The 57,239-nt window shown below is 69.7% G+C and carries 47 protein-coding genes and 1 pseudogene (1 of these 48 cut by a window edge); 24 read left to right on the top strand and 24 right to left on the bottom strand.

Annotation, left to right across the window (positions count from 1 at the left end):
* Nucleotides 1-245 precede the first annotated feature (245 nt).
* The 3 genes from ACZ6TU_RS01300 to ACZ6TU_RS01290 all read left to right on the top strand — a co-directional run bounded on the left by ACZ6TU_RS01300 (nucleotide 246) and on the right by ACZ6TU_RS01290 (nucleotide 3,605).
* On the top strand, nucleotides 246-2,537 hold the full coding sequence (locus ACZ6TU_RS01300; protein ID WP_467678695.1) for a transglycosylase domain-containing protein: 2,292 nt from the start codon (nucleotides 246-248) through the stop codon (nucleotides 2,535-2,537).
* A gap of 187 nt (nucleotides 2,538-2,724) precedes the next feature.
* Complete coding sequence (locus tag ACZ6TU_RS01295) at nucleotides 2,725-2,967, top strand: hypothetical protein (protein WP_467678697.1); 243 nt, start codon at nucleotides 2,725-2,727, stop codon at nucleotides 2,965-2,967.
* A gap of 74 nt (nucleotides 2,968-3,041) precedes the next feature.
* Nucleotides 3,042-3,605, top strand: coding sequence for a hypothetical protein (locus ACZ6TU_RS01290; protein WP_467678699.1), 564 nt, complete (start codon nucleotides 3,042-3,044; stop codon nucleotides 3,603-3,605).
* Between the two features lie 69 nt (nucleotides 3,606-3,674).
* On the opposite strand, the gene ACZ6TU_RS01285 is transcribed toward ACZ6TU_RS01290, so the two are convergent.
* From ACZ6TU_RS01285 to ACZ6TU_RS01265, 5 genes are all read right to left on the bottom strand, one after another.
* Nucleotides 3,675-4,247: a hypothetical protein gene (locus ACZ6TU_RS01285; RefSeq protein ID WP_467678701.1), complete on the bottom strand. Its 573-nt coding sequence runs from the start codon at nucleotides 4,245-4,247 to the stop codon at nucleotides 3,675-3,677.
* A gap of 159 nt (nucleotides 4,248-4,406) precedes the next feature.
* Complete coding sequence (locus tag ACZ6TU_RS01280; RefSeq protein WP_467678702.1) at nucleotides 4,407-4,880, bottom strand: hypothetical protein; 474 nt, start codon at nucleotides 4,878-4,880, stop codon at nucleotides 4,407-4,409.
* 483 nt (nucleotides 4,881-5,363) lie between these two features.
* Entirely contained in the window at nucleotides 5,364-7,508 is a 2,145-nt protein-coding gene (locus ACZ6TU_RS01275; protein ID WP_467678704.1) for a SpoIIE family protein phosphatase, read from the bottom strand.
* Between the two features lie 301 nt (nucleotides 7,509-7,809).
* A complete protein-coding gene (gene fomD / locus ACZ6TU_RS01270) occupies nucleotides 7,810-8,502 on the bottom strand; it encodes a cytidylyl-2-hydroxypropylphosphonate hydrolase (protein WP_467678705.1) in 693 nt (230 codons plus the stop codon).
* Between the two features lie 83 nt (nucleotides 8,503-8,585).
* The gene (locus ACZ6TU_RS01265; RefSeq protein WP_467678707.1) at nucleotides 8,586-9,971 is read right to left on the bottom strand and encodes a class II fumarate hydratase; all 1,386 of its coding nucleotides are present in this window, start codon (nucleotides 9,969-9,971) and stop codon (nucleotides 8,586-8,588) included.
* 108 nt (nucleotides 9,972-10,079) lie between these two features.
* On the opposite strand from ACZ6TU_RS01265, the gene ACZ6TU_RS01260 reads away from it, so the two are divergent.
* Both ACZ6TU_RS01260 and ACZ6TU_RS01255 read left to right on the top strand, forming a co-directional pair.
* Nucleotides 10,080-10,442, top strand: a complete 363-nt coding sequence (locus ACZ6TU_RS01260; RefSeq protein WP_467678709.1) for a hypothetical protein — start codon at nucleotides 10,080-10,082, stop codon at nucleotides 10,440-10,442.
* Between the two features lie 18 nt (nucleotides 10,443-10,460).
* On the top strand, nucleotides 10,461-11,189 hold the full coding sequence (locus ACZ6TU_RS01255; RefSeq protein WP_469545793.1) for an acyltransferase family protein: 729 nt from the start codon (nucleotides 10,461-10,463) through the stop codon (nucleotides 11,187-11,189).
* Between the two features lie 381 nt (nucleotides 11,190-11,570).
* Here the strand turns inward: ACZ6TU_RS01255 and ACZ6TU_RS01250 are convergent, their stop codons facing one another.
* On the bottom strand, nucleotides 11,571-13,241 hold the full coding sequence (locus ACZ6TU_RS01250; protein ID WP_467678712.1) for a fumarate hydratase: 1,671 nt from the start codon (nucleotides 13,239-13,241) through the stop codon (nucleotides 11,571-11,573).
* A 180-nt stretch (nucleotides 13,242-13,421) separates the two neighbouring features.
* Between ACZ6TU_RS01250 and ACZ6TU_RS01245 the strand changes: the two genes are divergently transcribed.
* Together ACZ6TU_RS01245 and ACZ6TU_RS01240 are read left to right on the top strand one after the other, a co-directional pair.
* On the top strand, nucleotides 13,422-14,114 hold the full coding sequence (locus ACZ6TU_RS01245; protein ID WP_467678714.1) for a DUF1707 SHOCT-like domain-containing protein: 693 nt from the start codon (nucleotides 13,422-13,424) through the stop codon (nucleotides 14,112-14,114).
* A 174-nt stretch (nucleotides 14,115-14,288) separates the two neighbouring features.
* Nucleotides 14,289-14,663, top strand: coding sequence for a WhiB family transcriptional regulator (locus ACZ6TU_RS01240; RefSeq protein ID WP_078945338.1), 375 nt, complete (start codon nucleotides 14,289-14,291; stop codon nucleotides 14,661-14,663).
* Nucleotides 14,664-14,840: 177 nt separating this feature from the next.
* Here ACZ6TU_RS01240 and glpX read toward each other — a convergent pair whose 3' ends face one another.
* Complete coding sequence (gene glpX / locus ACZ6TU_RS01235) at nucleotides 14,841-15,875, bottom strand: class II fructose-bisphosphatase (RefSeq protein ID WP_467678716.1); 1,035 nt, start codon at nucleotides 15,873-15,875, stop codon at nucleotides 14,841-14,843.
* Between the two features lie 127 nt (nucleotides 15,876-16,002).
* Here glpX and ACZ6TU_RS01230 point away from each other — a divergent pair, with 127 nt between their 5' ends.
* A complete protein-coding gene (locus ACZ6TU_RS01230; protein ID WP_467678718.1) occupies nucleotides 16,003-16,527 on the top strand; it encodes a DUF4245 domain-containing protein in 525 nt (174 codons plus the stop codon).
* An 89-nt stretch (nucleotides 16,528-16,616) separates the two neighbouring features.
* Here ACZ6TU_RS01230 and ACZ6TU_RS01225 read toward each other — a convergent pair whose 3' ends face one another.
* The 3 genes from ACZ6TU_RS01225 to xseA form a co-directional block, all read right to left on the bottom strand.
* Entirely contained in the window at nucleotides 16,617-17,207 is a 591-nt protein-coding gene (locus ACZ6TU_RS01225) for a malonic semialdehyde reductase (protein ID WP_467678719.1), read from the bottom strand.
* A gap of 110 nt (nucleotides 17,208-17,317) precedes the next feature.
* Nucleotides 17,318-17,563, bottom strand: coding sequence for an exodeoxyribonuclease VII small subunit (locus ACZ6TU_RS01220; RefSeq protein WP_467678721.1), 246 nt, complete (start codon nucleotides 17,561-17,563; stop codon nucleotides 17,318-17,320).
* A 9-nt stretch (nucleotides 17,564-17,572) separates the two neighbouring features.
* Nucleotides 17,573-18,781, bottom strand: a complete 1,209-nt coding sequence (gene xseA, locus ACZ6TU_RS01215; protein ID WP_469545783.1) for an exodeoxyribonuclease VII large subunit — start codon at nucleotides 18,779-18,781, stop codon at nucleotides 17,573-17,575.
* A 204-nt stretch (nucleotides 18,782-18,985) separates the two neighbouring features.
* Between xseA and ACZ6TU_RS01210 the strand changes: the two genes are divergently transcribed.
* Together ACZ6TU_RS01210 and ppgK are read left to right on the top strand one after the other, a co-directional pair.
* Nucleotides 18,986-20,011: a 4-hydroxy-3-methylbut-2-enyl diphosphate reductase gene (locus tag ACZ6TU_RS01210; protein ID WP_467678724.1), complete on the top strand. Its 1,026-nt coding sequence runs from the start codon at nucleotides 18,986-18,988 to the stop codon at nucleotides 20,009-20,011.
* A gap of 69 nt (nucleotides 20,012-20,080) precedes the next feature.
* The gene (gene ppgK / locus ACZ6TU_RS01205; RefSeq protein ID WP_467678726.1) at nucleotides 20,081-20,827 is read left to right on the top strand and encodes a polyphosphate--glucose phosphotransferase; all 747 of its coding nucleotides are present in this window, start codon (nucleotides 20,081-20,083) and stop codon (nucleotides 20,825-20,827) included.
* A gap of 45 nt (nucleotides 20,828-20,872) precedes the next feature.
* Here ppgK and ACZ6TU_RS01200 read toward each other — a convergent pair whose 3' ends face one another.
* Nucleotides 20,873-21,460 carry a DUF6542 domain-containing protein gene (locus tag ACZ6TU_RS01200; RefSeq protein WP_467678728.1) on the bottom strand — a complete coding sequence of 196 codons (588 nt, stop codon included), beginning with the start codon at nucleotides 21,458-21,460 and terminating at the stop codon, nucleotides 20,873-20,875.
* 170 nt (nucleotides 21,461-21,630) lie between these two features.
* On the opposite strand from ACZ6TU_RS01200, the gene ychF reads away from it, so the two are divergent.
* Complete coding sequence (gene ychF / locus ACZ6TU_RS01195; RefSeq protein WP_467678730.1) at nucleotides 21,631-22,719, top strand: redox-regulated ATPase YchF; 1,089 nt, start codon at nucleotides 21,631-21,633, stop codon at nucleotides 22,717-22,719.
* Between the two features lie 393 nt (nucleotides 22,720-23,112).
* Entirely contained in the window at nucleotides 23,113-23,682 is a 570-nt protein-coding gene (locus ACZ6TU_RS01190) for an SMI1/KNR4 family protein (protein ID WP_469545776.1), read from the top strand.
* A gap of 48 nt (nucleotides 23,683-23,730) precedes the next feature.
* On the opposite strand, the gene ACZ6TU_RS01185 is transcribed toward ACZ6TU_RS01190, so the two are convergent.
* The 5 genes from ACZ6TU_RS01185 to ACZ6TU_RS01165 all read right to left on the bottom strand — a co-directional run bounded on the left by ACZ6TU_RS01185 (nucleotide 23,731) and on the right by ACZ6TU_RS01165 (nucleotide 30,991).
* Entirely contained in the window at nucleotides 23,731-28,197 is a 4,467-nt protein-coding gene (locus ACZ6TU_RS01185) for a carbohydrate-binding protein (RefSeq protein ID WP_469546552.1), read from the bottom strand.
* Between the two features lie 32 nt (nucleotides 28,198-28,229).
* Entirely contained in the window at nucleotides 28,230-29,213 is a 984-nt protein-coding gene (locus ACZ6TU_RS01180) for a hypothetical protein (protein ID WP_467678734.1), read from the bottom strand.
* Between the two features lie 56 nt (nucleotides 29,214-29,269).
* Nucleotides 29,270-29,425, bottom strand: coding sequence for a hypothetical protein (locus ACZ6TU_RS01175; RefSeq protein ID WP_398771803.1), 156 nt, complete (start codon nucleotides 29,423-29,425; stop codon nucleotides 29,270-29,272).
* A 106-nt stretch (nucleotides 29,426-29,531) separates the two neighbouring features.
* Complete coding sequence (locus ACZ6TU_RS01170; RefSeq protein ID WP_467678736.1) at nucleotides 29,532-30,041, bottom strand: hypothetical protein; 510 nt, start codon at nucleotides 30,039-30,041, stop codon at nucleotides 29,532-29,534.
* The gene (locus tag ACZ6TU_RS01165) at nucleotides 30,038-30,991 is read right to left on the bottom strand and encodes a hypothetical protein (protein WP_467678737.1); all 954 of its coding nucleotides are present in this window, start codon (nucleotides 30,989-30,991) and stop codon (nucleotides 30,038-30,040) included. Before ACZ6TU_RS01165 ends, ACZ6TU_RS01170 begins: the two co-directional genes overlap by 4 nt.
* Before the next feature lie 205 nt (nucleotides 30,992-31,196).
* On the opposite strand from ACZ6TU_RS01165, the gene ACZ6TU_RS01160 reads away from it, so the two are divergent.
* On the top strand, nucleotides 31,197-31,682 hold the full coding sequence (locus ACZ6TU_RS01160) for a hypothetical protein (RefSeq protein ID WP_467678738.1): 486 nt from the start codon (nucleotides 31,197-31,199) through the stop codon (nucleotides 31,680-31,682).
* 502 nt (nucleotides 31,683-32,184) lie between these two features.
* Here ACZ6TU_RS01160 and ACZ6TU_RS01155 read toward each other — a convergent pair.
* The 8 genes from ACZ6TU_RS01155 to ACZ6TU_RS01120 all read right to left on the bottom strand — a co-directional run bounded on the left by ACZ6TU_RS01155 (nucleotide 32,185) and on the right by ACZ6TU_RS01120 (nucleotide 46,338).
* Nucleotides 32,185-32,580, bottom strand: a complete 396-nt coding sequence (locus ACZ6TU_RS01155; RefSeq protein WP_467678740.1) for a PIN domain-containing protein — start codon at nucleotides 32,578-32,580, stop codon at nucleotides 32,185-32,187.
* Nucleotides 32,577-32,843: a hypothetical protein gene (locus tag ACZ6TU_RS01150; protein WP_467678741.1), complete on the bottom strand. Its 267-nt coding sequence runs from the start codon at nucleotides 32,841-32,843 to the stop codon at nucleotides 32,577-32,579. Before ACZ6TU_RS01150 ends, ACZ6TU_RS01155 begins: the two co-directional genes overlap by 4 nt.
* 715 nt (nucleotides 32,844-33,558) lie before the next feature.
* Nucleotides 33,559-34,995 (bottom strand): polysaccharide deacetylase family protein, encoded by a 1,437-nt coding sequence (locus tag ACZ6TU_RS01145; protein WP_467678742.1) that lies wholly within the window; start codon nucleotides 34,993-34,995, stop codon nucleotides 33,559-33,561.
* 196 nt (nucleotides 34,996-35,191) lie between these two features.
* Nucleotides 35,192-38,944: an nSTAND1 domain-containing NTPase gene (locus ACZ6TU_RS01140; protein ID WP_467678743.1), complete on the bottom strand. Its 3,753-nt coding sequence runs from the start codon at nucleotides 38,942-38,944 to the stop codon at nucleotides 35,192-35,194.
* A 100-nt stretch (nucleotides 38,945-39,044) separates the two neighbouring features.
* Nucleotides 39,045-40,736 carry a rhamnogalacturonan lyase B N-terminal domain-containing protein gene (locus ACZ6TU_RS01135; RefSeq protein WP_467678745.1) on the bottom strand — a complete coding sequence of 564 codons (1,692 nt, stop codon included), beginning with the start codon at nucleotides 40,734-40,736 and terminating at the stop codon, nucleotides 39,045-39,047.
* Between the two features lie 99 nt (nucleotides 40,737-40,835).
* Nucleotides 40,836-44,216: a S8 family serine peptidase gene (locus ACZ6TU_RS01130; protein WP_467678746.1), complete on the bottom strand. Its 3,381-nt coding sequence runs from the start codon at nucleotides 44,214-44,216 to the stop codon at nucleotides 40,836-40,838.
* Between the two features lie 281 nt (nucleotides 44,217-44,497).
* A complete protein-coding gene (locus ACZ6TU_RS01125; RefSeq protein WP_467678748.1) occupies nucleotides 44,498-45,283 on the bottom strand; it encodes a sulfite exporter TauE/SafE family protein in 786 nt (261 codons plus the stop codon).
* Nucleotides 45,284-45,432: 149 nt separating this feature from the next.
* Nucleotides 45,433-46,338 (bottom strand): LysR family transcriptional regulator, encoded by a 906-nt coding sequence (locus tag ACZ6TU_RS01120; RefSeq protein ID WP_467678749.1) that lies wholly within the window; start codon nucleotides 46,336-46,338, stop codon nucleotides 45,433-45,435.
* 93 nt (nucleotides 46,339-46,431) lie between these two features.
* Between ACZ6TU_RS01120 and ACZ6TU_RS01115 the strand changes: the two genes are divergently transcribed.
* From ACZ6TU_RS01115 to ACZ6TU_RS01065, 11 genes and pseudogenes are all read left to right on the top strand, one after another.
* Complete coding sequence (locus ACZ6TU_RS01115; RefSeq protein WP_467678751.1) at nucleotides 46,432-47,262, top strand: oxidoreductase; 831 nt, start codon at nucleotides 46,432-46,434, stop codon at nucleotides 47,260-47,262.
* A 209-nt stretch (nucleotides 47,263-47,471) separates the two neighbouring features.
* Nucleotides 47,472-47,543 (top strand): annotated as a pseudogene (locus ACZ6TU_RS01110) (helix-turn-helix domain-containing protein); the annotation flags it as partial.
* A gap of 482 nt (nucleotides 47,544-48,025) precedes the next feature.
* Entirely contained in the window at nucleotides 48,026-48,367 is a 342-nt protein-coding gene (locus ACZ6TU_RS01105) for a zinc ribbon domain-containing protein (protein WP_469546548.1), read from the top strand.
* Nucleotides 48,368-48,411: 44 nt separating this feature from the next.
* Entirely contained in the window at nucleotides 48,412-48,558 is a 147-nt protein-coding gene (locus tag ACZ6TU_RS01100) for a hypothetical protein (RefSeq protein ID WP_467678753.1), read from the top strand.
* Between the two features lie 158 nt (nucleotides 48,559-48,716).
* Complete coding sequence (locus ACZ6TU_RS01095) at nucleotides 48,717-50,297, top strand: S8 family peptidase (protein WP_467678754.1); 1,581 nt, start codon at nucleotides 48,717-48,719, stop codon at nucleotides 50,295-50,297.
* Nucleotides 50,298-50,769: 472 nt separating this feature from the next.
* Complete coding sequence (locus ACZ6TU_RS01090; protein ID WP_469545762.1) at nucleotides 50,770-51,936, top strand: DUF4190 domain-containing protein; 1,167 nt, start codon at nucleotides 50,770-50,772, stop codon at nucleotides 51,934-51,936.
* Nucleotides 51,937-52,083: 147 nt separating this feature from the next.
* Nucleotides 52,084-52,836, top strand: a complete 753-nt coding sequence (locus tag ACZ6TU_RS01085) for a GntR family transcriptional regulator (RefSeq protein ID WP_467678758.1) — start codon at nucleotides 52,084-52,086, stop codon at nucleotides 52,834-52,836.
* 341 nt (nucleotides 52,837-53,177) lie between these two features.
* A complete protein-coding gene (locus tag ACZ6TU_RS01080) occupies nucleotides 53,178-53,372 on the top strand; it encodes an SPOR domain-containing protein (RefSeq protein WP_467678760.1) in 195 nt (64 codons plus the stop codon).
* Nucleotides 53,373-53,430: 58 nt separating this feature from the next.
* The gene (locus tag ACZ6TU_RS01075) at nucleotides 53,431-53,868 is read left to right on the top strand and encodes a (deoxy)nucleoside triphosphate pyrophosphohydrolase (RefSeq protein ID WP_467678761.1); all 438 of its coding nucleotides are present in this window, start codon (nucleotides 53,431-53,433) and stop codon (nucleotides 53,866-53,868) included.
* A gap of 136 nt (nucleotides 53,869-54,004) precedes the next feature.
* Complete coding sequence (locus tag ACZ6TU_RS01070; RefSeq protein WP_469545758.1) at nucleotides 54,005-54,436, top strand: ATP-binding protein; 432 nt, start codon at nucleotides 54,005-54,007, stop codon at nucleotides 54,434-54,436.
* A gap of 252 nt (nucleotides 54,437-54,688) precedes the next feature.
* Nucleotides 54,689-57,239, top strand: partial view of a SpoIIE family protein phosphatase gene (locus ACZ6TU_RS01065; protein WP_467678764.1) — the 5' portion only. The gene runs 86 nt beyond the window's last position; the window shows 2,551 of its 2,637 coding nt (coding positions 1-2,551); the start codon lies at nucleotides 54,689-54,691; its stop codon lies beyond the right edge, outside the window.

Genomic DNA, 57,239 nt, shown 5'->3' with positions numbered 1-57,239 from the left:
CTCCCGGGAAGCCACTCCTGCATAGCTTCCATCTATCTAAGTGATATCACTTTTCCGCGTCCTGGCAACCCTGCGCGTGTCTCGAACGTCGGTTCCGTTGGGATGGGTGCTGATTGTCACGTCCGCAAAGGGCCGGATAGGCAGCCCTATCTCTTATCTCCCGGTGTTAGCTTTCTGAGCTGACCTGAGCGGCGAAGCTGTGTGACGCGTGAGCACACATGAACGAAGCGGAGCGGATCGGACCCATGGGACGAGCGGAAGAGAGACGCGCCCGACAGCGCGGTGGGCGCCGGGCGGCACCCAAGCGCCGCCGTTCGTCGGCCGCGGCCGGGAAGAGCGGCATACGCAGGCTCTTCACCTGGAAGAAGATCCTCGGCACCTTCTTCGGCCTGTGCCTGCTCGGCATGGGCGCCTTCATCGTGCTGTACATGATGATCGGCATCCCCGAGGGGAACGCCGACGCCAAGCGGCAGAGCAACATCTACAAGTACAGCGACGGCGCGATCATGGCCCGCGACGGCAAGGTCAACCGCGAGGTCGTCGATCTGTCCAGGGTCTCCAAGGGCGTGCGGCTCACCTTCGTCGCGGCAGAGAACAAGACCTTCTACAAGGACGCCGGCGTCGACCTCCGGGGCACCGCCCGCGGCCTGTTGAACACGCTCTCGGGCAAGGGCGCGCAGGGCGGTTCGACGATCACCCAGCAGTACGTCAAGAACTACTACCTGACGCAGGAACAGACCGTCACGCGCAAGCTGAAGGAACTGGTCATCTCGCTGAAGCTGGACCGGGAGAAGTCCAAGGACTACATCCTCGCCGGCTACATCAACACCAGCTACTACGGCCGCAACGCCTACGGCATCCAGGCCGCCGCCCAGGCCTACTACCGCACCGACGCCGAGAAGCTCACGGTCGCGCAGGGCGCCTACCTCGCCGCGCTGCTCCAGGCCCCGAGCGAGTACGACTGGGCGGTCGCCTCCCCGACGGGTAAGAAGTTGGTGAAGGCCCGCTGGAACTACGTCCTGAACAACATGGTCGAGGAGGGCTGGCTGAGTCAGTCCGAGCGTGACGCCATGAAGTTCCCGGCGCCGGAGGAGCCAAGGCCCGCCCCCGGCATGGAGGGCCAGAAGGGCTACCTGGTCAACGCGGCCAACGCGGCACTGGAGAAGCAGCTCGTCGCCGAGGGCAAGGCGGGCAGCACCAAGGAAGCCGAGGCGATGGTCAACGCCGGCGGCTGGACCGTCACGCTCAACATCGACAAGAAGAAGCAGGCGGCGCTGGAGAAGTCCGTCAAACAGCAGCTGACCAGCAAGCTCGACCCCAAGAAGCGCAAGGTCGACGGGGACGTCCAGCCCGGAGCCGCGTCCGTGGACCCGAAGACGGGCGCCGTGGTCGCGATGTACGGCGGCGTGAACTACTTCGAGCACTACACCAACAACGCCACCCGCTCCGACTACCAGCCCGCCTCCACGTTCAAGCCGGTCATCCTCGCCGCGGCCCTGGAAGAGCAGGCCAAGACGCAGGAGGGCAAGCCGATCACCGCGAACACGATCTACGACGGCACGAGCAAGCGCCAGGTCGTGGACAACGGCACCAAGGTCGGCTTCGCCCCCGAGAACGAGGACGACGGGAACTACGGGAAGATCACCGTCCAGACGGCGATGAACAAGTCCGTCAACTCCGTCTTCGCGCAGATGGGCGTCGACGTCGGCATGACCAACGTGGTCGACGTCGCCGGCAAACTCGGCATGGACACCAAGAACATGGAGGCCGTGCCCGCCCAGACCCTGGGCAGCATGGGCGCGAGCCCCCTGGAGATGGCAGGCGTCTACGCGACCCTCGCCAACCACGGCAAGAAGGTCACCCCGGCCATCGTGAAGTCGGCGGAGCACCTGAACCAGACGGTCACCATGCCCGACCCGGTCGGCGACCAGGCCATCAGCCGTGAGGCCGCCGACTCGGTGACCTCGGTGCTGACCGGCGTGGTCGACGACGGTACGGCCCAGAAGTCCGTGCGCGACAACCCCAGGCGCGACGGCCAGCAGGTCGCGGGCAAGACGGGTACGTCCGACAACAACAAGTCGGCCTGGTTCACCGGCTACACGCCGAACCTGGTCACCTCGGTGGGCCTGTTCGGCGAGGACGCCAAGACCCACGCGCAGGTCCCGATGTACAAGGCGGGCGGCGAGACCCGGGTCAACGGCGGTGATTTCCCGGCACAGATCTGGGCGGCGTACACCTTCGGCGTGATGGGCGACGTCACCAAGTTCGACCTGGAGACCCAGCAGGGCGCGGCCGTCCAGCCGACGTGGACGCCGACACCCACCCGGGAGCCGACCAAGGAGCCCACGCAGGAGCCGACGACCGAGGAGCCGTCGTCATCACCGCCGCCGACGACGGAGGAGCCGAGCAGCTCGCCGCCGCCGACCCCGACGACGACACCGCCCACCTTCACCCCGCCTACGGCCCCGGAGACGACACCGCCGGCCGACGGCGGCGGAGGTCCGTTCGACCCGATCAAGCCGGGAGACGAAGGCTAGGAGACGCCGAAGGGCGCCCGGCGAACGCCGGGCGCCCTTCGGCGTGCCGGGCGGAGTGAATTCACTAGATGTTCACCCGAATGTCACCATGACGGGCCCGGCCAACGGCACCGGCTTATGGTTGAGCGCATGTTTCAGTCCCGTTCCCGGTGTGCCGGCCGGCACGCACACGGAAGGTGCACGAGCGATGGACAATTCCCTTCGAGAACTCGGCGAACGCGACGTCGGTACGCGCGACTTCAACCCGAAGATCCCCCTGACTCGTCTCGATCGGGCTGCCGGGATTTCGGAAGCCGAGTCGGAGACGGAAACGGTTGACGGGCGCTGTGCTTCGCTGTACGACGCCATTCGAGACATGAGCGCGTATGGATCAAGAAGAGAAGAAGAAAAGCACAAGAACGACGGTGACGGTCTCTTGCGCAGTCCGTGAGGAGGTCGGTGCTACACAAGCCGGGCCGCACAAGGGCGGCTCGGTGAAAGCGGCCTCCAGTGGGTGGGGCTTTGATGGGCACGGAAAAGCGGACAGACTTCGAGTCGTACCCGGAGGAACCCAGCGGGCGCACCCTGGGCGACAAGTACTTCAAGGAGTTCACGAGTCTCGTGCACGTGAGTCTGAGGAGTTGGTGGTGGGGGGAGCCGCTGGGGGCGATCCTCGGCGGGGCGGGGGGAGCCTGGCTCGGTCATGACGACGACTTGCCGCTGCACGAGGTGCTGGGCGTAGCCGTCTCCATGGTGGGTGTCATCATCGGGGCCGTGTTCGCCATCCTGGCGATGATCACACGCGCCTGCGACAACACCTTTCTACGGAAGGCGAGAAAAGCGCGCATTCTGCCCATCACCAACTACCTGTGGCCGTTCTTCACCATTATCGCCATGGGAGTGCTGTCCACCATTTTCCTGCTGATCGTGGCCGGAGTTTCCGAGGACGCCCCGACGGTCTTGCGCATGATGGCCGGGTCGGCAGCGGGGTTCTGCATCCTGTGGACGCTGGCGAGCCTGCTTCCCGCTCTGGGAGCCCTCGTCGTTTTCACCCGTCTCATCGAGAAAACCTCTGGCATCAGTGAATGAGCGCAGTCGGAATGACGCCGGTGCGGGGACGCGCATCGCGTCCCCGCACCGGTTGGAGTGTGCCCCGCGTCATTCGTCGACGTTGAGCTCCAGGTGGACCTGCCGACCGTCCAGGGTGATGTAGCCGTCACCATAGGCGGAGCGGTAACGGCCGGTGCCGCCGATGATGGCGGTCTTGGCCGTCACACGCTTGCAGGGGTGGTACGTGATCATGTCGCTGAGTGTCAGCGTCCCCTTCTTCAGGCGCAGCACGCGCGTGCACTGGGCCGTCACCCGCTGCTGGTTGGTCTGGGGCTCGGTGTCGACACGGACCGCGCTGCACTCCGACTCACCGTCACCGGCGTACCGCAGCCGCTTCTTGTTCGTCTTTTTGTTCGACTTCTTGCCGGTCTTCTTGCCGGTCTTCTTGTCCTTCTTCTTGTCCGTCTTCCTCTCCGTGGTGTACAGCGCCACGTGGGTCGTCCAGCTGTCACCCTCCACGATGCGGGAGGGTGATGTGTCGAGCTTGTTGATGCCGGTCAGCTCGAGCCTCTCGATGTCGTTGTCCTTGTCCTTCCCCTCGGCGTGCGCCAGCGTCGGAAGAAGGGCCAGCGTCGCGGTGAGGGCGGTGACGACAACACCACGGACAGCCGTACTGATCACGGAACCTCCAGGCCGAACAGGGTGCCCCAGGCCTGCCGGAGCATGGGCGAGTCATTCCACGAAGTTCGTTCCTGCCGGGCAACGCGCCCCGCGTGGCCGGAGTACACGGCCCCGTCGTGCGGCGGAACGTCCGGCATGCCGCCGGGTGAGGCGCACCCGTCAGTCATCGACGTGAAGATCGAAGTGGACGCGGTCACCCTCCAGGGTGATGTAGCCCTCTCCTTCGGCGTCGTTGTAGATTCCCGTGCCGCCCGCGATGGCGGTCTTCGCCGTGATGGGCTTGTCGCCCTCGCGGGTGATCATGTCGTGGAGGGTGATCTCCCCGCCCTTCAGGCGGAGCACCCGCGTGCACTGGGCTGTCAGCCGCTTGTCGTCGGCTTCGACGGCGGTGCACCGCGAGCTGGCATCGCCGGCGAACTTCTTTTTGGGGGTGTACAGGGTCAGGTAGTCGACCCAGCTGTCGCCTGGATCGATGTGTCGCTCCTGAGTGTCGATCGCGGTGATGCCGGTGAACTTGATCCGCACGACGTCTTCGTCCCCGACATCCGCCGCGGCCGTCGCGGTCAGCGACAGGGTGACTGCGGCAGTCAGGGCGCCGACGGTCGCGGCGCGGCGGAAAGTGGCAGAGGGCATGCATCCTCCTGGGTGTGGCTGTGGGTGCTCGGCCTCAGGAGCACTGGCGAGTCATTCCAAGCGCCGGAATGCCGTTGCGCAACGCGCCTTGCGCGGCAGGCCGCAAATGCCACTCGAACAGGGGGACGGGTCATGCCCGCTGCCGGGCCATCCGTGGAACGCGGACGATCCGCTGGCCGGGCCCGTACCGCCGGACAGAGACCCGGGGCCCGGCCCTCTCGCACGCACCGGCCGGTGACGGGAGGCGGACGGGGTGTCCGGAGGCGATGGGCGTGCCGGGGCCGACAGGGACCGCCTCGCGGGCGGAGAGCCGGGCCGCCCCCTCCCGGCCACGCTGTTCAGCAGGTCGGCAGGCGTCCGCCATGGAGAGGGGCGGGCGCCTGCCGGAAGCCGGCGGCAAGTCCTGGCCGGCGGACTCGCCGCCCCGCCCGGGGGCGCCGACCGCGGGTTCGGTGGAGCGCCCTCCGCAGCTGACCCGACGGGTCAGCTGCGGTTGAGTTCGAACCAGACCACCTTGCCGGTGCTGAGCCGGGTCGCGCCCCAGCGCCTGGCCAGCCGGTTCACCAGGTACAGCCCGCGTCCGCCCTCGTCCGTGGCGCGCGCCTGCCGCAGGCGCGGCAACTGCGGGACGTCGTCGCCCACTTCGCACCGCAGGACATCCGTCCGCAGCAGCCGGAGCGTGACCGGCCGGGAGGCGTACCGCACGGCGTTCGTCACGACCTCGCTGACCAGCAGCTCGACCGAGTCGCTGAGTTCCTCCAGGCCCCAGCGCTGCAGCGCGCGCCGGGCCAGGCGGCGGGCCCGGCCGGGGGCGGCGTCCTCCGGCTCCAGGAACCAGTACGCCACATCGCTGGGCGCGATGCCGTCGAAGCGGGCGGCGAGCAGCGCGATGTCGTCGTCCCGGTCGCCCGGGCCGAGCATGTCGAGCACCTCGTCGCACAGCGCTTCCAGGGGCGGCGGATGGTCCGGCCCGGTGAGCTGCGCGACCGCGGCGAGCTTCTCCCGCAGCTGCTCGATGCCGGTCCACACATCGCGCAGGCGCGACTCGACCAGGCCGTCGGTGTAGAGCAGCAGGGTCGCACCGGCGGGCGCGTCCAGCTCCACGGCCTCGAAGTCCACGCCGCCGACGCCGATCGGGGCGCCGGCCGGCACGCGCAGCACCTCGGCGCGGCCGCCCAGGTGGAGCAGGACGGGCGGCGGGTGACCGGCGTTGGCGATGGTGATGCGGTGCGATACCGGGTCGTAGACCGCGTAGAGGCAGGTCGCCATGCGGTCCACGCCGAGGCGCTGGGCCTGTTCGTCGAGGTGGTGCAGGACCTCCTGCGGCGGCAGGTCGAGACCGGCGAGGGTCTGGGCGGTGGTGCGCAGCTGGCCCATGATGGCGGCCGAGGTCATGGAGTGGCCCATGACGTCGCCGACGACCAGGGCGACCCGGCTGCCGGGCAGCGGGATGGCGTCGTACCAGTCGCCGCCGACGCGCGCGGTCTCCGCGGCCGGCAGGTAACGCGAGGCGAGCCGCACGCCGGTGGGGCGGGGCAGCGTCTCGGGCAGCATCGTGCGCTGGAGCTCGTCCGCGATGTAGGCCTCGCGGCCGTACAGCACGGCCTTGTCGATGCCCAGCGCGCTGTGCGTGGCGAGCTGGGCGGCCACCAGCAGGTCGTCCGGCTCGAAGGCCATGCGCTCGGGACGGCGCAGGAACAGGGCGGCACCGATGACCCGGCGCCGGCCGCGCAGCGGGGCGAGGATCGCGCGCTGTCCGTCCGGTACGGCGAACTCGCCGCCGTCACCGAGCAGTTCGGGCAACGCGGCACGGGCCGCGGGAGCGTCGGTGAAAACCGGGCGCACGCCCCGCAGCACCTCGGCGAGCGCGCTGCCGGGCCGCACCTCGCACAGCTCGGCGCCGACCGTGTCCAGCTCGTTCGGCTCGGGCTGCGCGGCCGGCAGGAAGCCGTTCTCCGTGTCGCGTTCGGCCGGTATCCGGTCGGTGCGGCGCAGCCGCAGCACCAGCGGGCCGGTGGGCCGCTCGTCGCCGACGGGCAGCGGGTCGCGCAGATAGACCAGGATCGCGTCGGAGAACGTGGGCACGGTGGCCCGGCACAGCCCCATCACGATCTCGTCGAGATCGATGCCGCGGGCGATCCGCCGGGTGGCGGCACCCACGAAGCGCAGCCGGTCGCCGTCCCGCCGCATCGGCGTGGGCCGGCCGGGCGGCAGGCTCTGGCCGCTTCGGCGCTCCTGACCGTCGGGGCCGGGCGTCGGCGGGTCCTGTTCATCGGCCGGCTGGACCGGAATGCCCTCGGGGGCGGGCCGCGGCCGAGGAGTCTCGCGCTCGGCGGTCTGCTCGGTACCCGGCTGGGAATGCTCGGAGGCGGGGTCGCTCACGGTGTCCTTGCCCTTGCCGAACGGCGTGGAGGTGCCCTGCTCCGACGTGCCCGGCGTGGTGTGCGCCGTCGTGAGCGGAGCGGTGACGTCGCCGCCGCAGCGGCCCTGTACCGGTAAGGCGCCCGAGCCGGGCGCGTGCGCCGGTGTCGAGGTATGCACGAGCGCCCCGCGGGGGTCCGCGGGGTCGACGCCCGGCTGCGGGCGTTCGAAGGAGGTCGGCTGCTCCGTCACGCGTGTCGAATCCATCCGTCCGGGGCTGCGCGCCAGAGGCGCAGTTGGTCCCGCCGAAACTCCGATACCCGGAATACGTGCCCCAGGAACGGAATTTCCGCGTGGTCAGAGGTTGTCACTGTGCCACCGGCGGACCGTCTCCGGTCCTGGGGGCCTGTGGCGCAGGCCCTGCCGGTGTTGCCCTCGTACCCCTCGCTCACGTCCTGCCGCCCCTCGGTGACGATCGGTCAAGCCCAGCGCGTGCTCCGTCAGTTGCCGCCGCGCGCCCTTGCGGAGGACGATCCTACGTTTCTTGCCCGGGGGCGCATCAAGGGTCTCATGAGGACACATGCGCGGGCGTACGATCCCAGTCCTCCGGCAGCGACGGTACCGTCCAGGACGGATCCGGGCGCCAGTGCTGCCAGCCTTCCGAGAACGGCGGCCCCCAGGCGCGGATCACCTCCACGGCTGCGCGGCCGGCCGCCCGTACCTTTTCGGCCTGCTGGTCGTCCATCAGCCCGTCCCGCAGAGCCTGGGCGAACTCGTCCTCGTCGCGCCAGTGCCAAGTGCGGTCCGGGTGCACGGAGATGTCCAGGAAGTGGTCGACGGAGTCCACACCGCCCTCCCAACGGGCCAGCGGCTCCTCCAGGTTCACGTACCAGTTCTTGAACCGCCAGCCCGGCTCCCAGAACAGCCACACCGACCAGGGCTCGCCGGGCCGCGCCAGCTTCAGCACGCCCGTGCCGAACCAGCGGTCGCGCTGCACGGTCCGCGGCTTGGTGTAGCGGGACTCCAGCGGTTCCAGGTGCACGGGGGTGCCGTCGGCGAGTACGGGCCGCACGCACTCCGTGCCGGGCGCCAGCCACACGGCCAGCAGTTCCGCGTCGTCCCGTACGACGGTGACGGGACGCGCGATGTGGAAACGCGTGCCGCCGTTCTCCCGGTACCGCCACAGGATCTCGCTCCCGGGCTCCCAGAAGCCTGCAGCACCACCCGTTTCCACGCGTCTCACCGCTCCACCGTCTGCCATGCACAGATATTAGGTGCCATAGGCATACGACGCTGCGGCGCGTGTCACGGTTCACGCGCCGGGCGTACGTGGTCGGCGAACTGTCACGGGTGCGTCATCCGCAGGACATCCAGCGCCTCGTCGAGCTGCTCCAGGGTCAGGTCCCCGCGCTCCACGTACCCGCTGTCCAGCACGACCTGACGGATGGTCTTCCGCTCGGCCAGCGCCTTCTTGGCGACCTTGGCGGCCTCCTCGTAGCCGATGTACTTGTTGAGCGGCGTGACGACGGACGGGGAGGACTCGGCGTACTCCCGCGCCCGTTCGCGGTTGGCGGTGATGCCGTCGACGGTCCGGTCGGCGAGCAGCCGCGTGGCGTTGGCGAGCAGCCGGATCGACTCCAGCACGTTCTTCGCGATGACGGGCAGCATGACGTTGAGCTCGAAGTTCCCGGCGGCGCCCGCGGTGGCCACGGTGGCGTCATTGCCGACGACCTGGGCGGCGACCATCAGCACCGCCTCCGGAATGACCGGATTCACCTTGCCCGGCATGATCGAGGACCCGGGCTGGAGGTCGGGCAGGGCGATCTCGGCGAGGCCGGTGCGCGGCCCGGAGGACATCCACCGCAGGTCGTTGGCGATCTTCGTCAGTCCGACCGCGATGGTCCGCAGCTGCCCGCTGGTCTCGACGATGCCGTCCCGGGCGCCCTGCGCCTCGAAGTGGTCCCGGGCCTCGGTGAGGGGCAGCCCGGTCGTACGGGCGACCTCCTCGATGACGGCGGCGGAGAAACCGGGCGGGGTGTTGATGCCGGTGCCGACGGCCGTGCCGCCGAGGGGCAGTTCGGCGAGCCGGGGGAGGGACGCCTCCAGCCGCTCGATGCCGTACCGCACCTGGGCGGCGTACCCGCCGAACTCCTGCCCCAGCGTCACGGGCGTGGCGTCCATCAGGTGGGTCCGCCCCGACTTCACGACGTCGGAGAACTCCTCGGCCTTGCGCTCCAGCGAGGCGGCGAGGTGGTCCAGGGCGGGGACGAGGTCGCGGGTGACGGCGGCGGTGGCGGCGATGTGGATGGAGGAGGGGAAGACGTCGTTGGACGACTGCGACGCGTTGACGTGGTCGTTGGGATGCACGGCCCGCCCGAGCCGCTCGGTGGCCAGCGTGGCGATGACCTCATTGGTGTTCATGTTGGACGAGGTCCCGGACCCGGTCTGGAACACGTCGACCGGGAAGTGCGCGTCCCACCGCCCCTCGGCGACTTCGGCCGCCGCCTCCTGAATCGCCTCGGCGATGTCCTTGTCGAGCACACCGAGGCTCGCGTTCACCTTCGCCGCGGCGCCCTTGACGCGCGCCAGCGCCTCGATGTGGGCGCGCTCGATGTGCTGCCCGGAGATCGGGAAGTTCTCCACGGCCCGCTGTGTCTGCGCCCGCCACTTCGCGTCCGCCGGGACCCGTACCTCGCCCATGGAGTCGTGCTCGATGCGGTATTCGCTCATGCCCTGTACAGCGAACGGGACGCCGCGGATGTTCCGGGCGCTCGGCCACCCGGGGGCCGTCGTCGTACGACCCAGGTCGCATGGCGGCCGTGCAGCAGACGAAGGGGAGTGCGCGTCCTGACGCGACCGAATCTCCGCCTCGGGTGGCCAGCCGCCGAGGAAAAACTGGTATCCGGGGATAAATTGGCCGCCGCCATCGCATATTGCGAGCACATGATGTCGTTTTCCCCTGAGGAGCAGCTCGCCGATGCCATCAAGAACTACCGGACGCTCCATGGCATTCGTGGTGTTGCTGCCCTGTGCATCGTCGCCCTGCACTCCCCGCGGCTGTTCGGGCTGATGCCGGGATTCTTGGGTCTGGCTGTCGATCTTTTCTTCGTGCTGAGTGGCTTTGTGCTTGCTCATGCCTTTGAGGATCATTTCCGTCGGGGAATGACCCCGCTGATTTTCCTTCGTCAGCGCTGGGTGTGATTGTATCCGCTCTACGCCATGGGGTTCCTCTTGGGGATTGCGCATCAGGCGATGTGTATTCTGTACGATTCACCCACGGCGGTTTGGACTTGGAGTGAACTGCTCATCGCACTCCCGTTTGCCGGGTTCATACTGCCCGCGCCGCTGTCGCACGCCTTTCCCATCAACGGCCCGATGTGGTCGATCTTCTTCGAGCTCCTGGCGAATCTGGTGTGGGCGGTTTTCTGGCGCCCGCTTCAGTCCGTCAGAGTCCTTGCCGGCACGGTGGTGGTGTGCGGCGGGTTCTATTCATGGGCGTTGATCCACTGGGAATCCCCAGCGTTGGGCCTGACGTGGGCCACCTTCCCCGGAGGGCTCGCGCGGGTGGGCTACTCCTTCGCTGCCGGCCTGTTGATCTACCGCCTGCGGGACAAGGTGCGTACGCCCCGCATTCCGCCGTTGGTGTTGTTGGGTGTACTGCCGGTCATGGCGTTCTTCAGTCCCGGTCTGATCGGGCAGTTGCTGTCTGTACTGCTTGTGTTCCCGCTTGTCGTCCTGCTTGGCACGAGGAGCGAGCCACGAGCCGGCACCCGACGCGTCTACGAATCATTGGGCAAGGCGTCCTACTGCGTGTACGTGCTGCGTCGCCCGCTGGCAGCCCTTCTTTACGCAGTCGTCCTGCAATGCTCCGGTCAGCGGTTGGAATCCTTTGCCCCATGGGGCGGATCGTTTTCATGGCCATGCTGGTGGCAGGGGGCCTTGTCCTGACGGACAGGTTCGAGACGCCGGCACGACGGTGGCTGACGCGCCGCCTGATGGGAAAGGGCAGGGAACCACTGCCTGCTCTGGGCCGGGTCGTGCTGCCCCGAGGGCGTGCGGGAGAGGACCGTCCCACATCCGTGGAGACACAGGCTTCGCAACGCTCGTGTGAGGGATGAGCGGGACGTGCGGCGTTCTCGAGTTTGAGGCGGGGCGAAGAGCAGCCCCGGTCGTTTCGCATCGCCGTCCGCCCGGAGCGCGGTCCCACGGGGGCCTGTCAGGGCCGCTTCTGGTCCGTGGGTGCCGAGGTGCCGAGGTGCCGAGGCGCCGGGGAGCACGACAGAGCCCCCGGCGATTCGCCAGGGGCTCTCCACGGGTGTCGCTGCCGGGTCAGCTCAGGCCCGGACCCCGCACCGGGATGCTCGTGAACGTGGGCGCCGGCGCCGGATCCTGGAAGAAGTCGTTGCCCTTGTCGTCGACGACGATGAACGCCGGGAAGTCCTCGACCTCGATCTTCCAGACGGCCTCCATGCCGAGTTCCTCGTACTCGACGACCTCGACCTTCTTGATGCAGTCCTGGGCGAGACGGGCCGCCGGGCCGCCGATGGAGCCCAGGTAGAAGCCGCCGTGCGACGCGCACGCGTCCGTGACCTGCTTGCTGCGGTTGCCCTTGGCCAGCATCACCTTGGACCCGCCCGCCGCCTGGAACTGCTCGACGTAGGAGTCCATGCGGCCGGCCGTCGTCGGACCGAAGGAGCCGGACGCGTACCCCTCGGGCGTCTTCGCCGGGCCCGCGTAGTACACCGGATGGTCCTTCAGGTACTGCGGCATCTCCTCGCCCGCGTCCAGCCGCTCCTTGATCTTGGCGTGCGCGATGTCACGGGCGACGACCAGCGGACCGGTGAGGGAGAGCCGGGTCTTCACCGGGTACTTGGTGAGCTCGGCCAGGATCGTCTCCATCGGCTGGTTCAGGTCGATCTTGACGACGTCGCCCTCCGTCTCCAGCTGCTCGTCCGTCGTCTCCGGCAGGAACCGCGCCGGGTCCGTCTCCAGCTGCTCCAGGAAGACACCCTCGGCTGTGATCTTCGCGACGGCCTGGCGGTCGGCGGAGCAGGACACGGCGATGGCGACCGGGCAGGACGCCCCGTGCCGCGGCAGCCGCACCACGCGCACGTCGTGGCAGAAGTACTTCCCGCCGAACTGCGCCCCGATCCCGATCTTCTGCGTCAGCTCGAAGACCTTCTGCTCCAGCTCTTCGTCCCGGAAGCCGTGCCCGAGCGCCGACCCCTCCGCCGGAATCTCGTCCAGGTAGTGCGCGGAGGCGTACTTCGCGGTCTTCAGCGCGTACTCGGCGCTCGTACCGCCGACCACGATCGCCAGGTGGTACGGCGGGCAGGCCGCCGTACCCAGCGAACGGATCTTCTCCTCCAGGAACTTCATCATGGAGGCCTCGTTCAGGACGGCCTTCGTCTCCTGGTAGAGGAACGACTTGTTGGCGGAGCCGCCGCCCTTCGCCATGAACAGGAACTTGTAGGCGCCGCCGTCGGTCGCGTACAGCTCGATCTGCGCGGGAAGGTTGGAGCCGGTGTTCTTCTCCTCCCACATGGTGAGCGGAGCCATCTGCGAGTAGCGCAGGTTGAGGTTCTGGTACGCGTCGAAGATGCCGCGGGAGAGGGCCTCCTCGTCGCGGCCTTCCGTCAGGACGTTCTGCCCGCGCTTGCCCATCACGATCGCCGTGCCCGTGTCCTGGCACATCGGGAGCACGCCCGCCGCCGCGATGTTCGCGTTCTTCAGCAGGTCCAGTGCCACGAACTTGTCGTTGCCGGACGCCTCGGGGTCGTCGATGATGCGGCGCAGCTGCGCGAGGTGGGCCGGGCGCAGGTAGTGCTGGATGTCGTGGACGGCCTCCTCGGCGAGCTTGCGCAGCGCCTCCGGCTCCACCTTGAGGAAGGTCCGCCCGTCCGGCCCCTCGACCGTGGAGACGCCCTCGGAGGTCACCAGCCGGTACGGCGTGGTGTCCTCTCCCTGGGGGAGTAGATCGGTGTACGCGAACTCAGGCATCTCAGCCCATTCCTCACTCGACAGACGGCGGCCCGCCTCCTTTGGCGAGCGCCAACCAGCGTAGAACCTGCCTCCGACAGCGAGCCTGTGAGGTAAGGCTCAGTTCGTCACACTCGGCCGCGAGACAGGAGGAGTCCGCGGGGGGTGTCGCGATCTATCGTGTTTCGGTACGCTGCTGCCGTGGACCTTCAGAAGCAGACCGCGCCCGCCGTCTCCGAGCTCCGCGCCTCCGACGCCGAGCGCGACCGCATCGCCGACATCCTGCACGACGCCCTCGCCGAGGGCCGTCTCACCACGGACGAGCACGCCGAGCGCGTCGAAGGGGTGCTGCGCGCCAAGACGGTCGGCGAACTGGACGTCTTCATACGGGATCTGCCCGCTGCCCACCGCCAGGGCCTCGGCTCCTCATCGGCCCCGGCCCCGGCCCCGTATCACCCCACCGCGGGTGCCATCCCGATCGACCCGGACGACAACGTGGTCGCGATCTTCAGCAGTGCCGTCCGCAAGGGCCGTTGGCGCACGGGTCGCCGTATCCACGCGTACGCGATCTTCGGCAGCGTCGAGATAGACCTCAGTGAGGCGCTCTTCGACCATCAGCAGGTCATGATCAAGTCGTTCTCGGTCTTCGGCAGCGTCGAGATCCGCGTCCCGGAGAACGTGTCGCTGCGCGGCATGGGTGGCGGCGTGCTCGGCAGCTTCGAGGTGGACACGCTCGACTCGGGCGAACCGGAGGCCCCGATCGTCTACGTCGACGGCTGGGCCGTCCTGGGCAGCGTCGAGGCGCGGCCCCGGCGAGGCAAGGTCGTCGCGGACATCCTCGACCGGGTGCAGCGCAAGGTCGACAAGAGTTTGCGCAAACACCTGAACCATTGACAGTCGCGAATTCTCCGGGATCCGGAGCAAATCGGTCCACCGGTGACGCCGCTCCACGGAACCCGGGAACGGGGGCGAAACCAGCGCTTCGGAACTCAGTGCATAGGCGCGCGCACAGCGGGTAGGCCTTGCTGCATCGTCTCTCGCTCGCGAAGCCGTCGTCAGGAGTAGACCGTGCTGCAACCGCCGCATTCGTCCCTGGTAGCTGCCGTTCCGGCCCCGCGGGTGCCAGCGCGAGACAGGGACCAAGACGCCCCGTGGCACACCGAGGCGGTGTGCCGGCGTGACGAGGCGGGCCTGTTCTTCGCCCCCTCCAAGGAGCCCACGGCCGCCCGGCTCTCCCGGGAGGAGGCGGCGAAGCGGGTCTGCGCCCGCTGCCCGGTGATGGTCGAATGCCGCGAACACGCCCTCCTCCAGCCCGAGCCCTACGGCGTCTGGGGCGGCCTCACCGCCGCCGAACGCCGCGTGGTCCTGGCCCGACGCCGCCGCCGCGACCTGGAGCTGAAGAAGGCGGCCCGCTCGGCGAGCACGATAGCCGCGGCAGGCTGACCGGCACGCACGACGAAAAGGGCGCCCCCACCGCACCGGGGACGCCCTTTCTCTTTTCAGCAGACCTTCTTCAGCAGACCTTCGGGGGAGGTCCCTTGAGGGACGTGGGGAACTGCGCGATCAACCACAACCGGCCCGCACGCGCCGGCGATGCGCAGTCCCCATCCTCAGGGGGCGCTACTTCCCTTTGTCGAAGTCGATCGCGCTGTAGGCCCGCAGCTTGCTCAGCCGGTGCTCGGAATCGATCCTCCGCACCGTCCCCGACCGCGACCGCATCACGATCGAGTCGGTCGTAGCCGTCTCGGCCCGGTACCGAACCCCCCGCAGCAGCTCCCCGTCGGTGATCCCGGTCGCCACGAAGAACACGTTCTCCCCGGTGACCAGGTCCTCGGTCGTCAGCACCCGGTCGAGATCATGCCCCGCGTCGATCGCCCGCTGCCGCTCCTCGTCGTCCTTGGGCCACAGCTTGCCCTGGATCGTGCCGCCCAGACACTTCACCGCGCAGGCCGAGATGATGCCCTCCGGCGTACCGCCGATGCCGAGCAGCAGATCGACGCCCGTGCCCTCGCGCAGCGCCAGGATCGAGCCGGCCACATCGCCGTCGGAGATCAGCTTGATCCGCGCACCGGAGTCCCGGATCTCCTTGATGATGCCCTCGTGCCGCGGTCGGTCCAGGATCACCACCGTCACGTCCTCGGGCGTGGACCGCTTCGCCTTGGCGACCCGGCGGATGTTCACCGACACCGGTGCGTCGATGTCGACGAAGTCGGCCGCCTCGGGCCCGGTGACGAGCTTGTCCATGTAGAAGACGGCGGACGGGTCGAACATGGACCCGCGCTCGGCGGCGGCCAGCACCGCGATCGCGTTCGTCATGCCCTTCGCGGTCAGCGTGGTGCCGTCGATCGGGTCGACGGCGATGTCGCACTCGGGCCCCGTCCCGTCGCCCACGCGCTCCCCGTTGAACAGCATGGGGGCTTCGTCCTTCTCGCCCTCGCCGATGACGACGACGCCGTTCATCGAGACGGTGGAGACGAGGGTCCGCATGGCACGCACCGCGGCTCCGTCGGCGCCGTTCTTGTCACCCCGCCCGACCCAACGGCCCGCGGCCATCGCCGCTGCCTCGGTCACCCGGACCAGCTCCAGGGCGAGGTTGCGGTCGGGGGCCTCGGAGGGCACATCGAGTTCGGACGGCAAGTGATGATGCTCGGTCATCGGAGCGCACCTTTCTGTACGACGACGGCCGGATGAGGGTGTTGTCGCCCGACTCTATCGCCGAGACCGCAAAATGAGCAGGGGCCCCCACGGATGAGCGCACCGGAGACCTGCGACGATAGGGGGCGTGGCAGGCACGAACGGCAAGCAGAAGACGGCGCGGGACATGATCCTCTCCATGGGGGTCATCATCCTCGTGGCAGGCGTCATCTACCTCTTCATCCCGCACGACGACAGCCCGCGCGACCTCAAGCGCGTCGACTACCGGGTCGAGCTGCTCACGGCACGCCGCGCCGCGTCGTACCCCATCGCCGCGCCGCAGGGCCTGCCCGACACATGGAAGGCCACGTCCGTCCGTTTCCAGGGCGACGAGTTCGACGCCTGGCACCTCGGTTTCCACGACCCCGAGGGGGAGTACGTGGCCGTCGAGCAGTCCACTCAGCGGCGCCCCGTCTTCGTCGACGAGGCGACCCAGGGTGCGCGGGAGACCGGGAAGACCGAGAAGATCGACGACCGGACCTGGACCCGCTACGAGGGCGGCCGGTACGACGCGCTGGTCCTCGAGGGCACCAAGGGCTCGACGACGGTCGTGACGGGCACCGCGTCGTTCGCGCAGCTGACGAAGATGGCGGACGCGCTGAAGACGGAGTGAGACTCCGTACAGGCTGAAGACGGAGTGAGGCTCCGTACGCATGGAGAAGGCCCCCGGCGTGTACCGGGGGCCTTTCTCGTGTCCGTCGGTCAGACGGTCGTGACGACCTGGTCGAACTCCAGGCGCGGGGAGCGCGGGTACCAGGCGTCCGGGCCCGGACGGCCGATGTTGACGACCATCAGCGGGGTGTGGTCGTCGTCCAGGAACTCCTTGCGCACGCCCTCGAAGTCGAAGCCGGTCATCGGGCCGGCGGCGAGACCGGCGGCGCGGACGCCGACGATGAAGTACGCGGCCTGGAGGGCGGCGTTCAGCGTGGCGGCGTTCTCGCGCACCGGGCGCTCGGCGAAGAAGAGGTCCTTCACCTGCGGCATGGCCGGGAACAGGTGCGGCAGCTCCTCGTGGAACTCGTTGTCCGCGGAGAGGATCGCGACCAGCGGGGCGGCGGCCGTCTTGGGCTGGTTGCCCTCGGCCATGTGCCGCACCAGGCGCTCGCGGGCCTCGGGGGTGCGGACCAGGGTGATGCGCAGCGGGGTCTGGTTGAAGGCGGTCGGACCGTACTTGACCAGGTCGTAGATCGCCTGCACCTGCTCGTCGGTCACCGGCTCGTCGGTGAAGGTGTTGGCGGAGCGGGCCTCGCGGAACAGCAGGTCCTGCGCGGCGGGGTCAAGGACGAGAGACATGGAGGAACCTTCTCGAGCGGGTACGTCTGATGTCTCCGACCGTACGCGAGCAAAGTTCAACGTTCAATCAAATCCGGGGTGTCGTGTCTCACCTCACAGTGGACCGCCCGCTACTCCGCGTCCGCTTCGTCCGCGGTCTCCTCCGCCAGCGCCGCGTCCAGCCGCGCCCGCGCCCCGTCCAGCCAGCGCCGGCACACCTTGGCCAGCTCCTCGCCGCGCTCCCAGAGCGCCAGGGACTCCTCCAGCGTCGTACCGCCCGCCTCCAGGCGGCGGACGACCTCGATCAGCTCGTCCCGCGCCTGCTCGTACCCGAGCGCCTCGGTCGTGCCCGGTGTCTCATCAACCTCGCTGGTCATCCACCCACCCTATGTGTCGACTCGTACGGAGAACTCACCTTCGGAGACCCGCGCGCGCAGGGCCTCGCCGGCCGTCACCTCGCCGGGGTCGCGGACGGCGTGCCCGTCCGCCTTCTGGAGCACGGCGTACCCGCGCTTCAGGGTCGCGGCGGGTGAGAGGGCCACCACGCGCGCGTGCGTGTGCGTCAGCTCCGAGTCGGCGCGGTCCAGCTGGTGCCGCAGACAGCGCCGGCTCCGGTCGAGCAGGTCCGCCACATGGTCGGCGCGCTCGTCGATCATCCGGTGCGGATCCTCTATCGACGGCCGCGCCAGGGCGTGGGCCAGCCCGCGCTCCTCCCGCTCCACCAGCGCCGCCACGCACCGCCGCGCCCGGTCCCGCAGCAGCCGCACGCGCTCGTACTCCTCACCGACGTCCGGCACGACCTTCTTCGCGGCGTCGGTCGGGGTGGAGGCGCGCAGGTCGGCGACGTGGTCGAGGAGCGGGTTGTCGGGCTCGTGCCCGATCGCTGACACCACGGGCGTACGGCACTCGGCCACCGTCCGGATCAGCTGCTCGTCGGAGAACGGCAGCAGGTCCTCCACGCTGCCGCCACCGCGCGCGACGATGATCACGTCCACGTCCCCGATCGCGTCCAGCTCCTTCACGGCCTGCACGACCTGCGGCACGGCGTGCACGCCCTGCACGGCGACGTTGCGCACCTCGAAACGCACCGCGGGCCAGCGGTGCCGGGCGTTCTCCAGCACGTCCCGCTCGGCGGCCGAGGCCCGCCCGCACACCAGCCCGACGAGCTGCGGCAGGAAGGGCAGCGGCTTCTTGCGCTCCGGCGCGAACAGGCCCTCGCGCGTGAGGGCCTTCTTCAACTGCTCCAGCCGCGCGAGCAGTTCACCGACCCCGACGGGCCTTATCTCGGCGGCCCGCAGCGACAGCTGCCCCCGCGGGGCGTACCACTCCGGCTTCGCCAGGACGACGACCCGGGCGCCCTCGCTCACCACGTCCGCGACGGCGTCGAACACCTGCCGGTAGCAGGTGACGCTGACGGAGACGTCGTACGAGGGATCCCGCAGCGTCAGGAACACCACACCGGCACCCGGCCGCCGCGACAACTGCGTGATCTGCCCTTCGACCCACACCGCCCCGAGCCGGTCGATCCACCCCCCGATGAGCCGCGACACCTCACCGACGGGGAGCGGGGATTCCGGAGACGTGTTCACAGCCATGCCCGCGAGAGTAGTGGCCACCGCCGACAACGCGGCCCACCCGCCCGGCGCCGCCGTCTCCCGGTTGCCTGGCCCGGCCCGGGCGCCGGTCCTGCACCCGGCCCCGTGCTCCGCCTCCGCGCCCGTCACTCACATCGCGCCCTGTCAGTCTTCCCGGGGACTCCACACGGACGCGATCTTCGACCCGCCGAACGCGGCCTTACGATGGGACGCATGTCTGCTTCGCCTGGCCGCCGTGTCCTGCTCGCCGCCCCCCGTGGCTACTGCGCGGGTGTGGACCGCGCCGTGATCGCCGTCGAGAAAGCGCTGGAGCAGTACGGCGCTCCGGTCTACGTCCGGCACGAGATCGTCCACAACAAGTACGTCGTGCAGACCCTGGAGAAGAAGGGCGCGATCTTCGTCGAGCAGACGGAGGAGGTGCCCCCGGGGAACATCGTCATGTTCTCGGCGCACGGCGTGGCCCCCGTCGTCCACGAGGAGGCCGAGCGCGGCCGCCTCGCCACCATCGACGCCACCTGCCCGCTGGTCACCAAGGTCCACAAGGAAGCCGTCCGCTTCGCCGGTGAGGACTACGACATCCTCCTGATCGGCCACGAAGGTCACGAGGAGGTCATCGGCACCTCCGGCGAGGCCCCCGACCACATCCAGCTCGTCGACGGGCCGAGCGATGTGCAGAAGGTCGAGGTCCGCGACCCGTCCAAGGTCGTCTGGCTCTCCCAGACCACGCTGTCCGTCGACGAGACCATGGAGACCGTCGACGCCCTCAAGGAGAAGTTCCCGCAGCTCATCTCCCCGCCCAGCGACGACATCTGCTACGCCACGCAGAACCGCCAGCTGGCCGTGAAGCAGATGGGCGCCGAGTCGGACCTGGTCATCGTGGTCGGCTCCCGCAACTCCTCCAACTCCAAGCGGCTCGTGGAGGTCGCCAAGATCGCGGGCGCGCGTGAGGCGTACCTCGTGGACTTCGCCGACGAGATCGACGAGGCCTGGCTGGAGGGTGTCTCCACGGTCGGCGTCACCTCGGGCGCCTCCGTCCCGGAGGTCCTGGTCGAACAGGTCCTGGAGTGGCTCTCCCAGCGCGGCTTCGAGGACGTCGAGATCGTCAAGGCGGCCGAGGAGTCCATCACCTTCTCCCTGCCCAAGGAGCTGCGCCGCGACCTGCGCGAGGAGGCGACGGCGCTGGTCGCCGAGCGCCGAGGCGCCGGAACCGGTGAGGATTCCGGGGAGTGATCGGGGAGCCGCTGGGCGGGGATCGCCGTCCGGCCGGTGACTGTCAGTCCCTCGTCGTAACGTAGGGCCATGCAGATCTTCGGTGTGGACATCGGCGGTTCCGGGATCAAGGGTGCCCCGGTGGACCTGGACAAGGGCGACCTGGCGCAGGAGCGCCACAAGGTCCTCACCCCGCACCCCGCCACGCCCGACGGGGTGGCCGACGGAGTCAAGCAGGTCGTCGACCACTTCGGCTGGACAGGCCCGGTCGGGGTCACGTTCCCGGGCGTGGTCACCGACGGAGCCACGATCCGGACGGCGGCCAACGTCGACGACGACTGGATCGACACCGACGCGCGCGTGCTGCTCGGCGAGCGGCTGGGCGGACTGCCGGTGACGGTGGTGAACGACGCGGACGCGGCGGGCGTCGCCGAGATGAACTTCGGCGCCGGCCGCGGCCGCCGGGGAACGGTGATCGTGCTCACGTTCGGCACGGGCATCGGCAGCGCGGTCTTCGTCGACGGCACCCTGGTCCCCAACACCGAGCTGGGCCACCTGGAGCTCGACGGGCACGACGCGGAGAAGCGGGCCTCCAGCAAGGCCCGGGAGGACCACGACATGACGTGGGAGCACTGGGCGGTGCACCGCGTGCGCAATTACCTCGCCCACGTGGAGATGCTGTTCTCGCCGGAGCTGTTCATCATCGGCGGCGGCGTCAGCCGCAAGTCACACAAGTTCCTGCCGCACATCGAGGGCATCACGGCGGAGATCGTCCCGGCGCAGTTGCAGAACAACGCGGGGATCGTGGGGGCGGCGATGCGGGCGGCGGGACACTAGGGCGGACGGGCCGCGGCTGTCACACGGACGGACGCGCCCCGGCTGTCACACCGGCTGGCGCGCCCCGGCCGCCGCCCGTCGCCGGTGCACCAGCCGGATCCGCCGGGCGATCACGATCAGCCCGGCGATGAGCGTGCCGCCGTACAGCCAGCCGGCCTGCGTGGCGAGCGCCGTCACCAGCCCCATCAGCTTGCCGCCGGTCCCACCGTCGCCGTCCGCCACCGGCACCAGCCCCACGGCGAACGCGATCGGCACGACGACGGGCGCGGTCATGAGATCCCCGCGGCGCACCCAGACGGCGGTCAGCACGCACACCGGCAGGAACAGCACCCCGTACGCCGTCAGCGACGCCCCGAACAGCACCGCGCAGAGCCCGCCGAGCAGGAACATCACCAGCGCGCAGAACAACCCGCTGCCAAGCCCGGTCAGCCGGGGGTTCGGCATCCCCGCCGCGGTGGGTGCCGGCGCGGGGGCGGGTCGCCGTACCGCCGCAGGACGGCGCTGCGGTCCCGGCTGCCGGACCGCTCGCACCGCCCCGCCGTCCACTCCTCGTGCCGCCTGCGGTGGCAGGGGCGATCTCGACCGGTCACGTCGCGGTCCGTACTGGGCAGGTCGCGTCCTGTATTGCTCCACTGCACCAACTTAGGTCGTTCTATATGCCGAATAGGCCTTCAGACACGCCGTGAGTCGAGGCTTGGCCAAGCGTTCGATACGCCGCCGGGACGGTTCCGGGCACGCCGTAGACTGGTGGATCGGCCGGTCTCCCGGCCCCCTGGCCCTCTCCACTCACGGGAAGTCGCAACGTGTCGCTCACGATCGGAATCGTCGGTCTGCCGAATGTCGGCAAGTCGACCCTGTTCAACGCCCTGACCAAGAACGACGTGCTGGCGGCCAACTACCCGTTCGCCACCATCGAGCCGAACGTGGGCGTCGTCGGCGTCCCCGACCCGCGGCTCGGCAAGCTGGCCGAGATCTTCAAGTCGGAGCGGATCCTCCCGGCCACGGTCGACTTCGTCGACATCGCGGGCATCGTGCGCGGCGCGTCCGAGGGCGAGGGCCTGGGCAACAAGTTCCTCGCGAACATCCGCGAGTCCGACGCGATCTGCCAGGTCATCCGTGCCTTCAAGGACGAGAACGTCGTGCACGTCGACGGCAAGGTCTCGCCCAAGGACGACATCGAGACGATCAACACCGAGCTGATCCTCGCCGACCTCCAGACCATCGAGAAGGTCCTGCCGCGTCTCCAGAAGGAGTCGCGGATCAAGAAGGACATCCAGCCCAAGGTCAAGGCGGTCGAGGAGGCCAAGGAGATCCTGGAGAAGGGCGACACGCTCTTCGCGCACGGCATCGTCCAGGGCAGCGAGCGCAACGAGCTCCTCCACGACCTGCACCTGCTCACGACCAAGCCCTTCCTCTACGTCTTCAACGTCGACGAGGACGAGCTGGTCGACGAGGACTTCAAGAACGAGCAGCGCGCTCTGGTCGCCCCCGCCGAGGCGATCTTCCTCAACGCCAAGCTGGAGGCGGACCTCGCCGAGCTCGACGAGGACGAGGCCCTCGAACTCCTCCAGTCCGTCGGCCAGGAGGAGCCCGGCCTCGCCACCCTCGCCCACGTCGGCTTCCGCACCCTCGGCCTCCAGACCTACCTCACGGCCGGCCCCAAGGAATCCCGCGCCTGGACCATCAAGAAGGGCGCCACGGCCCCCGAGGCCGCCGGCGTCATCCACACCGACTTCCAGAAGGGCTTCATCAAGGCGGAGGTCATCTCCTTCGACGACCTGGTGGAGACGGGTTCGGTGGCGGAGGCCCGCGCGAAGGGCAAGGCGCGCATGGAGGGCAAGGACTATGTGATGCAGGACGGGGATGTCGTGGAGTTCCGCTTCAACGTATGAACTCCACCACGTCGCTGACCTGAGGAAATGAGAATTCGACACCGTGAGTGCGGCGAGCGATAGCTGGTTGGCTCAGTCCGGGACCGACCATTGCACGTTGTCCTCCGTGACGGGCTCGACAGCGGTCCGTCACGGAGGACAGCTCGGCGCTGCGGTCACCGGTCAGGCCGGTCGGGCAGTGCATGCGAGAGGGGCGCGGACGGGTGCGAGGCGAGCGGGGCCGCCTGTGATCCAGCCGCGATCCTTGATACTGCAGTAGCCGGCAGGGTGGCGCTGTGCAAGGTGGCTTTCTTGCGCGCGCTTCGGGATCGCGGCACCCGGCGTCGACGCTTCGAACAGTAGCCCGCAGTGACGCAGCCGTAGAGGGCGTTCGTACGGAGAGGATCGTGGGGAATGGGCGTGGTGGAGAGCTGGTCCCGTGTGATGAGTCTTCTTCAGGAGCACGCCCCGGCCGATCATGCGGATCTGCCCGGGCCGGCCACGGAACAGATGCTCGCGGCCGCCGAGGAACGGATGGGCATCCCGCTTCCTCGGGAACTGCGGACGTGGTTGTTGCAGAACAATCTGGATCTTCCTGAGGAAGACGTGGACGACGATGTGGCATGTTGCGGTTTCGCCGGGTTTCCGGACGAGGGAATTTTCTTTCTGGGCATCCGGGCGATAGAGAAGCTCTACGCGAACCACTCCATGCCCGGTGGGGTCAACCCTCCGGATCAGCCGAACAATCCGTTCTGGCGCAATGAGTGGATCCCGTTCCTGTCGGACCAGGACGGCTGGACAGGAAAGTTCATCGACGTGCGGGACGGCCGTATCGGCAGGTGGTTCGTGGGTGAGAACACGACCACGGGCGAGTACGCATCACTGGCTCACTTTTTCGACTCCGTGGCGGAAATGCTCACGAAAATCGCCGATGGAAGCCATCCGACCTGCTCGGTCGCCGAAGGGCGACTCGTCTGGTCGTGAAACCAAAGTGCCCCCCGGTTGTTCCGGGGGGCACTTCTCATTGCCCGGTTACGGTGTGGGCGCGGTGAATCCGCCTAGGTCGAGCCAGTAGTCGTCGTCCTCCATCAAGCGTTGTCCCTTGATGAAGTCGCCGAACGGCCGCATCGACTGGGTGTTCTGCCAGTTCGACATCGAGGACCGGCCGCAGGGCTCCTTCCAGGTCGGTGCCGGGGCATCAGGACGCAGGTGCAGCGTCATGGTGTCGTCGGCGTTGCGCCTGACATAGGTCTGCACGCATTCCTTGCCGCTGTACGTGACAGGGTTGGGGCCTGCGGAGTTTCCGGCGCTCTGGAAGGAGTTGGCGAAGGCGAACTCGTCACAGCTCTTCGAGTCGGTACGTGTTGCCCCTGCCTCCAGGGTCCACATGTCACTGAACAGACCGGTGTCTTTGTAGGTCTTCCACTGCCTGCTGCAGATGAGCTGCCGGTTGCGGTCCGACTGAATCTTTCCGGAGCCGTCGACGGACATCTTGTTGCCCAGGTAGGTGAGCGGCTTGCCACCGTTGCGGTTGCCCCAGTCGATGTTGGTCTTGCGCCACATCATGTCGATGTGTGCGGCGGCCCCCGGGAACTTCTTGGAGTTCATGACGTACGTCGGGTCGTAGCCTGAGAACACGCAGCCGGTGCCGGCATTGGGGACTTCGCTGTCGCAGCGGATGTCCAGCTTGGCCTTCTCGACTTCGAGCGGATTCGCGATCGGAGTGGTGTTGGCTATGCCGCTGAAGTACCAGTACGGGGTGATCGTGTTCTTGGTCGCGCCACTGGGCGTCCACTTGAACCGCGTGGTGATGGTCCGCTGGATCGTGTCGCCCTTCTTGAAGATCTTCGACCCGTCCCAGTTGACACTGGTGATGTTGCAGTACCCGCGGCACTTGGCCTGGTAGTCCAGGTTGACCGTGTTCATCACACCGCTCATCGACTTCAGCCGGATCGTGGTGACCTGGGAGAACTCGTCACTCACCGGGTCGAGGTAGATCGTGTTGTAGTAGTCGAAGGAAGCGTTTCCGTCCGGTGTGCCGTTTGCGTAGTGATTCACCCAGAGCTCGTCGTGGAGACAGCTGTTGGTGCGCTTGCGGGTGATGGAAAGGGACACCGTCGAGCACGACGCGGTGCTCATGGTCGTCGCCATCGGCGCCGCCGTGGCGGTGTCGGCCGAGAACCCGCTGACTTGGGGGAAGAGGCTGTCGGAGATGTCCTCGCCGGGCTCGACCGGGGCCGGGTCCGGTGCGGTCGGGTCGGCCGTCATGCTGCCGGTCATCTTCAGGCCGTTGTACGTGCCGGGGACGAACGCCAGCGCGTCGAAGGCGATGTCCGCGCTTCCGCTGCCGCCGTTGAAGTTGTCGAGCCGCACCTCGGGAATCTGGTCACCGAAGTCGTAGGCGCCCAGGTCCACCCACTTGTTGGACTCGTTCGCCGTCTGCGAGACGGCCACTTCCTCTTCCCCGGCAGGGGTCTGGATCCGGTAGACGGCGTTGGAGGTCTGCGCCCCGTGGTCGGGGATATGCGCGAGGACCTTCGCCTGGCGTGTGGTGTTGGTCAGCGGAGATTTCAGCTTCCACGAGCCGGTGACCTTCATCCGGTCGGCGTTGCCCGGGTAGGACTCCGGCGAGCGGGTGTGCGTGAACCAGAAGTGGTTGCCGTAGCCCGCGCCGATCTGGTGCGTGTCGATCTTCCCCGGATACGTGGTGACGGTGGTCGGGTTCTCCGTCCCGTCGTTGGTGAGATCCATCTGGGTGTCCCACGGAACGAACGTAAAGCTGAACGTGCCGCTGGAATTCACCGCCCCGCATCCGCGGTTGGTGTCGACTCCTGCTGGGGTGGTGCCGTCGGGCAGGTCGTCGACCACCAGGGCGTTGGTGGGCAGGCCGGTGGTGGAGCAGTTCGGCGGGTACGAGCCGGCATCCGCCTGCTCGCCGTAGGAGGTACTGAAGCGGTGCACGCCGTTGCCGCACTCGGCGAGCCGTTCACAGTCCTTCCACTGCTCCTTGGTGATCTCCTCGTGCCACCAGCAGTGCAACCAGTGCGGGTTGGTTTCGCTGTCGCCCGAGTCGAGGGTGCAGGCGCCCAGGCCCGGGTCGTTGGAGTCGTTGTCGCCGATCTTGGCCGGGTCGCAGTAGTTCGACGCGTTGCAGAAAAGATCGACGGGAGGCTTGGCGTTGGAGCGGTCCTCGTTGGTGGTCCACCACGCGGGACGGTAGCCCGCCTGGAAGTCACCGGGCGCGAACATCGCCGAGATCGGGCGGGCCGCCCAGCCGATCACCTTCTCCTGGTACGGCCAGTCCTGCGGGTGCGCGGCATGGCTGTAGTCGTCACCGGAAGGGTTGGACGCGCTCTGCAGGAAGGGGACGCGGTTGGCCTTCCACAGCGGGTTGGCCGGGTTGTTGGTCCAGCCGACGCCCCAGTGGCCCTGTGAGTCGGCGGTGTCGTAGAAGCCGGAGTTGTATGCCCACAGGGCGAAGAACCAGTTCTCGATCCACTTGGGGTGGCCGCCGTTGATCTTCATGCCGGCGTTGTAGGTCTGGTTCCACTTCTCCGACAGGATCCGCACACCGGCGGCGATGTTCGCCGTGTAGTCCAGGGCGACGGCTTCCTGCGCGAGGGGCGACAGGGCGGTCTCGCCGGGCTTGGTCCTGCCCGCGAGGCGCATACCGTCGGTGGCCTGGGTGATGCCGTAACCGCAGTCGGCGTCCGCCCAGTTGATCCGCCAGGGGTCGAGCTGTTCACCGTCGGCGGCGTAGTCGACACCGTAGTAGTTGCCGACCAGGGAGTTGGCGGTGACACCGGGCACGGCAAAGCGGGTGGCCTGCCACATGTTGGACTCCTGCGCGGTGATGCCGAGCATCACCTGCGCGGGAATGTGCCATTTGTCGGTGACATCGGGATCCTCGTTGTCGAGGGTGCCGTTGGGGTCACCGGCGAGCACGGTCGGCGGGAAGAGGCCCTGAGGCTGGTAGCCACCGGTCCCGGTGTTCTTCCAGTTCCCCTCGCGGTAGAAGTCCAGCTCGCCGACGACGGCCTGGTCCACGGCCCACTCGACCTGGCGCGGGGTGGGCTGGAAGGCCTGCTTCTTCACATCGTTACGGGCCACCGCGCAGTAGCGTTCCCCGGTGCCTTCGCTGGGGTTGTCGGCCTGTGCGGTGAGGGCCTGGGTGCGGACGGTCTGCGTGGACAGGCCGTCTTCGCTTTGCTTGCCTGTGTCCGGGCCGGACTCGACCGGGCCGCCGGTGGGCAGGGCGGGCGACAGGACACGCCCCTGGGCCTCATCGCCCACGCGTTTGGCACCGGGACGCAGATCGAGGGTCACGGACCTGCCGGACTCCAGCATGCGCAGGACAGTACGCGCGGGGCGGGGCTTGGCGGCGTCCTCCGGGTTGACCAGGGTGGTCTTCCCGTCGGACCACGTGGTGGTCAGGGCTGTCCGGGCGTGGCTGGAGATCGCCGCGCCTTTGGGGAGTTTGCCTGGGTTGTGCACCCGCTTGGGCAACGTTCCGGACGTGGCGGCACCGGTGACGAACACCTCACCGCGCGCCGAGCGGGTCAGGTCCCAGGCTTCGAGCTTGCCGGACACGACGGTGACGGGCTCGGTCTTCCGGCCCTTCTCGACCTTGGCACGGTCGAGGTGCTTGGCCCAGCTGGTCGGCGTCTTGGACGCCTTCTTGTCCAGCTCGCGGTCGATGAAGGTGATGCCGCCATCGGCGTCGGCGGTGATCTCGAACGGCACCGTCGTGGTGGACGCCAGTGTCTTCTCGGCCGTGCCGTTGATCCGTACCAGCTTGTTGCCGTGCGCGGCGATGATGCCCGCGTCCGTGGGGATGGCCGAGGTGACCGCGCCTGCGAGCGTGACCGGCTTGGACTCCTTGCCGGTTGCCGCGTCGACGGTGAGCAGGCGGGTCTGCTGCTTCTTGTCACCGTCGTGGCTGAGCTGAGTGAACACCGCCTTCTCACCCTGGCCGCAGCCGGGCGAGAAGTAGGCGAGCGACGACTGGAACGGCAGCTTGGTGACCTTGCCCGACTGAAGATCGACCACTGCGGTGAATGCGCCGCGCACCATCAGTTCGGGCTTGTTGGTGAACATGCGCGGCGCGTACGAGACGGCCGCGTACTTGCCTGACCCGGTGACGCAGTGGTTGCCGATCCAGGTGTCCGAGGCGAAACCATCCTCGAACAGGCTGGCTATCGTGCGCAGTTGATAGCCGTCCTTCTCTTTGCCCGCAAGGAGGTGAAAGCCGGTGCCGTCGCCGGTCGTGGTGACGGCGGTGTCGGCGGATTCCGCGTAGTCCTTGCCGAGCAGGCCGGCGCGGTCCTTCGCGGGGATCGCGGAAGGCTTCAGGGAGAGCTTCTTCTGCTCCTGTGCGGCATCACTCCAGCCCTGCGCCGCGCCCTTGGGCGGCTTTGGTTCCTCGGCCTGTGCGGGCAGGCTCAGCGGTATCGCCAGCACGGTGGCCACCGCGAGGGTGAGCGGCACGCGCAGGCGCATACGTTTCTGTCTCAAGTTCGTTCCCCCTTCGGTTACTTGACAGCCTTGGCGGCTGCAAGGACCTTGCTCATGCGCGTCTTTACCGCGGCGAGCTGGTCCTTGTTCTCCTCAATCAGCCGCTTCTGGATTGCCGACTCCTCCTTGAACCAGACCTCGATCAGACGGGTCTGCTCCTTGCAGTCGATGTCGTCCAGCGCGAGCTCGATCGCGTCTTCGGCGGTGCCGTCGCCGTTGGCGTAGCCTTGCTCCATGGCCCTGTACGGGTCCGCGGCGGACCGTCCCTGCTTCTTCATGCAGGCCGACCAGTCTTTGATGGCCTTCTTGACCGGCTTGCGCGACCGGGACTCGGAGAGGCTTGTCGAGGCGAGCTGTGAGACATAGCCCGCATCCGACTCGTTCAGCTTGAGCTGTCGCTTCGACCATCCGGCGCAGCCACCCTTGTGCAGCTTCTTGCCCTGGTACTCGGCGCGGGCGGGTTCGGAGTCCGCACCGGTGAAGTACGGCCCGTCACCCTCGGCACCCTTGGGCGGAAGGAACTCGGGCTTTGTGCGCCCGGTCAGCACCTCGACCTCCACACCCGAAAGCCCCTTGTCGACCGGTTCGGTGCTCCGGGTCAGCTCCTTCGGCAGCCCGTACCCGTACTTCTCCGCCCGGGTGCGGTCGGTGATTCCGTAACGGGCCTCGATCGAAATTGCGTTGCTGTGCGGCGGCGGGTTCATACCGGGGCGCGGCAGGTCGACAGTGAGCCCGTACTCGGCCATGCACCGCGTCTGGAGGATGCGCAGCGCGGTGTCTACGGTGACCTGATCCGCGTACGAGGACAAATAGGCCTCAAGCGGCAGCTCCAAGCCTTTGGCCAGTCCTGAAGCAGGGGTCTCCGCAGGCCAGTTGCTCCGGTCGACCGGGGTGTGGTCCTTCGCCGAGCTGGAGCCCGATCCGGACGACGAGCATGCACCGAGAGACATTGCCGCGAGCATGACAGCTGCTGCGGTCGTCGTTGGCTTGAGGACGTGCACGGGCTTTCCTTGTCTACATAAAGTGCTCGGGGAGAATGCTGTCGTTGTTCAGCTGGTCAGCGGGCGTCGAAGATGGCCCTGGCGATGTCACCCGGGCTTGCAGCGCCCCGACCGTTGTCTGTTGCCACGGCGGCGACGGCGAGGTCTCCGCTGAATGCGGTGAACCATGCGTGATCAGCCCGTCCCGTGCCCTGCTCCGCGATGCCGGCCATGGAGCCGACGGTGTCGGTTGTGCACCGTCGGGATTTCCACGGAAAGGGGTACCGCCGCGCGTCACCCCACAGATGAGTGCGGTGACGCGTGGACAGGGAGGCGGGGCTAGTACCTCTTGTGGGATGCGTTCTCGTTCTTCAGCTCGGGCACGAGGTTTTCTGCCATGCCGCCGTAACCGCCGCAGGAACCGTAGATGGCCTGGGAGATGCTCTGGTAACCAGAGCCCCAGTAGACCCGGTTGTAGACGCCGCATTCGGCGTTCGCAATGGAAGCGGCGTTGTTCTTGAGGGGTGTCCCGTCTCCGCTGTCAGTGGTGCAGGTGCCGGGAAGCATGCCGTAGTGGAACACCAGACGGACGAGGGTTGCCCCGTTCGGGGAGTAGCCGTAGTGGTCGGGGACGCTCCTGTTGGAGATGTAGCAGGCGCCCTGTCCGGAGTTGGTGGTCGAGCCGACGCTGTTGTAGTAGAGCACGAAGCAGTACGTGTTGCCGCTGGAGGTGCAACCGTCCGACTCGTAGGAGGTGGCGGCCTGCGCGGGCTGGGCGCAGAAGATGCTTGCGGCGAGGAGCAGGGCGGCGGCGAGCGACCGGATCAGGTTGCGTATGGTCGGGGTCACTTGTCACTGCCTTCCGAGATCACTCTTCGCGCGGTCGTCTTGACGGTGTTCGTTCGGGAGAGTTCGGCGTCGAGAGAGGTCTTCTTGGCAGCGATCTGCTGGTTTTGGAGGGCGGTCTCCTCCGCGGACCAGACCTTGATGAGGCCGGTTTCGCCCTTGCAGGCGACGTCGGCGGTGGCCACCTCGATCTCCTCTGCCGACGCCGTTGGCGTCGACAGGTCGAAACTGGCAGCGGGCTTGTACGGATCGTCGAACGCGTGGCCCTTGTCCTTCATGCACGCCGCCCAGCCGTCGATGACGTTTTGGACGGCGGGCTGCTTCAAGGACAAGGTCATGCTCGACGCGTTGACTTTCGATGCGTCCTCGCCCTGTGTGAGATGCCCGAGCTGACGTTCCGTCTCTCCGCGGCACCCTCCCTGGGGAACAGTCACTCCGTTGTATGTGTCGCCCGAGAGCTCCGGCCCGTCCCCGAGGAAAATGGCTTCCTCCGCCCCGGCGGCCGGCTCCCATGCCGACGGCTCGTCCAGCTGCTCCGGCGGCAGGTGGTAGCCGTATTTCGCCGCTTGCGTCGCGTCGGAAGCCCCGTATCGCCTGGGCATGTTGGCGTCGTTGAACTCAACAGGCGGGTTGACCCCCGGAACCGGGGGGCTGAACTTCTCGAAGCCGAACCGAGCCATACAGCTGATCCAGAGGTCGCGCTGGGCGCGCTGCCAATCCACGACGTCTGTGTAGCCGACGAGATACTTCTCCACTGGCAGGGACAGCCCCTTGGCAAGCCCACGCTCGGGAGTGCGACTGGGCCACTTGCTCTCATCGACAGCGTTTGCTGCCACCGTCTTCGGTGAAGACTCATCCGATGCCGCCCCACCCCCGCCAGCCGAGCTCACCACAACACCGGTGGTGAGTGCCGCTGCTGCGAAGAAGCCGGCAAACGCTTGCCGCTTGCGCATGAACTACCCCCCTATCGTCTTTACATGTGCATGACATGTAAAAGCTATGTTAGATCGCTCCACAGTGGCTACACGGAGATGATCACGGGATGGCAACGACTGGTCTGGACCCTTGCGGGCCGCAGGGGGCGCAGCCGACGATGACGCGGGTGAAGCGGTTTGGCGGGGTTGGAGCAGTCAACTGGGGCAGCAAGGAGGAGTGTTCGTGCCCAGAGCCACAGCGTGGCGCGCGGTTGCCGCCGTGACTTTGGCAATATTCGGTGTGTCGTGCAACGCAGGCTCTGACTCCGGCAACCCGGGCGGCACCCCGGCTGTCGCCAGCCGGTCAGCCGGCAGCGCACCCACCGCCGAGCCTTCGCCGCCACCGATACCGACTGCAACGCCAGTCGAGAAGGTCCGCGACGCCTTCGCCGGACTGCAGGCGACCTTGGATGATTCCTGCACGCCCGCCGACTGCGCCTACTTCCTGCGCCGCATCTTCGACGAACTCCACCGCCTTGACCGCGCCATGAAGGCATCTGAGAAGGGCCCCAGCCACTTCGCCGAGCCGATCAAGTTGGTCAAGGAGCTCGACACGCAAGTCGGCAGCGATCAATCCTTCGAAAACCTCAAGGAATACCAGGACGCATTGATCGCCACTCGCAACAAGATCAACACATGGATGCAAGGCCACCCAGACGACTACCGCTGATGCAAGGCGCCGGCTTTGGCCACAGTGCAGTGCATAGGTAACTCGGTGCGGCGAGGCCGGTGCAGGGTCGTCATGTGGTCGGTCATGGAGGAGTCAACGCTCCTCGGTTCGAGCCCTGGGGACTGCTGCATGATCGGGTGACAGCGGGGTTTATGCAGCCAGAGCTGCGGGTGGGGTCAAGATGGTCTCGTACTCGACGGGGGGCAATCGGCCCAGGCGTCGTTGCCGCCGCCGATGGTAGGCCCCGCGAGCGTGATCGGGTGGACGCCGAAGTCGGCGGCGATCTGTTCCGGCGTGACACCGGGCTCGCGATTGCGCGCGACCCGCACGACGCCCTCTCGGAACCGCTTCGGACACGGCTTGGGCACTGCGACATCCTTCCAGGTCGCCTCTCGGCAAGCCAGGTCAGCTGTCACCGAACAGCAGTCCCGACAGTCTCAGCTCGGTGGCCCCGAAATGTGGCAGTGAGTACGTGAGCGGGCCCGTCGTCGGATGTCATCGGTTACTGGACTGTGCGGATGACAGGGGCGGGTTTACTGCCCTGGGCGTCGATGAGGGTGCGGATGTCGTCCGGGTCCGAGGTCCAGATGATGGCGCCGAGGCTGGCTGCCATGGTCACGACGGTGGCGTCGACGGTGTCGGAGGTGCCGGCCTTGCCGCAGAGAATGCCTGCGGCTTTGGCGGTTTCGAGGCCGACGGGTACGACGTGACACCCGGCGAGGAACTTGCCGAGTCTGACCTGGCGGCGGGAGTCCCGCCACGCATGGCTGACGACGACGGACGGGACGTGGATGTCGCGGCCGTCTTCGAGGGCCAGGCTGTGGCGGGCCCACATGCGTCGGTCGTTGTTGTCGATGGCGATGAGTACCCCGGCGTCGTACAGGTAGGGGATGTTCACGCGGCCGAGGCTCCCGAGCTGCTCAGGTACTCGGCGTCAGCGGCGGCCAGGTCTGCGCGGGCGGCGGCGAGCTCTTCCGGGGTGAAGGCGCCGTGTTCGGCCTGCCACTCCTGGATGACGGCGCGGCCGGCCCGCAGGCGCAGCTCCCGTTCCGCTGCTCCGGCGACGAGGCGGGAGAGGGGGATGCCTTCTTTCTCGGCGGCTCCGGCCAGGGCTTCGACCAGGGTTTCGTCGAGAGTGATAGTCACCTTCTTGGTAGCCATACATCAACCATGGCGCGATATGGCCTTCGGTGTGGAGGCGCGGATCATGTGCCGGCGAGCGCGGAGGATGCGAGTGCATACAGCAAGGAGGCCCCTCGCCGACTCGGTGGCCCGCGGGGCTGCGGGTGAGGCTGGGCCCACATTCCCCGGAAAGGGCGGATTAGCGATGAATATCTTGCTCGGCCCTGAGGCGGCGGTGCACGGTTTCGAGCACGGGCCAGGCGAGGGATCGGGGCTTGGGTGGCCAGTGTCTTTCAGAGGTGCAAGAGGGATGTCCGGGACCGGAACTTTCCCTTGATCGTCCGCGGTGTCGGCATGGGGGGACGGTGCGGTACCGGGAAGCGGGCGGTAGGCGCGGGCGGCAGCGGGAGAGACCACATCGTGCACAAGGGCGTCGCCCACGACATCACGGTCGACACCTCGAACACCGAGTCGCTGGCCCGCGCCCGCGCCATCGCCGCGGCGGTGAGCTGACGTCCGGACCCGGTGGGGCCCGGCCGCCCTGCCCCGCATGGCGTCGACATCGCACAACTCGCCCTGCCCGTCGACATGGTGCGTGCCGTGGTGCCCCTGCCGAGGCACAGTCCCGTCGAGTCCCGTCTGCTCTCGTCGCGACGACCGTGCAGCTCACCCGCGGCATCTCCGTGCCGGGATGCTGCTCCCGCGCTGGGATCGGGGGAACGGATCAGGGCGTTCAGCGCTCCTGTCCTCCGCCTCACAGCGTGGCGCGCAGGTGGCTGACGGTGACGAAGTGGTAGCCGCGGGCGGTGAGGGTGCGCAGTATCTGGGGGACGGCGGCGACGGAGGTGGCGTGGATGTCGTGCAGGAGGACGACGTCGTTGGGCTGGGCCTTGGTGATGACGGTCCGGGCGACCTTGGCGGGGTCGTGGTACTTCCAGTCCTCGGTGTCGACGTCCCACAGCACCGGCGAGAGGGTGGTGGCGGCCCTGACGGTGCGGTTGATGGCGCCGTAGGGCGGGCGGAAGACGGTGGGGGTCTTGCCGGTGGCCGCCTTGATGGCGGCGCTGGTGCGGGTGAGCTGGGAGGCGATCTGCTGCGGGGTGAGCCGGGTGAGGTCGGGGTGGTTCCAGGAGTGGTTGCCGATCTCGTGGCCGGCCTTCGCCTCGGCGCGCACGAGGTCGGGGTGGGCGGCGACGTTCTGGCCGACGGTGAAGAAGGTGACGCGCGCCTTGTACTGGGCGAGGTAGGTCAGCAGGGTCGCGGTCTCGGGGACGGCGGGGCCGTCGTCGAAGGTCAGGGCGATGCACTTGACCTTCTTGCAGTCGGTGTCGTCGTCGCCGGAGGCGGTGTGGGTGGGGACGGCCGGGGCGGGGACGTGCGGCGCGCCCAGGTCGAGTGAACGGCTGGGGCTCAGGGCCTGCTGCTGGGCGCGCTTGCCGAACGCGGACAGCCATGGCGTGATCGTCTTCTTGGGGATGGTCACCGTCTGGGCCCCGGCGGCCGGAACGCCCACGTCGCCGCGGTCGAAGTGCACCCGCAGTCCGCCGTCGGCGGTGAAGGCCATGTCGTACAGGGCGTCGTCGCGGCTCTCCGGGGCGGAGAACGTGTCGTCCAGGCCTGCCGCATCCACGCCCTCCCGGTCCTTGAGCTGATCCTTCAGGGCGGCGACGAAGGCGTCCCGGGAGCCGTCGGCGACGAGTCCGATCGTCGTGCGGTAGGCGTCGGCCTCGCCGTCGTACCAGTACGTCCTGGTGGACAGCCCGTCGGCCGCCGCACTCTGGTCCTGGGTGGTGAGGCGGACGCCGAGGACGTCGCCGGAGGCGACCAGGAACTGGTGGCTGATGTTGAGCTCGCGGGCGTCCGCGCCGCCCGACCCCGTGCACGCCCCGGTGCGGAAGGATGCCAGGCGCCGCTCCACGTCCTTCTTCATCGCGGCCGTCATCGCCTCCGCACCCGGCACGTCCGGGTAGCTGGCCGAGAACGGGCAGGAGCTGTTCTCGCTGCTGTCGTTGACGATCTCCAGGCCCTTGATCTTCGACGGGTCGACCGTCCGGACCGGGGACGGCGACGGGCCGGGCCGGGCGCCGGCGGATGCCGTGGCCGGGGGCTCGGATGTTCCGTGCGCACAGGCTGCCGTGAGGGTGAGCGAGCCGAGCAGCAGGAGGGAAGGGAGCAGGGGGCGAGAGCGCATGTGACCAGAACCTGAGGAGAGGAGACCTTCCGGGCGTCGCGGACCGGACGCCGGCCGGCCGCCGCGCCGGAGGGGCGCCGACGGCCGTTGTTGTCTCTGATCGTTCTGGTCAGGGGCGTTTTTCAGCGAGGCCCGGGGTCACTGTGAACAATTCCGGGGCTTGCTCCGGTGGTGATGTGTCCCTTTTTGTGGGTGTTCAGTGCGTCGGCGGGCAGACCTGCCGGTACGGCGCGTCGGGGACGTACCGCCGCCACTGCGCCCGGGTCAGCCCGCCACCGGCACGCTCGCAGACGGCGCGCACGGCCGCGTCGGGGGCGATGGGGTGGCGTTGCAGCACCACGGTCGGGCCGGTGGCATAGACCGTGCCGTCGTCCCGGCCGAAGGCGAGCGAGCGGATCTCGTCCCCGGGCGTGGGCAGGTCGCCGCCGAGCAGCCGCTGGCTGGCGGTGTCCCACAGCCGCAGGGTGCCGTTGGCTCCCCCCACGGCGAGGGTGTGGCCGTCGGAGGAGAAGGCGAGTGCACCCACGGCCTCGGCCCGGCTGCTCGGTGCCGTGTCGGCGGTGCCGGTGAGCACACCCGTGGCGTGGCGCAGGTCCCCGTCCCAGAGGGTCACGTGCCCGGTGGTGTCGCCGACGGCGAGCCGGGTGCCGTCGGGGCTGAACGCGAGAGCGGTGACCTCGCGGCCGTCGGCGAGCGCCCACCCGGTGACCTTGCCGGAGGGCAGGTCGGCGTACTGGTCGGCGGCGCCGACGAGCAGCCGTCCGTCCGGCCGCACCGCCACGGCCTCTCCGAAGAGGCCGTGGCCGTGCAGGGTTCGCGGGCCGCGGTGGGTCCGGGTGTCCCAGACCTCCGCCGCTTCGCCGTCGCCCGCGGAGCGTACGGCCAGCAGTGTGCGCCCGCCGGCGCCCAGGGCGAGCGCGGACACGGGGCGGTCGGCCGCTCCGGAGGTGGTGAAGCTCGTCCGGACCGTGTGGGTCCGTACGTCCCACACGGTGAAGCGCTGCCGCAGGGCTCCGCCCGAGGAGGTGCTGTCGGCGACGGCGAGCGTGCGGCCGTCCGGGCTGAAGGCCAGCAGCGGGGTTTCGTCCCCGGAGATGTTCGGCAGGGGGCCGAGCGCACTCCGGGCGAGGACGGTGCCGGTGCCGGTGGAGCGCAGTTCGAGGCGGTAGCCGTCCCCGGACCGGACGGCGGTGGCGAGGGTGGTGCCGCCCGGTCCGAGAAGCGTGGCGTCGGCCGAGGTGCTCTGCCAGGGTGCGGCGAGGCGGTCGGTGAGGTCGAAGGTGTGCACGGTGGCGCGGTCGAGGTAGCGCAGGGTCCGGCGGCCGTGGTCCGGGGTCCACGTCAGCCCGCTGACCTCCGCGCCGGCCAGCGGCCGGTGGAAGACCTGCACGCCGCCCGCGGCCAGCCGCCATACGGAGATCTCCTGGTCGTCGGTCGTGGCGAGGAACTCTCCGTCGGGCGAGAGGTCGGCTTGGGCGAAGCCGGTGCCGTCGCTGGCGAAGTCGGCGACGAGGCGCCCGCTGCGGACGTCCCAGACGCTGGCCGCTGTCCCGTGGACCACGGCCAGCCGCCGGCCGTCCGCGCTGAGGCGCAGCAGCCGGACCCCACCGTCCGCTCCCGAGCCGGTGCCGCACACGGTCTTGTCCGCCTTCTGCCAGGCGCCGGGAAGCTGCCTGCCGTGCGCGGTGTCCCACACCTGGGGCGGGCTCTCGGCGGGGCAGAGGGCGGCCAGACGTCCACCGGAACTCAGGGCCGCCGTGGTGAGGCCACGGGAGACACCGGTCGTGAAGAGGACCTTTCCGTCGTCCGTCCGCCGGACCCGCACCTGGCCGGGGCCGTCGAACGGCTGGATGAGGTACGCGTCTCCGTCGGCCGCGGTCGCCCCGAGGTACGCATCGCCCAGATCGGCGGCGGACCTCCCCTCGGGAAGGTTCCACAGGGTGTCGCTTTCCGCCCCCGTCAGGACGAGGAACCGGCCGTCCGGGCCGGCACCGGACGCCTCCGCTCCGCTCGGCAGGCGGTAGGCGCCGGTGCGGCGGTGCCCGGCCACGTTCCAGGCGGTGACGCGGCTGCCCTCGGCCCTGAGCAGGGTGCGGCCCTGGTCGGTGAGGAAGCGATGGACGTTCTCGCCGGTCTGCGGGTCGGTGAAGGCGTCTTGTTCCGGCTGGGCGAGCGCGCCCAGCAAGGCCGAGCGGGACTCGGTGAGCGGGGCGATCCGCCACGCGGCGGCGCCGAGCAGGGACGCGGTGCGGGGATCGGTGGCGCGCAGGCTCTCGGCGACGGTGGCCAGGCGGCGGGCGGCGGCCTTGGCGGCCTCCTCCTCGCTCACCCGGTCGCGCTGCCAGGCGACGAGGCCCGCGGCCAGCGCGAGCACGAGGAACACGGAGAGCCCGACGGTGAGCACACGCGTACGGCGGGCCGCGCGCGTCTCGGCGTCCCGCTCGGCGTCACGGGCCGCGGCCGAGGCGGTCAGGAAGGCCCGCTCCGACCGGGTGAGGTCGTCGTCCTCCTCTTTCTTCTGCTTCTCCCGTTCATCCCTCTGTCTGCCGAACAGCTCCTCGGCGCGGTCCAGCCGGGTCCCCCGGTACAACGCACCGGGGTCACGGTCCAGCTCCTCCCAGGCGCGGGCGGCCTCGCCCAGGACCCGCTGGGCGCGCAGCCGCTCCCGGCCCTCCTCGATCCAGCCGGCGAGGCGCGGCCAGCCGGTGATCAGGGCCTCGTGGGCGAGTTCCACGGTGTCGCCGTCCAGGGCCACCAGGCGGGCGGAAGCCAGACGTTCCAGGACGTCCGCCGCACCGGGCCCCAGCTCGGACCGGGACGCCGGGCGGCGCGTGTCGGCCGTGCGGTCTCCCGGGGCGATCAGCCGCAGCAGGATGCGCCGGGCCGTACGGGCCTGGTCCTTGTCCAGGTCACCGTAGACCTGCTCGGCGGTGGCGGCGATCGCCCCGCGCACGCCGCCCGCCTCCTCGTAGGCGGCCAGCGTCAGCGTGCGGCCCCGGCGACGGCGCCACGTCTCCAGCAGGGCGTGCGAGAGCATCGGCAGCGCCCCCGGTTGGTCGCCGACCTCCTCGACGATCCGCGCGGTCAGCACCCGTTCCACGTTGAGCCCCGCCGCGGTGGCGGGGCCGGTGACGACCTCGCGCAGCTCGTCCCCGCTCATCGGCCCGACCAGCAGATTCGCGTGACGGACCGCTTCCGCCAGCTCCCGGTGCTCGGCACAGTGGCCGTAGAAGTCGCCCCGCACCGCGACCACCACCCGCAGGCGGCCCTCCGGCTCACGCGCGCTGAGCAGCAGGTCCAGGAAGCGGTCCCGCTCCCCGCGGTCGTGGCAGAGGGTGAACAGCTCCTCGAACTGGTCGACGATCACCCAGGTGTCCAGCTCACCGTCCTGCGGAACGAGCGCCTGCCCGTGCGTGTGGGCGGGCCGCTCGCCGGGGGTGAGGACCCGGACCACCGCCGGGCGGTCGGCGTCCGTGGCTTCCCGCAGCAGCGGGATGAGGCCGGCGCGGAGCAGCGAGGACTTGCCGCTGCCGGAGGGCCCGAACACCGCCGCGAACCGGTGCGCGCGTGCCAGGTACAGCAGTTCGCGGGCCAGCGCCTCCCGGCCGAAGAACAGGGCGCTGTCGGCCGGCTCGAAGCGGGCCAGCCCCCGGTACGGAGCTCGTTCGTCGGCCGAGGGAGTGCGCAGTTCGGCGTCCGCCTCCCGCCAGCGGGCCTCCCACTCGTCCGGGTCGGCGTCGAGTGCCTCCGCGTAGGCGCGCACCACCGCCAGTGTCGGCAGCTGGTCGCCGGCCGCGGCCTGGGACAACGCGGTCGTGGAGTAGCCCGCCCGCTCCGCCATCTCCCGGTACGGGGGTTTCCCGGCCTTCTCCCTCAGCAGCCGCAGGTCGTGCGCGAGGCGCTGTACCGGACCGGCGCTGGGGTCCACCGGTTTCTCGCGTCGGCCCACGAGGTGGCACCTTTCAAGCCTCGAACACAGGAACGGGCGCCTAACCTACGTTTTCGCCCATCCGGAGGCAATCCCGGTCCACTGCGCGGGAACGCCCCGCTCAGGGCACCAGCTCGATCGCGTCGTACGACACCCCGGGGCTGAGGTAGGCGGTGCCGCCCGAGCCGCTGACGATGTCGATCGTCAGCTCCTGATAGGCGGTGGCGGACTTGATCCAGGCGCTCGCCGGGATGGCGTAGCTGTAGGTGTGGTTGTTGCCGCGGTAGGAGCCCACGGTCAGCGAGCGGGTCGTCGGTTCCTTGGCGGGTGCGGGTACGGCCGAGACCCAGTCGTTGACCCTGATCCGGGGCCTGCCGTTCGCGAAGGCGGTGGTGATGCCGATGTTCAGGGTGTGGCCGGAGGCGAGCTGCTCCCGCGTCAGCCTGAAGCGGATCCGCAGCCCGTTGTTGATGTCCGCCCACTGGTAGCAGGGGAAGTCCGCCGGGGACGAGGAGCCCACCGTGTGGACGCCCGTGGTCCAGGGCCTCGCGCGCGTGTCGGAGGGGTGCATGGTGGTCATCAGGGAGGCGTTCTTGAAGCCGCCGGGGGTGCCGGTCCAGTCACCGATGCGCCAGATCGCGGTGTTCCGGCTCGGGTCGGCGGTGATCTTCAGCGTGTGCAGAGCCGTCGTCTTCCCGGCCGTGACGGTGACGGACGTGGTGTGGACGGCGAGTTCGTCCTTGTACACGGTGAGCTTGTAGGTGCCCGGCAGCATGTACGGGGAGACGAAGTGCCCGGTGGCCGCGTCGGCCTTCGCCCAGTACTGGGCGGTGGCGTTCGCCAGGCCCACGGTGTAGGCGTGGCCGTCGCCGCGGCCGCTGATGCCGACGCCGGCGACCCGTCCGCGACCACCGCGGCCGACCCAGCCGACCAGCCCCAGACCGTCGGCCCACGACGTGTCGATGACGCCGTGCGTGAGCGAGCGGGCGGGCGCGCCGCCGTCGGTGCAGGCGAGGATGTAGGGCCCCTGGAGGCCGAACCGCATCGGTTCGGTCTGGTTCTCGCCGTAGTAGAGGATCTCGTACAGCCCCGCGCCGTCCTCGTAGTGGTGGCGCATCAGTGAGCGGTAGAACGGGCCGCCGGACGCCTTCTCGTGGTTGCTGCGCACCATCCACATGCCGGCCTTGCCGTCGCTCCAGCCGACGTGGTCGTAGTCGATGACGCGCTGGTTCGAGTAGTGCTTGGAGCGGGTGGTGCCGTTCGGCTTGCGGCGGATGTCCTGGGCCTCGATCAGGGAGTCGGTGCGGGCGTCCCAGGAGTCGGGGTTGTTGTTGGGGAACAGTCCGGGCTTGACGCGGACGATGTAGCGGGTGGCTGTGATGGAGGCGTCCGCCTTGTTCGTCCACATGTAGACGTTGTTCTCGCCGCGGCGGGCGGCGTAGTAGTGGTGCATCGTGCCGTGGACGACGGTGACCAGGATGGTGTCGCCGGTCTTGCGGATGCTCACCGACGAGGTGCCCAGGCCGGTCTCGACGTGTGAGTTGCGGTTGCCGTAGCCCTGGTATTCGGTGCCCTTGTAGACCAGGGAGGTCAGGTCGCCGTTGCGGTGGTCGACCTTGAAGACCAGGTCGGCGCCGGTGGTGATGACGTAGGCCCGTCCGTCGTCGCGGTATCCGAAGGCACTGGGCGCCGCGTCGGCGGTGTCGAGCAGAGGACCGGCGACCGCGGCGCCCGCGCCGAGGACGAGCCCGCCGGCGGCGGTTCTGAGCAGGACCTCGCGGCGGGTCAGGCGCCGGCGACCGTGTTGGGCCATGGTTGTTCCGTTCGTGAGCGAGAAGCTGATTGAACCGTGGTGTGTGCGGCGGTGGTGGCCGGGCCGAGCCGGGCCACCACCGCCGTGGATGCCTTCCGGTTACCGGACGGTGCGGTAGGCGTTGCGGATCGTGCCGGTGTAGGTGTTTCCGGCGGTGTCGGCGAGGGCTGCGCTGAAGGAGACGGTGCCGGGCTTCCTCGGGTTGGTAAGAGTCAGGTGAGGCTTGCCGCTCGCCGCGCCGTGCACGGTGACCGGCTTCCAGGTGCGCCCGCCGTCGTAGGACACCTTCACCGTCAGCGACTTCAGATGTCCCTTGGCCGCCGCCGGGCCTTGCAGGGACAGCGGGACGGTGATCCGGGCGCCCGCCTTGGCGGTGCCCGTCAGGCTCAGCCTGGGATGGAATCGGACGACGGAGAGCGGCCAGGCGACAGCCCGGGTCTCGGGTGTGTTCGCCGAGGTGAACGTCCACACGCCCTCGACGTGGTCACTGATCTTGTAGCCCTTGCTGCGGTCGGCGGTGATGGACAGCTTGTAGCGCGCCGTCCCGGCCCGCAGGTTGGAGTAGGTGTTCGGGCAGGTGTCCTCGGTGAAGTCGCCTATGACCTTGCCGCCGGAGGTGAGCCGGGTGTGGACGCTGGTCTGCGCGGAGTACGAGAAGTCGCCGGGTCCGTCCGAGAACATGGGCACGCACAGCGCGTAGTACCGCCCGACCCGCAGACCGCCCACGACCTTCGTCGGTGTCACGATCGGGCCGTGGACACCGCCGTCCAGAGTGACGCGGTAGGTACGGTCCGGCTCGAAGCGGCGCGAGGTGGCGAAGGCGGTCATACCCTCCCCGTCCGTACCGTTCTGCGTCCGGGCGCCGAGGATCCAGCGCACGCCGTGGTCGGTCGACAGGTACTGCACGATCTTGGCGGTCGGTGCCGTACGCAGTGGCCCTTCGAGGGTGGACGTGGCCTGGTCGAGCGCCGGCCAGCTCGGCGTGGTCCACGCGTTGTTCTGCGCGGTGTTCGCCCGGGCCAGGGCCGTGGCGACGGAGGTGTTCACCCTGGCCATGCCCCGGGTGGAGGCGAAGGTGCGGGTGAGGCCGTCGAAGAAGCCGCCGGTGCGCGTGGTCACCAGGTTGTACGCCGGGGATGTCGCGGTGCGCTGCCAGATGCCGCCGGCCTGGGCGATGAAGGAGCCCGCGGGGGCGTTGGGGCCGATCTGGCCGAGGAAGCCGTCCTTGGCGTCGAGGTCGGTGCCGATGGCGAGGTCGTAGGCCGGCTTGGCGCCGCGGGCGGCGAAGACGACCTGGCCGTCGCGGAGGGTGGCCCGGCGGTCCGGAGCGGTCACCTTCACCGGCTTGGCCTTGCGCCCGTCGAGGGCGACGGTGGTGTCGTGGTCGAGCACGAGGTGGGGAGCGACCAACTGGGCGGACCGGCCTGCCGGGGTGATGGTCATCGCGCTGATCGCGTAGCGCCCTCGGGGCAGCCGCAGGGTGACCGTGCCGTTCCGCGCCTTTCCGTCGTCGTAGGGCGTGAACTGCTTGCCCGTGTCCAGGCCCGCCACGGTGACGTCGGGCTCGTTGTCGCGCTTGCCGTCCCGGCGGGTGGTGACCAGGGTCAGCGTGTGCGTCTCCACCTCGCGGTCGACCGCAAGGGCGGTGCGGACGCTCTGTCCGTCACCGCTCGCGGTGACCGCGCCGGAGTAGACGCCGTCGGCGCTGCCGAGCCGGGTGTTCGCGGTGACCGTCGCCTTCGCGGTGCCGCCTGCCGGGACGGTCAGCCGGGCGGGGGAGACGGTGACCATGCCGGTGGGCGCGGCCTTGCCGTCGGGGCCGGTCGTGGCGGGGTCCAGGTCCAGGGTGACCGGCCGGGTGCCGTCGTTGCGGTAGGTGAGAGTCCTGGTGACGGGGGTGTCGTCGTGGTGCGGCCAGGGGTTCGGGCTGCCGAAGTCGACCGAGGAGGGCTCGCTGCTGACGGTGGTGCCGATGGCCCGGGTCAGGTCGGCCCGGCCGGCGCCGACGTCGTACGGAGTCACGCCGCTCAGCGTGCGGGACGAGGCCGTGAGAGCGGTCTTGAGGCGCTCGCCGGTCCAGCCAGGGTGCTCCTGGGCCAGGATGGCGGCGGCGCCCGCGGTGTGCGGGGCGGCCATCGAGGTGCCGGACATCGACACATAGCCGGGCGCCTCGTCGTTGCCCTCGGTGCCGTGGGCGGCCTTCGCGGCGATGATGTCGACGCCGGGCGCGGCGATGTCCGGCTTGAGGCGGCCGTCGGCTGTGGGGCCTCGGCTGGACCAGGAGGCGATCTTGTCGTGGCGGTCGACGGCGGCCACTGTCAGGGCGGCCGCGGCAGATCCCGGGGAACCGACGGTGGTGTCCGAGGGGCCGGAGTTGCCGGCGGCGATCACGAACAGGGCGCCGGAGGAGGCCGACAGGTCGTTCACGGCCTTCTCCACGGGGTCGACGTCCGGGGTGTCGACCTCGCCGAGGCTCATGTTGACGACCTTGGCGCCCTGCGCCACGGCCCACTGCATGCCGGCGATGATGTCCGAGTTCTCGCCGAAGCCCGTGTCGTCCATGACCTTGCCGACCAGCAACTTCGCGCCGGGCGCCACACCCTTGTACTTCCCGCCGCTCTTCGCCCCGGAGCCCACGACGGTGGAGGCGACGTGGGTGCCGTGGCCCTGCCTGTCGTCGGTGGAGCCGGAGCCGCTGAAGTCCTTGGCCTTGAGGATCTTGCCCTTGAGGTCCGGATGGGTGGCGTCGATGCCCGTGTCCAGGACGGCGACCTTGACGCCCTTGCCGTCGTAGCCCGCCTTCCAGGCCGTCGGGGCACCGATCTGCGTGACCCCTCCACGCGGGTCGGGAGCGACGGCGTCCTGCGCGCTGATCTTGACCCGCCCGTCCAGCCACACCCGGTCGATACCGGGGGCAGCGGTCACGGCGGAGCGGCCGCCGACGGAGTCGGTCAGCGCCTGCCACACCTTGCCCGCGTCCGGCTTGTCGGTGGTCAGCGCGTCGCCGTGGACGGCCGACAGCCGGTGCGTCACATCCGCCTCGGCGGCGAAGAGGGCTTCCCTGGCCCCCTTCTGCGCACGGCTGGAGCCCTTGTAGGAGACGATCAGCGGCACCTGTCCCCGATGCGCGTCGTCGTAACCGTCCTTGACCAGTTCCGTGATGTCGAACAGACGGCGGTCCAGCCTGCCGCTGCCCAGCAGCCTCGTCGCGTCGAGCGGAACGACGTAGGTGTGGCCGGCGAAGCGCCGTACCGAGTACCCGACGCCGCTACGGTCCTTGCCCGGCCGCACCTCGACCACCCGGCCGTTGCCGTCCACGCCGACGGTGTCACCGGTCAGCAGCGTGACGCGCGCGGCCGGCCCCGCCGGGCCGCCCGGGGGCACGGTGGACGGGCCGGCCGGCCTGATCGGTGCGGCGGAGGTGACCGTCGCGGTCATGGTGAGGCCGGCCAGGGCCAGCACGGCGGCGATGCCGCACACCGTCCTGCCGTGCCCGCGCGGTCTCCTTCTGGTCCGTTGGCGCTTGTTCCGCAAAGGAAGGTCCCTTTCCCCGTGGTCGGTGCATGGTCCGTACGCAGCCGCGTACGCGAGTGGCAGGTCGGCCCCGAGTCACCGAAGGGGGCATGGGACCCGGGACCGCCTGCCAGAGGGCCGGTGGCGGGGGGAATTGCCACCGGCCCGCACCGACTCTGCAAGGCCGGGGAGTTGTTAAGCAGTCCCTGACCAGCACTGAAAAATGCGGAGCGGCGGAGTCTCCCGGCTCAACGCAGGGTCTGGGCGGCGTACAGAGCCCCGACGGCCGTGGCGAGGGTGCCGAGCAGGAGGCGTAGGGCTCGGTCGGGCAGGCGGGGCTGGAGGCGGGCGCCGAGGTAGCCGCCCATGAGGCCGCCCGTGCCGCAGGCGAGGCCGAGCCACCAGTCGGGGGAGACGTCTCCGGAGCTCATGAACGACAGCAGCGCGTAGGCGGTGGCGCCGACGAGCGACGTGGCGAACGTGGCGGCGAGCGCGGCCGGGGCGACGCGGGCGACGGGCAGGCCGCGTCCGACGAGGACCGGACCGAGCAGGGAGCCGCCGCCGATGCCGTAGATGCCGCCGACCACACCGACCGCCAGTGCGAGGCCGGTCAGCGTGTGCGGGGCCAACCCGCCCGCGGGCGATGCGCGGCGGCGTGCCGGGGCGAGGGCGCGCAGGAACAGCCACAGGCCGAGCGGCAGCAGCAGGGCGGCTGCCAGGAGCCGGAAGACGCCCGGGCCGGGGAGGGCGAAGACCCGGACGGTGGCGCCGAGGACGACGCCGGGCAGCGTGCCCAGCACCAGGCGCCGGGCGAGGTCGCCGCGCAGGGCGCCGTCGTGGCGGTAGCGCCACAGGGCTCCGGGTCCGGCCACCACGTTGTACAGCAGGTTGGTCGGGGTGACCGCCGGGTTGGGCACGCCGAAGACGCTCAGCTGGACCGGGAGCAGGAACACCGCGCCGGACACTCCGACCGGGGCGGTCACGGTCGCGATCACCAGCCCCGCGGCCAGCCCTCCCCACACTGTCCAGTCCACCGTCGCCCCGCTTCCCCTGGCCCTTCGAACGCCCGGTCAGTATCAGCGGCCCGGAGGGCTACGGGGGTGGTGTGCAACGAGATGTTCACGAGCGGCCGGCGTGACCGTCGTCGGCGGACGGCGTCCCGGCCAGGGCCTGAGCAGGTCGGCTACTCCCGCCCCGTGACCCGCCGGCAGGCCTCCGCGTACTCCCGTACCAGCGGACGTCGTCCGTCGTCCCGGCGCCAGGCCAGGACGTAGCGGCTGGGCGTGAGGCCGCGCACCGGGCGGGCGGTCACGCCGCCCAGGGTGAGCAGGGGGACGTTGCCCGCGGCCACGAGGCACACGCCGAGACCGGCGGTCAGGGCCTCGTACGTCTCCTCCGTACTCGCGATCTCGGCGCCGATCCGGGGAGGGTGGCCGGCGCGGGCGTCCAGGGCCAGCCAGTAGTCGCGCAGCGGGCCCGTGCTCTCGGGCAGCGCGAGGAACGGCTCGTCGAGCAGGTCCGTGAAGTCGACCTCCGTGCGGTCGGCGAGGGGGTGCGTGTCCGGGAGGGCGACCATGAGCGGTTCCTCGGCCACGACCGTCCAGTCGTAGCGCTCCTGGCCGGGCAGCGGCAGCCAGACGAAGGCCACGTCCGCTGCGCCGTCGGCGAGGCCCGCGGAGGGGTCCTCCCAGTTGACCTGCCGCAGCCGGATGACGGCCTCCGGGTGCGCCGCCGTGAAGCGGGAGCGGATCGCGGGCAGCAGACCGCCGCGGACCGGGCTGGTGCTCATGCCCACGACCAGTGTGCTGCGCCGTGCCGTCCGCACGGTGTCCACCGCGGCCGCGCCTTCCTCCCACGCGCCCAGCACCTTGCGCGCGTGCGGCAGCAGTGCCGTACCGGCGTCGGTCAGGGCCACGCCGTGCCGGTCGCGCCGGAACAACTCGATGCCCAACTGCCGCTCCAGCGCCCGGACCTGCTTGCTCAGCGCGGGCTGCGACACGTACAGGCGCTCGGCGGCGCGGGTGAAGTGCAGCTCCTCGGCCACCGTCAGGAAGTAGCGGAGATCCCGCACATGAACGTCCATGGTCATAACCATCGGCTATCACCAAATGTCTTGGACGAGCAACTGCCCCTCACGAGAGGGTCGTTCACGCAACGTCAGGGCACGAGACGAGGAGCGGGCATGAACAAGGTGTGGCTGATCACCGGCGCGGGCAGCGGGTTCGGGCGGGCGATCGCCGAGGCGGCCCTCGCCGCGGGCGACGTCGTGGTCGGCGCGGCCCGGCGCCCCGAGGCGCTGGACGACCTGGTCGCCGCCCACCCCGACCGGGTGGAGGCACTGCGCCTGGACGTCGCCGACACAGGCGCCGCCGAGGCCGCGGTACGGGATGTCGTGGCGCGGCACGGGCGGATCGACGTCCTGGTCAACAACGCGGGCCGGACGCATGTCGGTGCCCTCGAGGAGACGACCGAGGAGGAGTTGCGGGCGCTGTTCGAGGTGCATGTCTTCGGCCCGGCCGCCCTCACCCGGGCCGTGCTGCCGTACATGCGCGAGCGGCGGTCGGGCGCGATCGTGCAGATGAGCAGCATGGGCGGGCAGATGTCCCTCGCGGGCTTCTCGGCGTACAGCGCGACGAAGTTCGCCCTGGAGGGCATGTCCGAGGGACTCGCGGACGAGGTCGCGGAGTTCGGCGTCAAGGTGCTGATCGTCGAGCCGGGCGCCTTCCGCACGGGCCTGTTCGAGACCGGGCGGGCCGGTGCCAGCACGGACAGCGGCGTGTACGGCAAGGTGAGCGAGACCCGTGGCCTGGTCGCCGACGGCGACGGCACCCAGCCCGGCGATCCGGCCAAGGCCGCCGCCCTCATCCTGGCCGCGCTCGACGCCGACTCCACGCCGCTGCGTCTGCCCCTCGGCGACGACGGCGTCAGCGCGGTCCTCGGCCATCTCGACCAGGTGCGGGACGAGGTCCTGGCATGGGAGAAGCGCGCCCGGGCCACGGGGTTCGACGACTGACGGTTGCGCGCACGCAATCGTCGTGCACGCCGCGACGGCGCGGTCCCGCCCGGGTCGCCCCCTGGGCGCGGTCGGTCCGGCCCGTGAACCTTGAGATTCCGCGCCGGTGCGAATGTCGCCTCGAACGCACTTGCTCAAATCGTGTGTAATTCCGGTTGAATGTGAACTTTCGCCGTGAGCGGCCAGGAAGCGTCCGTACGGTGATCGATATGCAGCTTCGCTACAACTACCGGGCCTACCCCAACGCCCAGCAGCGCCGTGCGTTGGCCAGGGCGTTCGGGTGTGCCCGTGTGGTGTGGAACGACTGCCGGCGCGACCGGAAGGAAGCACACGCGGCGGGGCTGCCGTATGTGTCGTCGGCGGAGTTGTCCCGGCTGGGCATCACCCAGGCCAAGCGCACCGAGGAACGTGCCTGGCTCGCCGATGTGTCAGCAGTCGTCCTGCAGCAGTCCCTGCGGGACCTGGACACCGCCTACAAGAACTTCTTCGACTCGGTCAAGGGCAAGCGGCAGGGCCGGAAAGTGGGGCCGCCCCGGTACAAGTCGAAAAAGGGCACCCGGCAGTCGATCCGCCTCAACACCAACGCCTTCGCCCTGACGGAGAACGGCACGGTGTACGTGGCCAAGGTCGGCAACCTCAAGGTCAAGTGGTCCCGTCGGCTGCCGGCGTCCGACGGCCGGAAGATCGACAGCCCCCGCTTCCTGCGCCGGGCGGAGAAGAAACTCAAGCGCCTTCAGCGGGAGCTGTCCCGTAAGGCCAAGGGATCGCAGAACCGGGCCAAGGCCCGCATCAAGGTCGCACGCCCGTCCGGCAGTGGACGTGCGACGGATGCGGCACCGTGCACGACCGCGACCACAACGCAGCCCGTAACGTCCTCTTCGAAGGACGCCGTATCGTCGCCGCCGGGCGGGCGGAGACGCTGAACGCTTGTGGAGCGCCGGTAAGACGGGCACACGTGCCCGCACAGCGCGGTGAAGCAGGAAGCCCCCGGAAGGGCCGGACGGCCCAGGCCGGAATCCCTGGACTTCAGGCCAGGGAGCACGTCAAGCAGTCGGATTCCGAACTGTTCCGAGTCGGCTGGGAGTTGTCACCCCACCGAGCGTGAACTGGTGCGCGTACGCCCCCGGAGCGCGACGGCAGGAGCAGCAGATGGAGCCCGACCGCACCCGCACCCGCACCCGCACCCGTGACTGGCGTCGCCTCGGCCGTGCCGTCATGTTCAGCGCGGTGCGCGGCGCTGCGGCCGCGCTGGGCTCCGGCGCCGTCGGCGCGCTGCTGTGGTGGTGGCAGCGGTAGGACTCAACCCCCGCAGGGCTCTTGTGCAATTCCTGTGGAGGCCTCAATCTTTCGCTGACGCGCAGATGTCGTCCGTTGATTGACATGACCATGAACCTCGGACGGCCGGGCGTGCACCACACCCCACAGCGCACCACCGATTGAGGAGGATCCCTCAGATGGCAGTGATGCGTACTCCCCACAGGCTCACCCGGCGAAGACTGGCCGCGCTCGGCGCGACGGCCACCGCGGCGCTCGTCGCGAGCCTCGTCTCCGCCCTCCCCGCCGGCGCGGTCCCGGCCGCGTCCGAAGGGCGCATCCAGTACGAGGGCGCGGCGAACGCCGTCGCCGACAGCTACATCGTGACCCTGAAGACGCAGCGGGCCGGTTCCGCCGAGGGCCGGGCCCTGGCGCACAAGTACGGCGCCGACATCGAGCGCACGTACACCAAGGCCCTGAACGGCTACGAGGTCGAGGCCTCCGAGACCGAGGCGAAACGCCTCGCCGCCGACCCGGCCGTCGCCTCCGTCGTCCAGAACAGGACGTTCGGCATCACCGGGACCCAGCCCAGCCCGCCGTCCTGGGGCCTGGACCGCATCGACCAGAAGAACCTGCCGCTGAACAGCTCCTACACCTACCCCGACTCGGCCGGGGAGGGCGTCACGGCGTACGTCATCGACACCGGCGTCCGCATCACGCACAGCGACTTCGGCGGCCGCGCCTCCTACGGCTACGACGCCGTCGACAACGACAACACCGCCCAGGACGGCCACGGCCACGGCACGCACGTCGCCGGCACGGTGGCCGGCGGCGCCTACGGCGTCGCCAAGAAGGCCAAGGTCGTTGGCGTCCGGGTGCTGAACAACTCCGGCCAGGGCACCACCGCCCAGGTCGTCGCGGGCATCGACTGGGTCGCGCGGAACGCGGTCAAGCCGGCCGTCGCCAACATGTCCCTCGGCGGTCCCGGCGACACGGCCATCGACACGGCCGTACGCAACGCCATCACCGCCGGCGTCACCTTCGTGGTCGCGGCCGGCAACGAGTCCACCAACGCCTCCACCCGGTCGCCGGCCCGCGTCACCGAGGCCGTCACGGTCGGCGCCACGACATCGAGCGACGCGAAGGCGAGCTACTCCAACTACGGTTCGGTCCTAGACCTGTTCGCGCCCGGCTCGTCCATCACCTCGGCGTGGAACACGAGCGACTCCGCGACCAACAACATCTCCGGTACGTCGATGGCGAGCCCGCACGTCGCCGGAGCCGCCGCCCTCCACCTGGCCGACAACCCCACGGCCACTCCCGCGCAGGTCTCCGCCGCGCTGACGGCCGCCGCCACCACCGGCGTCGTCACCAGCCCCGGCAGCGGCTCGCCCAACCTGCTCCTCAGCGTCGGCGGCGGTACGACCACCCCGCCCGGCCCGCGCTTCGAGAACACCGCCGACCAGGCCATCGCCGACAACGCCACCGCCGAGTCCCCGGTGACCGTCTCCGGCGTCTCCGGCAACGCGCCCTCGGCCCTGGCCGTCGAGGTCCACATCGTCCACACCTACATCGGCGACCTCCAGGTCCAGCTGATCGCCCCCGACGGCACGGCGTACACGCTGAAGTCGTACGGCACCGGCGGCAGTGCGGACAACATCGACACCACGTACTCCGTGAACGCCTCCGCCGAGGCCGCCAACGGCACCTGGAAGCTGCGCGTGAGCGACAACGCCCGCTTCGACACCGGGCGGATCGACGCCTGGGCGCTCCAGTTCTGACCTCGTCCGTGACCGGCCGTCAGTCTCCTGACGCGCCCGGTACGTAGGCGTCCTCGTCCTCCGGGAAGGGCTTCGGGTCGATGACCCGGCCCACCGCGAGGACGAGGCTCGTCCCGCCGCACGGCCGGGAAGCCGAAGGGGCGGTCGAAGACCGCCACCGCCCTGCCCCGTCACGATGCGGAGAAGCACGAGGGCGACCCCGGACGCCGCCCATCGCCGTGCCCTGGCGAGTGCGTTCGGGTGCGCCCGGGTGTGGAACGACTGCCTGCGCGACCGTGACCACAACGCAGCCCGCGACGTCGTCTTCGAAGGACGCCGTATCGTCGCGCACAGCCCGGCGCGGCAGGGAAGGGTCAGCCGACCCGGGCCGGAATCCCTGGCCTTCAGGGCAGGGAGCACGTCAAGATGCGCCCAGCCGTACGGTTTCGCACGGCCGCTCTCTCCCACCGCCTCAGCCAGGAGCACCGTACCCGTGTCGATACCCCCGCCCCCTGGGAGCCAGCAGCCCCAGGACCCGTACGGCCCGCCGCCTGCGAGCCGGCCTCAGGGAGCCCAGGGTTACGGCCCCTACGCCCCCTACGCCCCCTATGGCCCCACCGGCCGCCCGTATGGGGCACCGGTCTCCGTCAACGCGCTCGCCGTCGCCGCGCTCGTGCTCGGCGTGCTCTGCTTCCTGCCCGCCACGGGGCTCGTGCTGGGGCTGATCGCGCTGTGGCAGATCAGGCGGAACGGCCAGAGCGGCCGAGGGCTGGCGATCGCCGGGGCCGTGCTGTCTTCTGTCGGGATCGTGCTGTGGACGGTGACGCTGTCCACGGGTGCCGTGTCCGACGCCTGGGAGAAATTCAAGGACGGCGCACAGGGCAACGAAAGCCTGTCGCTGGAGAAGGGCGACTGTTTCGACGCGCCCGGCGGCCTGGAGGGCGACACCTACGACGTCGACCCGGTGTCCTGCGAAGGCGGACACGACGGCGAGGTGTTCGCGGTCGTGACACTGCCGGGCGGCGCCTTCCCGGGCGACGCCAAGATCACCGACATCGCCGACGAGCGGTGCTACGAGCTCCAGGACCAGTACGCCATGGACTCCTGGGCGATGCCGGCCGACGTCGACGTGTACTACCTCATGCCGTCCCGGGACAGCTGGCGTTACGGCGACCGCGCGATCACCTGCGTCTTCGGCAACACCGACGCGAAGGCCAAGCTGACCGGCTCCCTGCGCGGCGACCCCACCACCCTCGACACCGACCAGGTCGTCTTCCTGTCGGCGGCCAACGCCGTCGACACGGCGCTGTACGAGGAGCCCGAGGTCACCCCCGAGGACGACCTCGCCGGCCACCGGGCCTGGGCCACCCAGGTGCACGACGTGCTCGGCGAGCAGATCGAGGCACTGCGCGGGCACTCCTGGCCATCCGACGACCGGAAGCCGGTCGTCGGCCTGGTCAAGGACCTGGAGGACGCCAGGGAGGAGTGGGCCAGGGCGAGCGAGGCGGACGACGCGGACTCCTACTACGCGCACTACGACAAGGCCTACGAGCACGTCGACGGCCCGGCGACCGTCACCGCCCGCAAGGCCCTCGGGCTCGCGACGGCGCCGCCCTCCCCGGGCGAGACCGAGGGCGGTGACTCCGAAGCCGAGGTGTGACGGCGGCTATATCGGGGAGAAAGTGCCTGCGTAAAGCCCTCGGGGCCACCATGTCATCACATCGAGTGATTCTCTGGCCTTTGCTTGCACCGCACAACCTACGGTTGCCACGCTGTTGCTGTCTGTACAACCTGATGGGAGCGGCCAGTGACATTCGGTGAGCAGCCGGCGTACCTGCGCGTCGCGGGTGATCTCCGCAAGAAGATCGTCGACGGTCAGCTGCCACCCCACACCCGCCTCCCCTCCCAAGCCAGAATCCGCCAGGAGTACGGCGTCTCGGACACCGTCGCCCTGGAGGCCCGCAAGGTGCTCATGGCGGAGGGTCTGGTCGAGGGCCGCTCCGGCTCGGGGACGTATGTGCGCGAGCGGCCCGTACCCCGGCGCATCGCCCGCTCCGGATACCGCCCGACCGGCGGGGCCACGCCGTTCCGCCAGGAGCAGGCCGACGGTGAGGGGCGCGGCACCTGGGAGTCCAGCAGCGAGCAGGCGGAGGCCGGTGTCGCGGTCGCCGAACGGCTGGGCATCGAGCCGGGCGAGCGTGTGATGTGCACGAGGTACCTCTTCCGCGAGGGCGGCGAGGCGATGATGCTCTCCACCTCCTGGGAGCCGCTCGCCGTCACGGGCCGTACACCGGTGATGCTGCCGGAGGAGGGGCCGCTCGGCGGCATGGGCGTCGTCGAGCGCATGCGCGCGATCGACGTGATCGTGGACAACGTCACCGAGGAGGTCGGCGCCCGCCCCGGGCTCGCCGAGGAACTGCTCGTCCTCGGGGGCGTCCCCGGCCATGTGGTCCTGGTCGTACAGCGCACGTTCTACGCCTCCGGCCGTCCGGTCGAGACGGCCGACGTGGTCATCCCGGCCGATCGGTACCGGGTCGCCTACCACCTTCCGGTCAAGTAGCGAACGCTCGCATCCGCCCCGCGGCGCGCCCCTCGCGCGCCCCGCTCACACGATCGCCGCGGGAGCCGCCCTCGGCCCGGTTGGTTCGCATCCCCTAGCCGGCTGTCGTTCTCGCAGGTCGGCCGCGACGTATGCGGTATGCCTCAGACCGGGTGCGTCGAGGTGCGCGGACGGCGCGTTTGTGACCGTGCGCCCCCTGCGTTCTGGCTGGTTGCGTACCTCTTTGTGAAAATCCGTATTCGCTGCGTGAAGGTTAGGCGTAGGCTCGGGCATATGCGCATTGCGGTTTCGTTATCGGGTGGGGCACGGCACAGGCCGCGGGCGGGAAGTGGAGGGGCGCCATGAACGACAGCACGATCACTCTTCCCTGGCTCGTGATACGAGAGGACGACAACGGCAACCGCTACCGCGTGGGCCGGTACGCGACCCGGGCCGAGGCCCAGAAGATTGCGGACAGCCTCGACGGCCGCGGCCACAAGCAGCTGTACTGGGTCGAGCGGCTCGGTCAGAACGGGCAGGGCGGAGCGCACGGCTGACCTCGGGTGTCCCTGCGCTCCGGGCCGGTGTCCGGCCGCGCTCCCGTAGGCTCCCCGCATGAGTGAGCGGATCGTCGTCGTGGGTGCCGCGCTGGTCGACGACGGGCGGCTGCTGGCCGCCCGGCGCAGTGCGCCCGTCGAGTTGGCCGGGCGCTGGGAGCTGCCCGGCGGCAAGGTCGAGCCGGCGGAGACGGCCGACGCGGCGCTCGTTCGGGAACTGCGCGAGGAACTCGGCGTCGACGCCGAGGCCGGCGGGCGCGTCCCGGGGGAGTGGCCGCTGAAGTCGCCGTACGTCCTACAGGTGTGGACCGCGCGGCTGCGGCCCGGCTCCGCCGCCCCCAAGCCCCTTCAGGACCACGACGAACTGCGCTGGCTGGGCCCCGACGAGATCTGGGACGTGGACTGGCTCGACCAGGACGTGCCCGCGGTGCGGCAGGCTCTCGCGCACCTGGGGCCTCTCGGCGGCCCCGGTACGGGAGAAGTGCCCGGCGCCTGAGGCCGACCGGGGGTGTGCGAGGCCCGAAGGCGGCCGTACGGGCGCCGTGTGCGCCTTTCGTGCCATAGTGCGCTGCCCCACGCGGTACTCCGCCCTGGATATCGGGTATGTGCCCATTAACCCCACGAAAAAGGACATGGGCGGGCCCGCTGTCGGGGAAGTGATCGGCGTGATCGACACCGAAGGTGACCGCGCCGAGTGGTCCTTCCCCGCCGAGCCGGGCGCCGTGCGCACCGCCCGACAGGCCGTCCGCGTCCGGCTCCGCGGCTGGGGCCTCGACAGCCTCGCCGACCTCACGGCGTTGTTGGTCAGTGAGTTGGTCACCAACGCCCTGCGGCACGCCACGGGACCCATCGGCGTCCGCTTGGTCCGCCCCTCCGAACTGGACGGCGTCCTCCTGGTGGAGGTCTCCGACCCGCTCCCGGACCCGCCCCGCGAGCGCGCCGCCAGACCCGAGGACGAGAGCGGCCGAGGGCTCCGACTGGTCGCCTCCTCCTGCCGCCGCTGGGGCACCCGGCCCGGCGGCGTGGGCAAGACCGTGTGGTTCGAACTCGCGGTTCCGGAGTGAAAAATCGGTGTACGTCCGCCCTGCCGCTGTCGAGCGAATGGTTCAGGCCAGTGGCGGTTGTCGACGGACGGGATTCGACGACGTGTCCCCTGGTTAGAAGACTGGAAGTGTTCTCACGGTCCGGTCCAAAAACCATCGGGACCGTGCTGTGATCGTGAACACCGTGTTGTGCGGCACCGTAGTGCTGGATACTGCGGGCAGCCGCCCCCGGTGACCGGTGCCGGACGCGGTGAGCTGGAGGGGACGGTTCGCGTGAGCGAGATACCAGCGAAGGCCACGGAGTCCGAGGACCCGTCGGAGGGCGCGAGGGCGATGGCCGCGGACGGCCTGGCTTCCGCGGTGGGAGGTGCGCTCGCGGCTGACGGGGTGCCACCCGGGGACGCCATGTGGCAGAGCAGTCCCCCGGGATCCATCTACGACTACATCAAGGTCGCGTCCTTCTCCATCGGCCCCGACGGGCTCGTCGACCAGTGGAGCCTGCGTGCCGAGCACCTCTTCGGCATCCCCGCCGAACGCGCCGTCCGCATGGACCCCATCGAGACCTTCATCGACCCGCGCCTGCGCGAGCGGGGCATGCGCAAGATGGCCGAGATCCTCGACGGCCGCGAGTGGACCGGCGTGGTGCCCTTCCGGATGCCGAAGGACGCCGAGGGGGAGTGCGGGCGCGAGGGGCTCGCCGAGGTGTACGTCATGCCGACGCGCACCGAGGAGGGCGAGAAGGCCGCCGTCTGCATCGTCGTCGACGTGCGCACGCTGCGCAGCATCGAGACCGACCTCGCCGCCTCGCAGTCCATTTTCGGTCAATCCCCGTTCGGTTTCCTGCTGATCGACTCCGACCTGCGGGTCCGCCGCGCCAACCACCGGTTCGCGTCCGTCTTCGGCGGCGAACCCGACGACCACCGCGGCAAGGGCGTCCACGACTATCTCCAGCGCGGCGAGGCCGAGCGGGTCGCCGCCACGCTGCGCCGCGTGCTGGAGACCGGCAACTCCATCACGGACATGCACGTCACCGGCTTCGTGCCGGGCTCCGACGAGCGCCGCCACTGGTCCGTCAACCTCTACCGCGTGCACAGCGGTTCGGGCCGGCCGATCGGCATCGCCTGGCTCGGCACGGACATCACCTCGCGCCGCGCCGCCGCCCGCGAGGCCGCCGCCGCCCGCCGCAACCTCGCCCTGCTGAACGAGGCCGGTGCCCGCATCGGCAACTCCCTCGACCTGGAGACGACGGCCCGACAGCTCCTCGACGTCGTCGTGCCCGGCTTCTGCGACCTGGCCACCGTCGACCTCTACCAGGGCCTGCTGGTCGGCGACGAGACCCCGCCCGGGCTCGCCGACGGCAGCGCCGAACTGCGCCGGGTGGCCTTCGCCAGCGCCGTCTCCGACGCGCCCTTCACCGGCACCGGCGTGCCCGTCGCGGTCGGCGCCGTCCACCACTACCCGTTCAACTCGCCCTGCGCGGACGCCCTGCGCACGGCGCGCCCGCAGACCGTCCCCGGTGAGGACGGCGGGCTCGTGCAGTCCACGCTCGCCGTGCCGATGGTCGCCCACGACACCGTCGTCGGGCTGGTGCAGTTCGCCCGTACGAAGGGCAGCGAGCCGTTCGGCGACCGGGACCGAGACCTCGCCGTGGAGCTGGCGGCGCGGGCCGCCGTCTGCATCGACAACGCCCGCCTCTACCGGCGCGAGCACGAACGGGCGTTGATACTGCAACGGTCCCTGCTCCCGCCCGGCGACCCGGAAGCCTCCGGCCTCGACATCGCCTGCCGCTATCTGCCCGGCAACGCCAACACCGGCCGGCCCAGCGAGGTCGGCGGCGACTGGTTCGACGTCATAGAACTCCCGGGACACCGCACCGCGCTGGTCGTGGGCGACGTCATGGGCCGTGGCCTGCGCGCCGCGGTCGCCATGGGCGAACTCCGCACGGCCGTACGCACGCTGGCGCAGCTCGACCTCGAACCGGCCGAGGTGCTCTCCCAGTTGGACGAGATCGCCCGCGGCCTGGGCGCCCCCGGCGGCGTCCAGCAGGCGACCAGGGCGGCCCGCCGCCCCCGCGAGGCGGACCTGTCGGAGGTGTACCTCGCCACCTGCGTCTACGCCGTCTACGATTCCGTCACCCGGCGCTGCACCTTCGCCAACGCGGGCCATCTGCCGCCCGTCCTGGTCGAACCGGGCGAGTCGGCCCTGATGCTCGACGTGCCGCCGGGCCTGCCGCTCGGCGTCGGCGGTGAGCCCTTCGAGGAGGTCGAGGTCGAACTGCCCGAGGGGGCCCTGCTCGCGCTCTACACGGATGGACTGGTCGAAAGCCGCGATCACCCCCTCGACGAGGGCCTCCAGGCCTTCGTCAGCACCCTCTCCGACCCCACCCAGCCCCTGGAGGACGTGTGCGACCACGTCCTCAACACGCTCGACACCCATCACGGCGAGGACGACATCGCGCTGCTGATGGCACGTGTACAGGGCCTGCCCACCGAGTCCGTCGGCGACTGGACCCTGCCGCGCGAGCCGCGCAGCGTGGGCCGGGCCCGCGAGTACGCGCGTGCCCAGCTGCTCAGCTGGGACATGGAACCCCTGGTCGACACCACGGAGCTCCTGGTCAGCGAACTCGTCACCAACGCCCTGCGCTACGGCGAGGGCGAGATCCGTCTCCGCCTGCTGCTGGATCGCACCCTGGTCTGCGAGGTCTGGGACTCCGGCCTGGTCCAGCCCCGCCGCCGCCGCGCCCGCGACACCGACGAGGGCGGCCGAGGCCTCCAGCTGGTCGGTCTCCTCAGCGCCGCGTGGGGCTCCCGCCGCACGCCCCGGG

Source organism: Streptomyces sp. NPDC052064 (assembly GCF_055585925.1).
Note: the sequence above shows the minus strand (reverse complement) of the source record. Positions and strands in the feature narration are given on the sequence as shown.

What these genes read in the sequence shown, in the direction of transcription:
- ACZ6TU_RS01300 (WP_467678695.1), top strand. Translation starts at nt 246, where the DNA reads ATGGGACGAGCGGAAGAGAGACGCGCCCGACAGCGCGGTGGGCGCCGG.
- ACZ6TU_RS01295 (WP_467678697.1), top strand. Translation starts at nt 2,725, where the DNA reads ATGGACAATTCCCTTCGAGAACTCGGCGAACGCGACGTCGGTACGCGC.
- ACZ6TU_RS01290 (WP_467678699.1), top strand. Translation starts at nt 3,042, where the DNA reads ATGGGCACGGAAAAGCGGACAGACTTCGAGTCGTACCCGGAGGAACCC.
- ACZ6TU_RS01280 (WP_467678702.1), bottom strand. Translation starts at nt 4,880, where the DNA reads ATGCCCTCTGCCACTTTCCGCCGCGCCGCGACCGTCGGCGCCCTGACT.
- ACZ6TU_RS01275 (WP_467678704.1), bottom strand. Translation starts at nt 7,508, where the DNA reads ATGGATTCGACACGCGTGACGGAGCAGCCGACCTCCTTCGAACGCCCG.
- fomD (WP_467678705.1), bottom strand. Translation starts at nt 8,502, where the DNA reads ATGGCAGACGGTGGAGCGGTGAGACGCGTGGAAACGGGTGGTGCTGCA.
- ACZ6TU_RS01265 (WP_467678707.1), bottom strand. Translation starts at nt 9,971, where the DNA reads ATGAGCGAATACCGCATCGAGCACGACTCCATGGGCGAGGTACGGGTC.
- ACZ6TU_RS01255 (WP_469545793.1), top strand. Translation starts at nt 10,461, where the DNA reads ATGGGGTTCCTCTTGGGGATTGCGCATCAGGCGATGTGTATTCTGTAC.
- ACZ6TU_RS01250 (WP_467678712.1), bottom strand. Translation starts at nt 13,241, where the DNA reads ATGCCTGAGTTCGCGTACACCGATCTACTCCCCCAGGGAGAGGACACC.
- glpX (WP_467678716.1), bottom strand. Translation starts at nt 15,875, where the DNA reads ATGACCGAGCATCATCACTTGCCGTCCGAACTCGATGTGCCCTCCGAG.
- ACZ6TU_RS01225 (WP_467678719.1), bottom strand. Translation starts at nt 17,207, where the DNA reads ATGTCTCTCGTCCTTGACCCCGCCGCGCAGGACCTGCTGTTCCGCGAG.
- ACZ6TU_RS01220 (WP_467678721.1), bottom strand. Translation starts at nt 17,563, where the DNA reads ATGACCAGCGAGGTTGATGAGACACCGGGCACGACCGAGGCGCTCGGG.
- xseA (WP_469545783.1), bottom strand. Translation starts at nt 18,781, where the DNA reads ATGGCTGTGAACACGTCTCCGGAATCCCCGCTCCCCGTCGGTGAGGTG.
- ACZ6TU_RS01210 (WP_467678724.1), top strand. Translation starts at nt 18,986, where the DNA reads ATGGGACGCATGTCTGCTTCGCCTGGCCGCCGTGTCCTGCTCGCCGCC.
- ppgK (WP_467678726.1), top strand. Translation starts at nt 20,081, where the DNA reads ATGCAGATCTTCGGTGTGGACATCGGCGGTTCCGGGATCAAGGGTGCC.
- ACZ6TU_RS01190 (WP_469545776.1), top strand. Translation starts at nt 23,113, where the DNA reads ATGGGCGTGGTGGAGAGCTGGTCCCGTGTGATGAGTCTTCTTCAGGAG.
- ACZ6TU_RS01185 (WP_469546552.1), bottom strand. Translation starts at nt 28,197, where the DNA reads ATGCGCCTGCGCGTGCCGCTCACCCTCGCGGTGGCCACCGTGCTGGCG.
- ACZ6TU_RS01175 (WP_398771803.1), bottom strand. Translation starts at nt 29,425, where the DNA reads ATGGCCGGCATCGCGGAGCAGGGCACGGGACGGGCTGATCACGCATGG.
- ACZ6TU_RS01165 (WP_467678737.1), bottom strand. Translation starts at nt 30,991, where the DNA reads ATGCGCAAGCGGCAAGCGTTTGCCGGCTTCTTCGCAGCAGCGGCACTC.
- ACZ6TU_RS01150 (WP_467678741.1), bottom strand. Translation starts at nt 32,843, where the DNA reads ATGGCTACCAAGAAGGTGACTATCACTCTCGACGAAACCCTGGTCGAA.
- ACZ6TU_RS01145 (WP_467678742.1), bottom strand. Translation starts at nt 34,995, where the DNA reads ATGCGCTCTCGCCCCCTGCTCCCTTCCCTCCTGCTGCTCGGCTCGCTC.
- ACZ6TU_RS01135 (WP_467678745.1), bottom strand. Translation starts at nt 40,736, where the DNA reads ATGGCCCAACACGGTCGCCGGCGCCTGACCCGCCGCGAGGTCCTGCTC.
- ACZ6TU_RS01120 (WP_467678749.1), bottom strand. Translation starts at nt 46,338, where the DNA reads ATGACCATGGACGTTCATGTGCGGGATCTCCGCTACTTCCTGACGGTG.
- ACZ6TU_RS01115 (WP_467678751.1), top strand. Translation starts at nt 46,432, where the DNA reads ATGAACAAGGTGTGGCTGATCACCGGCGCGGGCAGCGGGTTCGGGCGG.
- ACZ6TU_RS01100 (WP_467678753.1), top strand. Translation starts at nt 48,412, where the DNA reads ATGGAGCCCGACCGCACCCGCACCCGCACCCGCACCCGTGACTGGCGT.
- ACZ6TU_RS01095 (WP_467678754.1), top strand. Translation starts at nt 48,717, where the DNA reads ATGGCAGTGATGCGTACTCCCCACAGGCTCACCCGGCGAAGACTGGCC.
- ACZ6TU_RS01080 (WP_467678760.1), top strand. Translation starts at nt 53,178, where the DNA reads ATGAACGACAGCACGATCACTCTTCCCTGGCTCGTGATACGAGAGGAC.
- ACZ6TU_RS01075 (WP_467678761.1), top strand. Translation starts at nt 53,431, where the DNA reads ATGAGTGAGCGGATCGTCGTCGTGGGTGCCGCGCTGGTCGACGACGGG.
- ACZ6TU_RS01070 (WP_469545758.1), top strand. Translation starts at nt 54,005, where the DNA reads ATGGGCGGGCCCGCTGTCGGGGAAGTGATCGGCGTGATCGACACCGAA.